The organism is Acinetobacter sp. YH1901134, assembly GCF_013416965.1.
GTDB lineage: Bacteria > Pseudomonadota > Gammaproteobacteria > Pseudomonadales > Moraxellaceae > Acinetobacter > Acinetobacter amyesii.
Window position 1 is genome coordinate 230,686 of the sequence record NZ_VPEW01000006.1, and the last position, 48,994, is coordinate 279,679.

At 40.2% G+C, this 48,994-nt stretch carries 42 protein-coding genes and 2 tRNA genes (1 of these 44 cut by a window edge); 28 read left to right on the forward strand and 16 right to left on the reverse strand.

What is annotated here, in order from left to right; all coding sequences use genetic code 11:
- From FTV50_RS08685 to pyrC, 6 genes are all read right to left on the reverse strand, one after another.
- Positions 1 to 715 carry the 5' portion of a hypothetical protein gene (locus FTV50_RS08685; RefSeq protein WP_180024172.1) on the reverse strand. Its footprint begins 53 nt before the window's first position, so 715 of the gene's 768 nt are visible here — the first part of the coding sequence; the start codon lies at positions 713 to 715; its stop codon lies off the left edge, out of view.
- The gene (locus FTV50_RS08690) at positions 712 to 1,548 is read right to left on the reverse strand and encodes a hypothetical protein (protein WP_180024173.1); all 837 of its coding nucleotides are present in this window, start codon (positions 1,546 to 1,548) and stop codon (positions 712 to 714) included. Before FTV50_RS08690 ends, FTV50_RS08685 begins: the two co-directional genes overlap by 4 nt.
- A 59-nt stretch (positions 1,549 to 1,607) precedes the next feature.
- Positions 1,608 to 4,145 carry a TonB-dependent receptor plug domain-containing protein gene (locus tag FTV50_RS08695; protein WP_180024174.1) on the reverse strand — a complete coding sequence of 846 codons (2,538 nt, stop codon included), beginning with the start codon at positions 4,143 to 4,145 and terminating at the stop codon, positions 1,608 to 1,610.
- A gap of 201 nt (positions 4,146 to 4,346) precedes the next feature.
- Positions 4,347 to 4,422 (reverse strand) — tRNA-Glu (locus FTV50_RS08700).
- Positions 4,423 to 4,442: 20 nt separating this feature from the next.
- A complete protein-coding gene (gene rnt, locus FTV50_RS08705) occupies positions 4,443 to 5,102 on the reverse strand; it encodes a ribonuclease T (RefSeq protein ID WP_078192915.1) in 660 nt (219 codons plus the stop codon).
- The gene (gene pyrC, locus FTV50_RS08710) at positions 5,087 to 6,121 is read right to left on the reverse strand and encodes a dihydroorotase (RefSeq protein ID WP_180024175.1); all 1,035 of its coding nucleotides are present in this window, start codon (positions 6,119 to 6,121) and stop codon (positions 5,087 to 5,089) included. Before pyrC ends, rnt begins: the two co-directional genes overlap by 16 nt.
- Positions 6,122 to 6,272: 151 nt before the next feature.
- Between pyrC and FTV50_RS08715 the strand changes: the two genes are divergently transcribed.
- Positions 6,273 to 7,529: a GGDEF domain-containing protein gene (locus tag FTV50_RS08715; protein WP_180024176.1), complete on the forward strand. Its 1,257-nt coding sequence runs from the start codon at positions 6,273 to 6,275 to the stop codon at positions 7,527 to 7,529.
- Positions 7,530 to 7,611: 82 nt separating this feature from the next.
- On the opposite strand, the gene argG is transcribed toward FTV50_RS08715, so the two are convergent.
- Positions 7,612 to 8,955, reverse strand: coding sequence for an argininosuccinate synthase (gene argG / locus FTV50_RS08720; protein WP_078189146.1), 1,344 nt, complete (start codon positions 8,953 to 8,955; stop codon positions 7,612 to 7,614).
- A gap of 618 nt (positions 8,956 to 9,573) precedes the next feature.
- Here argG and lldP point away from each other — a divergent pair.
- The 15 genes from lldP (at position 9,574) to FTV50_RS08795 (ending at position 28,893) form a co-directional block, all read left to right on the forward strand.
- Positions 9,574 to 11,241, forward strand: coding sequence for an L-lactate permease (lldP, locus tag FTV50_RS08725; RefSeq protein ID WP_171256696.1), 1,668 nt, complete (start codon positions 9,574 to 9,576; stop codon positions 11,239 to 11,241).
- Positions 11,242 to 11,273: 32 nt separating this feature from the next.
- Positions 11,274 to 12,017, forward strand: a complete 744-nt coding sequence (gene lldR, locus FTV50_RS08730; protein WP_078189144.1) for a transcriptional regulator LldR — start codon at positions 11,274 to 11,276, stop codon at positions 12,015 to 12,017.
- 2 nt (positions 12,018 to 12,019) lie between these two features.
- The gene (gene lldD / locus FTV50_RS08735) at positions 12,020 to 13,174 is read left to right on the forward strand and encodes an FMN-dependent L-lactate dehydrogenase LldD (RefSeq protein WP_078192909.1); all 1,155 of its coding nucleotides are present in this window, start codon (positions 12,020 to 12,022) and stop codon (positions 13,172 to 13,174) included.
- 319 nt (positions 13,175 to 13,493) lie between these two features.
- Complete coding sequence (dld, locus tag FTV50_RS08740; protein WP_180024211.1) at positions 13,494 to 15,185, forward strand: D-lactate dehydrogenase; 1,692 nt, start codon at positions 13,494 to 13,496, stop codon at positions 15,183 to 15,185.
- A gap of 182 nt (positions 15,186 to 15,367) precedes the next feature.
- The gene (locus FTV50_RS08745) at positions 15,368 to 17,404 is read left to right on the forward strand and encodes an NADPH-dependent 2,4-dienoyl-CoA reductase (protein ID WP_180024177.1); all 2,037 of its coding nucleotides are present in this window, start codon (positions 15,368 to 15,370) and stop codon (positions 17,402 to 17,404) included.
- Positions 17,405 to 17,491: 87 nt separating this feature from the next.
- A tRNA-Ser gene (locus FTV50_RS08750) sits at positions 17,492 to 17,581 on the forward strand.
- 407 nt (positions 17,582 to 17,988) lie between these two features.
- Positions 17,989 to 18,732, forward strand: coding sequence for a histidine utilization repressor (gene hutC, locus FTV50_RS08755; RefSeq protein WP_180024178.1), 744 nt, complete (start codon positions 17,989 to 17,991; stop codon positions 18,730 to 18,732).
- On the forward strand, positions 18,729 to 19,343 hold the full coding sequence (locus FTV50_RS08760) for a HutD family protein (protein ID WP_180024179.1): 615 nt from the start codon (positions 18,729 to 18,731) through the stop codon (positions 19,341 to 19,343). The genes hutC and FTV50_RS08760 overlap by 4 nt, the downstream gene beginning before the upstream one ends.
- A 212-nt stretch (positions 19,344 to 19,555) precedes the next feature.
- Complete coding sequence (gene hutU / locus FTV50_RS08765) at positions 19,556 to 21,229, forward strand: urocanate hydratase (RefSeq protein ID WP_180024180.1); 1,674 nt, start codon at positions 19,556 to 19,558, stop codon at positions 21,227 to 21,229.
- An 86-nt stretch (positions 21,230 to 21,315) separates the two neighbouring features.
- Positions 21,316 to 22,848 (forward strand): histidine ammonia-lyase, encoded by a 1,533-nt coding sequence (gene hutH / locus FTV50_RS08770; RefSeq protein ID WP_180024181.1) that lies wholly within the window; start codon positions 21,316 to 21,318, stop codon positions 22,846 to 22,848.
- A gap of 74 nt (positions 22,849 to 22,922) precedes the next feature.
- Positions 22,923 to 24,344 (forward strand): amino acid permease, encoded by a 1,422-nt coding sequence (locus tag FTV50_RS08775; protein WP_180024182.1) that lies wholly within the window; start codon positions 22,923 to 22,925, stop codon positions 24,342 to 24,344.
- A 68-nt stretch (positions 24,345 to 24,412) separates the two neighbouring features.
- A complete protein-coding gene (gene hutI, locus FTV50_RS08780; RefSeq protein WP_180024183.1) occupies positions 24,413 to 25,615 on the forward strand; it encodes an imidazolonepropionase in 1,203 nt (400 codons plus the stop codon).
- 314 nt (positions 25,616 to 25,929) lie between these two features.
- A complete protein-coding gene (gene hutG, locus FTV50_RS08785; RefSeq protein WP_180024184.1) occupies positions 25,930 to 26,856 on the forward strand; it encodes a formimidoylglutamase in 927 nt (308 codons plus the stop codon).
- A gap of 21 nt (positions 26,857 to 26,877) precedes the next feature.
- Positions 26,878 to 28,152 (forward strand): Glu/Leu/Phe/Val dehydrogenase, encoded by a 1,275-nt coding sequence (locus FTV50_RS08790; RefSeq protein ID WP_180024185.1) that lies wholly within the window; start codon positions 26,878 to 26,880, stop codon positions 28,150 to 28,152.
- Positions 28,153 to 28,680: 528 nt separating this feature from the next.
- Positions 28,681 to 28,893 (forward strand): hypothetical protein, encoded by a 213-nt coding sequence (locus FTV50_RS08795; RefSeq protein WP_111885766.1) that lies wholly within the window; start codon positions 28,681 to 28,683, stop codon positions 28,891 to 28,893.
- A gap of 57 nt (positions 28,894 to 28,950) precedes the next feature.
- Here the strand turns inward: FTV50_RS08795 and FTV50_RS08800 are convergent, their stop codons facing one another.
- The 4 genes from FTV50_RS08800 to FTV50_RS08815 form a co-directional block, all read right to left on the reverse strand.
- Positions 28,951 to 29,244: a hypothetical protein gene (locus tag FTV50_RS08800; protein WP_078192906.1), complete on the reverse strand. Its 294-nt coding sequence runs from the start codon at positions 29,242 to 29,244 to the stop codon at positions 28,951 to 28,953.
- A 166-nt stretch (positions 29,245 to 29,410) separates the two neighbouring features.
- Positions 29,411 to 29,767, reverse strand: a complete 357-nt coding sequence (locus FTV50_RS08805) for a hypothetical protein (RefSeq protein ID WP_180024186.1) — start codon at positions 29,765 to 29,767, stop codon at positions 29,411 to 29,413.
- A gap of 217 nt (positions 29,768 to 29,984) precedes the next feature.
- A complete protein-coding gene (locus FTV50_RS08810; RefSeq protein WP_180024187.1) occupies positions 29,985 to 30,704 on the reverse strand; it encodes a hypothetical protein in 720 nt (239 codons plus the stop codon).
- Positions 30,705 to 30,792: 88 nt separating this feature from the next.
- Entirely contained in the window at positions 30,793 to 31,491 is a 699-nt protein-coding gene (locus FTV50_RS08815) for a 3'-5' exonuclease (RefSeq protein WP_180024188.1), read from the reverse strand.
- A gap of 612 nt (positions 31,492 to 32,103) precedes the next feature.
- Between FTV50_RS08815 and FTV50_RS08820 the strand changes: the two genes are divergently transcribed.
- From FTV50_RS08820 to FTV50_RS08840, 5 genes are all read left to right on the forward strand, one after another.
- Positions 32,104 to 33,327 (forward strand): alpha/beta fold hydrolase, encoded by a 1,224-nt coding sequence (locus FTV50_RS08820; protein ID WP_180024189.1) that lies wholly within the window; start codon positions 32,104 to 32,106, stop codon positions 33,325 to 33,327.
- A 156-nt stretch (positions 33,328 to 33,483) separates the two neighbouring features.
- Positions 33,484 to 34,737 carry a serine hydroxymethyltransferase gene (gene glyA, locus FTV50_RS08825; RefSeq protein ID WP_111885761.1) on the forward strand — a complete coding sequence of 418 codons (1,254 nt, stop codon included), beginning with the start codon at positions 33,484 to 33,486 and terminating at the stop codon, positions 34,735 to 34,737.
- 160 nt (positions 34,738 to 34,897) lie between these two features.
- Positions 34,898 to 35,302 carry a nucleoside diphosphate kinase regulator gene (gene rnk, locus FTV50_RS08830; RefSeq protein ID WP_078192900.1) on the forward strand — a complete coding sequence of 135 codons (405 nt, stop codon included), beginning with the start codon at positions 34,898 to 34,900 and terminating at the stop codon, positions 35,300 to 35,302.
- A 247-nt stretch (positions 35,303 to 35,549) separates the two neighbouring features.
- Complete coding sequence (locus FTV50_RS08835) at positions 35,550 to 36,512, forward strand: TauD/TfdA family dioxygenase (protein WP_180024190.1); 963 nt, start codon at positions 35,550 to 35,552, stop codon at positions 36,510 to 36,512.
- 116 nt (positions 36,513 to 36,628) lie between these two features.
- Positions 36,629 to 37,333, forward strand: a complete 705-nt coding sequence (locus FTV50_RS08840) for a Crp/Fnr family transcriptional regulator (protein ID WP_180024191.1) — start codon at positions 36,629 to 36,631, stop codon at positions 37,331 to 37,333.
- Positions 37,334 to 37,393: 60 nt separating this feature from the next.
- Here FTV50_RS08840 and FTV50_RS08845 read toward each other — a convergent pair whose 3' ends face one another.
- Positions 37,394 to 37,882 (reverse strand): TIGR00645 family protein, encoded by a 489-nt coding sequence (locus FTV50_RS08845; RefSeq protein WP_078189122.1) that lies wholly within the window; start codon positions 37,880 to 37,882, stop codon positions 37,394 to 37,396.
- Between the two features lie 327 nt (positions 37,883 to 38,209).
- Here FTV50_RS08845 and FTV50_RS08850 point away from each other — a divergent pair, with 327 nt between their 5' ends.
- From FTV50_RS08850 to FTV50_RS08860, 3 genes are read left to right on the forward strand one after another with little or no spacing between them, the layout of a single operon-like run.
- A complete protein-coding gene (locus FTV50_RS08850) occupies positions 38,210 to 39,001 on the forward strand; it encodes a tellurium resistance protein (protein WP_180024192.1) in 792 nt (263 codons plus the stop codon).
- Positions 39,002 to 39,017: 16 nt separating this feature from the next.
- Positions 39,018 to 40,148, forward strand: a complete 1,131-nt coding sequence (locus tag FTV50_RS08855) for a toxic anion resistance protein (protein WP_180024193.1) — start codon at positions 39,018 to 39,020, stop codon at positions 40,146 to 40,148.
- A 41-nt stretch (positions 40,149 to 40,189) separates the two neighbouring features.
- Positions 40,190 to 41,110, forward strand: a complete 921-nt coding sequence (locus FTV50_RS08860; RefSeq protein WP_180024212.1) for a hypothetical protein — start codon at positions 40,190 to 40,192, stop codon at positions 41,108 to 41,110.
- 85 nt (positions 41,111 to 41,195) lie between these two features.
- On the opposite strand, the gene FTV50_RS08865 is transcribed toward FTV50_RS08860, so the two are convergent.
- Entirely contained in the window at positions 41,196 to 41,804 is a 609-nt protein-coding gene (locus FTV50_RS08865) for a DsbA family protein (RefSeq protein WP_180024194.1), read from the reverse strand.
- Positions 41,805 to 42,237: 433 nt separating this feature from the next.
- Between FTV50_RS08865 and ahpF the strand changes: the two genes are divergently transcribed.
- Positions 42,238 to 43,803 carry an alkyl hydroperoxide reductase subunit F gene (ahpF, locus tag FTV50_RS08870; protein ID WP_180024195.1) on the forward strand — a complete coding sequence of 522 codons (1,566 nt, stop codon included), beginning with the start codon at positions 42,238 to 42,240 and terminating at the stop codon, positions 43,801 to 43,803.
- Positions 43,804 to 44,085: 282 nt separating this feature from the next.
- Here ahpF and FTV50_RS08875 read toward each other — a convergent pair whose 3' ends face one another.
- From FTV50_RS08875 to FTV50_RS08885, 3 genes are all read right to left on the reverse strand, one after another.
- Complete coding sequence (locus tag FTV50_RS08875; protein WP_078194533.1) at positions 44,086 to 44,340, reverse strand: YfhL family 4Fe-4S dicluster ferredoxin; 255 nt, start codon at positions 44,338 to 44,340, stop codon at positions 44,086 to 44,088.
- A 9-nt stretch (positions 44,341 to 44,349) separates the two neighbouring features.
- Positions 44,350 to 45,744 (reverse strand): tRNA 5-hydroxyuridine modification protein YegQ, encoded by a 1,395-nt coding sequence (gene yegQ / locus FTV50_RS08880; RefSeq protein WP_180024196.1) that lies wholly within the window; start codon positions 45,742 to 45,744, stop codon positions 44,350 to 44,352.
- An 80-nt stretch (positions 45,745 to 45,824) separates the two neighbouring features.
- Positions 45,825 to 46,241: a Cd(II)/Pb(II)-responsive transcriptional regulator gene (locus tag FTV50_RS08885; RefSeq protein ID WP_180024197.1), complete on the reverse strand. Its 417-nt coding sequence runs from the start codon at positions 46,239 to 46,241 to the stop codon at positions 45,825 to 45,827.
- Between the two features lie 76 nt (positions 46,242 to 46,317).
- Between FTV50_RS08885 and FTV50_RS08890 the strand changes: the two genes are divergently transcribed.
- From FTV50_RS08890 to FTV50_RS08900, 3 genes are all read left to right on the forward strand, one after another.
- Positions 46,318 to 46,953 (forward strand): cation transporter, encoded by a 636-nt coding sequence (locus tag FTV50_RS08890; protein ID WP_180024198.1) that lies wholly within the window; start codon positions 46,318 to 46,320, stop codon positions 46,951 to 46,953.
- A 301-nt stretch (positions 46,954 to 47,254) separates the two neighbouring features.
- Positions 47,255 to 47,818: a TetR/AcrR family transcriptional regulator gene (locus tag FTV50_RS08895; protein WP_168379321.1), complete on the forward strand. Its 564-nt coding sequence runs from the start codon at positions 47,255 to 47,257 to the stop codon at positions 47,816 to 47,818.
- Between the two features lie 686 nt (positions 47,819 to 48,504).
- The coding region (locus FTV50_RS08900; protein WP_373683682.1) for a phage late control D family protein at positions 48,505 to 48,994 on the forward strand (490 nt) is incomplete at its 3' end.

Below are 48,994 nucleotides of genomic sequence, written 5' to 3' on the forward strand. Positions count from 1 at the left end.
CAGGGTAGTGTTGTTTAAAGTTCCGTTGTTGCATGATCGTAATGGTTGAGGCATTTGGCTCGACACCCAGTTTTAAAATTTTTTGGGTTAAAGCGAGTTGAGGGGAGCGACCATCAAAATGTGTATTCACTAAGTTACCATCGGTATATTTTACTGTGAGTCCGATATTCAGGAGATAATCAAAAACATCAGGCAAACCAAAACCGGCAGCTTTGTAGAGTAAATTATATGTTTCTGCACGATAGCCACGGCCGTATGTTTGATGTGTTTTTAATAATCCTAATGCATTATAAAATTCTAACTTGGCAATAATTTCTTGTTCATTAATAGAACCATCGCCATTTTTTAAAGTCCTATTGATGGTATTAAAAGTGACATTGTTTGAGCTGGGTTTGCAATTAGCAGCAATCAGTCGCTTGATATCTTGAAGTGGAAGTATAAGATGCGCTGTGTCACACATTTTTTTAACTTCTTTATTTTTCATTTTACTGCTTTGAATATTTTTATTTTCAAATTCCTGCACTATGGCTGACCAACCATATATGTTTATAAATTTATAATAACGAGATGCATCATTTGTCATCCCTTTGATCTTTTTAAAGTCGTGAATGTTTTTCACTGATGGTGCATTGGTAGCGTGATTTTGTGGCACTGGAGCATTTGCAAAGCAATGCATACTCATTAGCAGGCAGCTGGTAATAACGATGTTTTTCATGGTTTATGTGTTTTTAATAAATTGTAAACGTCAGGATGTTTGGTGGAAAAGTCATTCTGTTCTATTTGTTTATAGACGCTACTATTGGGCTCGATTCCTGCATTCAGTAGTTTTTGAACCAAACTCACAGAAGGGTTACGGCCTTTGATATTGTCTAAAATTAAATTACCATCCACGCCCGTGTAATCGACACCGATACTCAGCAAATAATCAGAAACGTCTTCTAGTCCCCAACCAATTGCTTTGGATTGTAAAGAGCTTTTTTCTTCATACGGGCCAAATTTATACGTAACGTGTGTTTGTAAAACATTTTCCGACTTGTAGAGTTTTAATTTTTCAATGATTTCATTTTGATCTATTTTGCCTTCTGCATTGGTTAATGCGCCATTAATAATCATAGAGGATGAACGGCCATTGAGTGGTTTGCAATTTGCTTTAAATAAGCGTTTGGTTTGATCGGCAGTACTTAGACTCAGTGCAATTTCGCAAAGTTTTTCTTTTTCCCCTTTAGGCATTTTACTTTTTAGAATGGTTCCATTTTCAAAATCACGAACGATTGACTCCCAACCGTATTTGGTTGCTGTTCGATAATACTGTATTGCTTCTTCGCTCAATTTTTTGGGTTTTTTCGCTTGTATTTGAGTGTCACGATCGTTGGTTTTGGGAGTAAAGGATTCTTGGTCATCATTCAATGCTGTTTGATTTGTATGATTGGCATCGTGCTCAACAGTATTTGAATGATTTATCGGTAGGCTGGCTTCGGGTCTAAAAATGTAGATGAAGATACCGAGACATAATATGCACAGGCCAAAGAGTAAGATTATTTTTTTCATGTTTTATTCTATTTGAAAATGAATCAAGAGCGTTTTTAGGCGCTCTTGATAGGGGAAGTTTAAAATTTAAATGTGACATCAGCAATGAACTGTCGCCCAATTTCAGATCTAAGTCTGTTGGTCGACTCACTAATACCTGGGGTGGTATAGATATTATGTCGATTGGTAATATTGTTAATGGTTAAACCGAATATTGCTTTGTAATCTTTAGCGAAATTGAAATCATAAGTGGTACGCATATCCCAACTAAATCGAGGTCTAATCGTATCTGTAGCATAGGCTTCCAACAGGACACCATCATGTTCAACTTTGTTTTTTAGTTTATACGTATCTTTATATTCAGATTTGTAGCTTAAGAAGTTATTAATCTTTAATGGTAAATTTGAAAACTCAATGTCCCAACCAAAACGAGCAGTCCAAGGCTGATTGAAATTTTCAACAGGACGTTCATTAAATTGGATGAGGCTGCCGTTAAAGATAATATCGCGATCTTCAGCAGCCGTATTACTGTTAACGTTATATGACTCAGAATAGTCTAAATAATTTTTTTCTGATTCAGTGTAATCAAAGCCAAAGTTAAACCCGTGCAGAGAGTTTTTATATACGACTGGCAGCGTATTTCTGAGTGTGAGTGTGTAAATGTCAGCTTTTGCTTTACCACTATTACTATATTCAAAATGATCGATGGTATTGCTGGTGGTTGGATCAATAAAACGATTTTTTGTGATTTCATCTTTGCTATCGCGATTCACCCATTTCAGACCAAGGTTCCAGTTTTTAGCTTGGCTATTAATGGCAAACACAATTTCGTCAGCATAAGGGGTCTTTAAATTGGCACGTTGAATATTGGAATTAGCTAATATTAAATCTGATAACCCAGTTTGAGTCCAATAGTCTTCAGTTTGATTTTTTGTGCGTTTTAAATTGTATTCCAAAAATGCAAGTTGATCTTGCAGTTCAGTGGCTAAGGTATAGTTTGCATAATATCGATTCCATCCCGTAGTGAAGGACAAAAGATCATTTTTTAGCGGTTTATAGTTAAAGGCACTACGAGGTGCAATATTTAAATTTTTCGACAAGCTGTCATAATCTGCACGTAAACCTAAACGCGCTGAAAAATTATCCCAAGTCGATGTGTTTTCAATGAAGGTATGCACACGTTGTTGGTCAATATTAACTTTACCTTTTTGATAATACTTGCCATTTGTTTGATATTGGCCTTGATAGTTATTTTCATCCGTTGCTTCATCACAAAGAATATCACCTGCCGTACAGCTAATGCCTGAACTAGATGTAAAAGTCTTAGGCTGATTATACATATAGGCATCGTTAGGCCGTTCCCATGCAATTTTAGAATAGTCATAGCCCATACCAAAGCTTAATTGTTGCATGCTGTTGCCAATCTGAATGGTATCAAACGCATTTTTTAGACTATACGAAAATGTATCTTGGTGTAATTCAATATCACTACTTGTGGCACCTTCACCAGGATTAGAACTCCAGTTTTTAGTTGGTGTTTGCTTCCAAAGAATGCCGGTAGTTGAATCATTTTCACGTGCTTGGCTTAGCGTTTGATAGCTAATATTTTGTTTTAATGTTGAATTATTGAGTTTACTTTCTAATTCACCAAAAAATGTCAGCGTTTCTGTATTGCTAATACTTTTTGAATTTATTCGCTTATCAACGAAATTTAGACTGTCCAAATCCCCTAAATCAAAGCCAAACTTCGCTTTGATTGTGTCCGAAGGTGTGTAAAAAAGGGTAGTCCCTAAGTTGATATTATTACGCTCGCTTTTGACTTTACTGCGATCTTCTAAACCACTCATTACTGGAACGATGGATTCACGTTTAGAGGCATAACTATTGATGCCCCATTGTTCAGAGAGTTTGCTGTATAGATTCAGGCTTAGGCCGTGTTTTTTATATTCTTTATTATTTGATGATGTTGGATCTTCAAACTCTGCAGCTTCTTCTTCATCGGTAAAATGATAACGTGACCAATCACTTTCCGTGTAGTCGTAAGTAAGGGAGCCGTGGATTTTGCCAATTTCAGTATTTGGGGCACAAGTTTCAGCATTAACTACACCACCTGTAAATTCGCCGTATGCTGCAGAAACATTACTATCGATCAATTCTAATTTACAAATTAAATCGGTATTTAGGGCAATCCCTTGTGAGCCACCATCAAGCTTGCCTGAATAGGAGTTGCCGCTTGCCAGAGGGTCAAGGTTATTGGTGGTATTGACGCCGTTAATTACAAATTTATTTCGGTAAGTTTGCGCGCCATTAATAGAAATCTCGGATGGTCGTAGCTCAGCCTGTGAATCTGCAGAACGTTGTTCACGGCTAAACTGCACATTTGGATTAACTTTTAAAAAGTCTGTGATATTTTTTGAGCTATTCGGCGTTTTTTCTAAATCTTCTTTGGTGTAGACGGTTTTACCTACTTCTTGCTTGGCTTTGACTTCAACCTCAATAGGTGTCATCGACACCGTATTGGTTTTGATTTCTTCGGAGATCTGGCTTTCATTTGCATACGTTTGAGATGCTAAAGCAGTCAAAATTGCGATATTAAGGGGAGAATAGGCAAAGCGCATGGCTGTCAACAATTATGCAGATAAAAACGATAGCGATTATCATTAACTTTACAAGAATAATCAATAGAAATGAGAATTATTTGCAATAAGTGATTTTTTAATACACAGCAAATTTAATGAAAATTTTGAATAATCTGGAGAGATGGTGATGTGTATTCAATAGACTTGAATATTCAGCTTGGAGAAAGTCTGAATAAGAATTGGCGTCCCTACGGGGATTCGAACCCCGGTTACCGCCGTGAAAGGGCGATGTCCTAGGCCTCTAGACGATAGGGACGTTTAGAAGATGGCGGTATCTTATTGATCCGCCATCATAGTGTCAAGTAGGTGAGGGCCGAGTTTGTTCAAAATATAACAGAACAGTTCAGCGGTCTTCTGAGTATCGTAAAGTGCAGAGTGTGCTTCTTTACCATCAAACTCAATACCAGCTTGAATACATGATTTTGCCAGCACAGTTTGTCCAAACATTACAGCGCTCAAAGTCACTGTATCGAATACGGAAAAACTATGGAAAGGATTTTGATTTTTTGTTCCTGTGCGTGCAATAGCTGCCTGTACAAACCCTAAATCAAAATGTGCATTGTGACCAACTAAAACAGCATGAGTGCAGTTTTGTTGACGACGTACTTCATTCACTGACTTAAAAATACGTTTTAATGCTGATTTCTCATCTTCAGCCATGGCCATACGCATCGGATTAAATGGATCTACACCAATAAAATCCAGTGAGCGACGGTCAAGGTTGGCACCTTCAAACGGATTGATATGTGCATGGTGGGCTTCACCCGGTACAAAATTACCTTCTGCATCATACACAATAGGAATAGCTGCAATTTCCAGTAAGGCATCGGTCTGTGAATTAAAACCTGCTGTTTCGACATCGACAACAACAGGTAGGAATCCACGGAAACGTTGACCAATGACTGGTCGAGTTTCATCTGTCACACTTTTCTCCATTGGATGGTCTTACCCGCATACAACGGAATAATTTTTTCGCCATCCAAATAGTCTAAACTTTCAGGGATCATTTGATCTTCTTTTACCAAGGTAATGGTATTGGTATTTCGAGGGAGTCCGTAGAAGTCTGCACCAAAGTGGCTTGCAAAACCTTCTAAACGGTCGATTTTACCGACTTGATCAAATGCTTGAGCGTATAGCTCAATTGCTGTTGGTGCACTATAACATCCTGCACAGCCACATGCATTTTCTTTAGCATTTTTTGAGTGCGGCGCACTGTCTGTACCTAAGAAAAATTTAGGGTTCGCACTGGTCGCAACTTCGAGCAAAGTTTGCTGATGGGTTTGACGTTTTAATATCGGTAGGCAATAGAAATGCGGTTTAATGCCACCCACCAACATGTCATTACGGTTAAACAATAAATGTTGCGGTGTGATTGTCGCAGCCACATTACGGTCTTGTTCTAATACAAAATGCGCAGCTTCACTAGTAGTGATGTGTTCTAGCACCAATTTTAATTTAGGGAACTGTTTTAACAGTGGAGAAAGCACTTCATCAAGGAAACGTTTTTCACGGTCAAAAATATCAACATGGTTATGCGTCACTTCACCATGTAACAGTAACGGCACTTGGTGTTCTTCGAGTTGCTCAATCACACCATAGACTTTACTAATATCACTGACACCACTGTCTGAGTTCGTGGTTGCACCCGCTGGATAGAGCTTAATGGCATTAACATGCTCAGACTCTTTAATTTTTTTAACTTCACTTGCAGGGGTGTTGTCTGTGAAATAGAGCACCATACGCGGGTCAAAGTGAACGCCTTCAGGAACATTTGCCATGATGCGTTCACGGTATGCATTTGCTTCTTCAACGGTTTTTACTGGTGGTACGGTGTTTGGCATACAAATCGCACGAGAGAATTGTTGTGCTAAATCAGGAACTGTACGCTTTAGGGCTAGACCGTCACGTAAATGTGCATGCCAATCATCTGGCTGAAGAAGAGTAATCGTGTTCACAGCGATTCCAAGCTTGGAAATAAAACAAATGATAATGCAAATAATGTGAAAATGGTAACGAGATTTCTGTACAAATGACTGAACAGATATAAATTAAGAATAAAACTGTGGTATTTTTAAATGACTAAAAGAATTAGATAAATGCTTGGAAATGGAATACAAGTATAACCTTGCAAAGTTGCAATACGATAAAGAAAAAATAGAGGAACTGATTACAAGGCAAACTCGTCGTGTAGGGGAAATGTTTCCTAAAAAACTGGAAACTCAATTTTGGACTTTAAGCCTCGATCGTGCGCAAACCAACATACGTCATTTTTTTTGGATGGGAGTGTTGATCTACTTTGTGCTCACGATGCTGATCATTCCCGGAGATTACTGGATAATTGATCAACAGCATTTTGTGCATGATTTTATTCGTTGTTTGGTCGGTCAGATCAATGGTGCGCTGTGTCTTTTGGCTTTATATACCTTTGCCTGTAATGACCGTCTGAAGCCTTATTTTTCACATGCCAGTATGTTTGTGGTGTTTTGGGCTGTTATTTCAATGTCTTGGCTCACCATGACCGTGTATACCGAAGCACTTAAACATCAGGCCATGATGATCCTTTGTATGATTTACATCTTGAGCTATATTTTGACTGGGGTGAAACCGGTCCAAATGTTGATGTCTGGATTGTTGGCTGCTGTGGTCACCATATTGATGCTTTTTTCATTAGAAGTGAAATTTGATGTGATGGTGTTGGGGCGTGTACTGATTGGAAGCTGTGTATTGGGTTTTGCAATCAGTAAGATGCTCTGTGCGCGTGAACGGATGATATTTTTGAATATGCTGCGCGCGGATATTAGTGAAAAAATCCATCGTATTCATACCACAGAGCTTTTACATTTAAGTCAGCATGATGAATTAACCAAGATTTCTAACCGACGTACTTTTGATGAAATGCTTGATACCTTTTATGAGCAATCTCGACGTAATAACACCTCGCTTGCTGTGCTATTTATCGATGTTGATCATTTTAAAAACTATAACGATTTCTACGGTCATCAAAAAGGTGATGATGTAATTTCAACCATTGCCAAAACCATTAAAAATGCCATTCGACATATGGATTTTGTAGCGCGATATGGTGGTGAAGAATTTGTGGTTTTATTGCCTGAAACCGATGCGCATGGTGCTTATGCGGTAGCGTCAAATATTTATAAAGCAATCGATCGTTTAGAAATTCCACATGCCAAATCACAGGTTTCGAATCACGTCACTATTAGTTTGGGTATTACGGTATATCGTGCTGAAAATATGACGAAGGATGAACTGTTAAATATTGCCGATCAGGCGTTGTATCGTGCGAAACAATTAGGCCGGAATCAAATTTACTATCAGTCGATTCGTTCAGCACATGTGGCTTAATGTGTAATAAAATTGAGAACTTCTCTGAAATCGGCAATAAAAAACCGCGCAAAATGCGCGGTTTTTTATGACTAAACAAATCTTATTTGTTTTTGTCTTTTAATTGAGGCACTGCAGAACCTGTACCTACTGCAAGTAAGCCAGAATTTGTGTAGATGCCTAATTTAGCGCGAGTATCTGTGATATCAAGGTTACGCATAGTCAATTGACCGATACGGTCAGCAGGACTAAACATAGAGTCACCTTTCTCCATAGTTAAACGCTCAGCTTCATAAGTGAGGTTAGGAGATTCAGTGTTTAGAATAGTGTAGTCATTACCACGACGAAGTTCTAAAGTCACAGTACCAGTGATTGCTTTAGCAACCCAACGCTGCGCAGTTTCACGAAGCATTAATGATTGAGAATCGAACCAACGACCTTGGTAAAGAAGACGACCTAAACGCAGACCGTTAATACGGTATTGTTCGATGGTGTCTTCGTTATGAATACCAGTCACTAAACGTTCATAAGCGATATGAAGAAGTGCCATACCCGGAGCTTCGTAGATACCACGAGATTTTGCTTCAATGATACGGTTTTCGATTTGGTCAGACATACCTAGACCATGACGACCACCGATACGGTTAGCTTCAAGAATGAACTCAACTGGGTTTTCGATGCGTTTGCCATTTAATGCAACAGGGAAGCCTTCTTCGAAAGTTACAGAAACTTCTTCAGCTTTTACTTCTACGTCATCTTTCCAGAACGCAACGCCCATGATTGGGTCGACGATTTTGATACCCGCATTAAGGTATTCAAGATCTTTTGCTTCGTGAGTCGCACCTAACATGTTTGAGTCAGTTGAGTACGCTTTCTCTTTTGACATTTTGTAGTCAAAACCATTGTCGATCAGGAACTGTGACATTTCTGCACGGCCACCTAGCTCGTCAATGAAAGTTTGGTCTAACCAAGGTTTGTAAATTTTTAGCGATGGGTTAGTCAACAGACCATAACGGTAGAAACGTTCAATGTCGTTACCTTTATAAGTCGAACCGTCACCCCAGATGTTTACGTCATCTTCTTTCATTGCGGTTACAAGCATTGTACCTGTAACTGCACGACCAAGAGGAGTCGTGTTGAAATAAGGCATACCACCAGTTGAAATGTGGAAAGCGCCACATTGAATAGCCGCAATACCTTCTAAAGCAAGTTGTAAACGACAATCAACTAAGCGAGCTTTAACTGCGCCATACGCTTCCGCTTTTTTTGGAATCGCATCGTAGTCGTCTTCATCAGGTTGACCTAAGTTTGCTGTGTAAGCATAAGGTTCCGCACCTTTTTGTTTCATCCACAAAAGCGCAGCTGAAGTATCTAGACCACCAGAGAAGGCAATACCAACTTTTTTGCCAACTGGGACATTCTGCAAGATAGTTGCATTATCAGTCATTGTTAATCCTAACGATATAAATATAGGCACCGAGAATGGGTGGCCTGAAAGAATACATATATGTGCGCGATTGTAGCACTTTTCTGCACGGTTTTTCTAAAAAATCATGAGATACAAGCGATGAGGTAGAAAAAAATGATCGTTGAAATCTATTGATGAATACTTCATCCAGTTTTTGCGGGCGGAAAAGGCATTTTCTGAAAGAAATAGGTTGCAAATATAAAGAAATATATTTGATTTAAATAAATGGTCATACCAATATTGGGTTGATTTGGTTTTTATCCTTTTCGCTGAAATGAGACTGAAGTCAAACAAAGCTTGGTTATTAGACTAAAGTATATTTTATAGAATTTATTCATAAATAATAATTATAAAACAGATATTTAAAAAATTGTTTTTAAAAATTCAAACTGGAAAATAATGTTTTTGCATTGAGTATTGGTCATACCAAAAACAAGAAAAGCTTGAATGATTGAGTTGAAATAATTAAAAATTGCGGAGTATTTCAGCAATAGTATGAGTTTTTATGTGTTTAATATTTATATTGGTCATACCGATGTAAAAAGACCATATACTGATATTGCTCAATAATTAAATCTTAGTAAGCATTTCAAGGAGATGACAATGCTTCAATGGCAGCAAATATATGACCCAATGGGGAATATATGGATATCAAGTTTAATTGCGCTCATTCCGATTATCTTTTTTTTCTTGGCGCTTGCTGTATTTCGTTTAAAAGGCAGTGTGGCAGGTACGATCACCGTTGTACTGGCACTTTTGGTGTCTTTATTTGCCTATGACATGCCTGCGCTTATGGCATTGGCTTCGATGGTCTACGGTTTCTTCTACGGTTTATGGCCGATTGCATGGATCATTATTGGTGCGGTGTTCCTGTATAAAATTTCTGTCAAAACAGGGCAGTTTGACATCATCCGTTCTTCGATTCTTTCCATTACTGAAGATCAACGATTACAGATGCTGTTAGTTGGCTTTGCTTTCGGTACTTTCCTCGAAGGTGCGGCGGGCTTTGGTGCCCCTGTGGCGATTACTGCAGCACTATTGGTAGGTTTAGGCTTTAAGCCTTTATATGCGGCAGGTCTTTGTCTGATCGTCAATACTGCGCCAGTGGCTTTTGGTGCGATGGGTATTCCAATTATCGTTGCTGGGCAAGTGTCTGGTGTTGATACGATGGAAATCAGTCAGATGGTTGGTCGACAGCTGCCATTTATGGTGCCGATTGTACTGTTTTGGATTATGGCGATTATGGATGGCTGGCGCGGTGTGAAGGAAACTTGGCCTGCAGTTGTGGTTGGCGCGAGTAGCTTTGCGATTGCACAGTACCTAACCTCGAACTTTGTCGGTCCTGAATTACCAGATATTACCGCGGCGATTGCCTCTTTAGTGTCATTAACGATTTTATTTAAATATTGGCAGCCTAAACATATTTTCCGCTTTGCAGATCAAGATGCGACGATGAGTGAAGATGTTGCTGCACAAAAACAGCAAAAATATAGCTTGGGTCAAATTGCAAAAGCGTGGTCGCCATTTGCGATCTTAACGGTGATGGTTACGATCTGGAGTATTAAACCGTTTAAGGATTTATTTACTAAAGACGGTGCCTTACATGATTTGGTTATTTCGATCAAAGTGCCATTTTTACATCAATTGGTTCAAAAGATGCCGCCAGTCGTACCTGAAATGAAGGACTACGATGCCATCTATAAATTTGATTGGTTTTCGGCAACAGGTACGGCAATTGTCATTGCTGCGATCATTACCATTATTTTCTTAAAAATGAAGCCGAAAGACGCGATTGTGACCTTTGGTGAAACTATTAATGAATTAAAAATTCCAATTTATTCGATTGGAATGGTCTTGGCTTTTGCATTTATCGCCAACTATTCAGGGATGTCAGCAACATTGGCATTAGCACTTGCGCATACAGGTCAAGCCTTTACCTTCTTCTCACCATTTTTAGGATGGCTTGGTGTCTTCCTCACGGGTTCAGATACGTCAGCCAATGCATTATTTGCTGCATTACAGGCAACCACTGCACAGCAAATCGGTGTACCAGAAGTATTACTCGTTGCTGCCAATACCAGTGGTGGTGTGACAGGAAAAATGATTTCACCCCAGTCCATTGCAATTGCATGTGCGGCAGTTGGCTTGGTAGGTAAAGAGTCTGATTTATTCCGTTTTACCGTAAAACACAGTATAACGTTCACAATCATGATGGGGATTTTAATCACCCTACAAGCTTATGTGTTCCCTTGGATGATTCCATAACACGCATTGTGTAACAACGTTAAGGAAAGCAGATGAAAGTCTCTGATAAAACTGTTCAAAGTCTTCGTGTATTGATTGAAGAAAGCAATATGCAAGTTGGAGATCGTCTGCCTGCTGAACGGAAACTGTGTGAACAACTTGGCGTCTCACGCACCTCTTTACGCGAAGCGATTTCTCAATTGACCAGCATGGGCGTGTTGGTCAGTAAAGTCGGTGCGGGGACTTTTTTAAAGCAATTACCTGCGACTTGGTCGAGTTATCAAATTGTGCAGCCCATTAGCAGTTTGATTAGTGAAGACCCTGCCTACCGGTTTGATGTGCAAGAGGCGCGCATTATTTTGGAAGGTGGTACCGCATGGTATGCGGCACAACGTGCTACAGCAGAGGACTTGGCACATATCCGACATTATTATGATCAGATCAATCATTTTCAGGCTTTAGGCAATGACGATGAAGCAGCGCGTGCAGATGCCAAATTTCATTTAGCAATTGCTGAAGCTTCACACAATTTAGTGTTGATTCAGATGATGCGTGGTCTATTTGATCTGTTGCAATTTAATGTCGTTTTAGGTCGTCGAAAAGTTTATAGCGAAGCACACCGATTTGATCAATTGCATGATCAGCACTTTCAAGTCATGAATGCAATTGAACGTCGTGATCCTGAAGCTGCACGTAAAGCAGTCTGTGGACACATTGAGTTTGTAGTACAACAGGTGCGTATGATTGATGAAGAAGAAGCTCGTCGTCAGCGTGCCAGTCGATTAAACAGGATATAAGCATGATTATTTCTTCTGCCAATGACTACCGTGAAGCGGCACGTCGTCGTTTACCGCCATTTTTATTTCATTACATCGATGGCGGGGCGTATGCCGAATATACCTTAAAGCGTAATGTAGAAGATTTATCAAAAATAGCGTTGCGTCAACGTGTGCTGAATGACATGTCACAGCTGAGTCTAGAAACCCAACTGTTTAATGAAACCTTATCAATGCCTGTGGCTTTATCACCTGTGGGTTTAACAGGGATGTATGCACGCCGCGGCGAAGTTCAAGCAGCCGTTGCTGCAGATAAAAAGGGCATTCCGTTTACGCTGTCTACAGTTTCTGTATGTCCAATTGAAGAGGTGGCGCCAGCGATTCAGCGTCCAATGTGGTTTCAGTTATATGTGCTACGTGACCGTGGCTTTATGAAAAATGCTTTAGAACGTGCCAAAGCAGCTGGCTGTTCAACTCTGGTGTTTACCGTGGATATGCCGGTTCCGGGCGCGCGTTACCGTGATGCGCACTCGGGGATGAGTGGTCCAAATGCAGCCATGCGTCGTTATATGCAGTCGTGTTTCCACCCACACTGGGCGTGGAATGTGGGGTTGTTAGGTCGTCCACATGACTTAGGAAATATTTCTAAATACTTGGGTAAACCAACAGGTTTGGAAGATTATATCGGCTGGTTGGGCAATAACTTTGACCCATCAATTTCATGGAAAGACCTTGAGTGGATTCGTGAATTTTGGGATGGCCCGATGGTCATTAAAGGCATACTTGACCCTGAAGATGCCAAAGATGCAGTGCGTTTTGGTGCAGATGGCATTGTGGTGTCAAACCATGGTGGCCGTCAGCTCGATGGGGTTTTATCATCAGCGCGTGCATTACCGCCAATTGCAGATGCAGTAAAAGGCGATATTAAAATTCTTGCTGACTCAGGTATTCGAAATGGTTTAGATGTGGTGCGTATGCTGGCTTTGGGTGCAGATACCTGTATGCTCGGTCGCGCATTTGTTTATGCACTCGGTGCAGCAGGTGGTGAGGGTGTTTCCAATCTTCTAGAACTGATTGATAAAGAAATGCGTGTTGCGATGACCTTAACTGGTGCAAAAACCATTGCGGATATTACATCTGATTGTTTGGTGAAGTTAGAGAAAGAGTTGGCTGGGTGATTTTTTGAATAGATCTCTTGGGAAAGTTATTCGTCATCAAAAAAAATTAAAAAATGAAAGTTCCCTCTCCTTGTAGGAGAGGGTTAGGGAGAGGTATTTATTGATTAATTCTCCTAACCCTCTTGTGTAGCATTGCTACTCATCCCAAAGGGAGAAGGGATATTCATTATAGATTTTAATAACAATGACTAAAAACTTTTGATATGTGCAAATAAACCTACGTTGTTTAAATTATTTAAATCAATATTTTTTATTGTATAACAATGCAATTCCTCTTTAGCGAGGAGAGAAAATAATGAAAATGGAAAATTCTACGAGCATGCAAACTCAATCATTACAAACCATTCAAAACCTCATCAACATCGTCGGTAAGCAACACGTTTTAACTGAAGATAAAGACACACGTTTATACCGCCAAGGTCGCCGTTACGGTGCAGGAAAAGTATTGGCTGTGGTTACACCGGGCTCTTTGCTTGAGCAATGGCAAGTGCTGCAAGCGGCTGTGGATGCAAATTGTATTGTGATTATGCAAGCCGCCAATACAGGTCTGACAGGTGGTTCAACGCCGTTTGGTGATGACTATGACCGTCCTGTGGTGCTGATAAGTACACGTCGTTTGGTTGGCATCCAAGTGATTAATGAAGGCAAGCAAGTGATTTGTCTACCGGGTGCCACATTAGACAAACTTGAAAAAGATTTGCTGCCATATAATCGTGAACCTCATTCGGTGATTGGTTCTTCGTGTATTGGGGCATCGGTTTTGGGCGGCGTATGCAATAACTCAGGGGGTGCTTTGGTACGCCGCGGTCCTGCCTATACAGAGCTTGCACTGTATGCACAAGTGAATGAGTCAGGTGAGTTAGAGTTGGTCAATCATCTAGGTGTCAATCTTGGCAATACGCCTGAAGAAATCCTCACAGCGCTGGAAAATAAAAATTATCAAATCAATGACATTGTGAATAATTCAAGCTGCTGTGCGTCAGATAAACGCTACTCACATGATGTTAAACAAGTCGATGAAAATACACCTGCACGTTTTAATGCAGATCCGAGCCGTTTATTTGAAGCATCGGGTTCAGCAGGTAAGGTCTGCGTCTTTGCAGTACGTTTAGATACCTTTGAAAAAATTCCTAGTCAGGTGTTTTATGTGGGAACCAATTCGCAAGATGATTTAACAGAAATTCGTCGTTTTCTATTAAAAGATCTTGCACGCCTCCCGATTGCAGGTGAGTACATTCATCGCAAGGCATACGATATTGGGGCTGAATATGGCAAAGATTCTTTTGTATTTATTGAAAAATTTGGCACCGCAAAAGTTCCTGCTGCTTTTGCCATGAAAGATAAAGTCGATGGCTATTTAGAAAAACTGGGCTTTCGAGGTTTGTCAGATAAAATTTTACAACTCGTTACTAAATTTATGCCGAATCATCTGCCAAAACGGATGAATGAATTCCGTGATTTATATGAGCATCATTTGATGATTCGTATTGAAAATCAGGATGTTGATCAAGTTGATGCGTATTTGAAAACGTATTTTTTAGATAAAACCTCAGGCAATTATTTTAAATGTACGGATGAAGAAGGTCGTAAGGCATTTTTACATCGCTTTGCGGTGGCGGGTGCTGCCATTCGATATCGTGACACGCATCGTTCTGAAGTGGAAGACATTGTTGCATTGGATATTGCATTACGTCGCAATGATCGTGAATGGGTGGAAACTTTGCCGAAAGCCATGGATGAGCAAATTATCCATAAACTCTATTATGGACATTTTCTCTGTCATGTTTTTCATCAAGATTATATTGTGAAAAAAGGTGTAGACCCTTTGGCAATGGAACATGCAATGTGGCATTTACTCGATGATCGTGGCGCTGAATATCCTGCAGAACACAATGTTGGACATTTATATGTGGCGAAGCCTGCATTAAAAAATCATTATCAAAAACTGGATCCAACCAATAGCTTTAATGTCGGGATTGGACAAACCAGTAAGCTGAAACATTGGAAATAATGCTTTAAAAAACAACATGCCGTGATGTGAAAGTTCACGGCTTTTTTTATGGTTCGAGGATTTATATATCAGGAGGTATTGACCATAAAGGCGAAGAATATTTTCTAAATTGTCATCCCAAAATATAAAAAAACCGCTAAAGTGTTATGCAACAAGTTGCAAAGCCAAAATAAGGATTCAGCATGACAACGACTAGCTATGCAAATATTTTAAAGCCTTTACATTTGGGTTTTACCACGATTAAAAACCGTGTCGTGATGGGGTCCATGCATAGTGGGCTGGAAGATCGTTTTTATAATTATCCTAAGCTTGCGGCTTATTTTGGTGAGCGTGCGAAAGGTGGTGTCGGCCTGATTATTACAGGCGGTATTTCGCCAAACCGTCAAGGTTGGCTGTTACCTGCTGGCGGAACCATGAATACTTTAGGTGATATTGCTCCGCATCGCTTGGTGACCCATGCAGTACATAAACATGGTGCCAAAATTTTAATGCAAATCTTGCATGCTGGGCGTTATGGCTATCAGCCTTTTGCAGTGTCAGCAAGTCCGATTAAATCTCCGATTTCACCTTTTAAACCACGTCAATTAACGGACAAACAAATTCTTTCAACCATTGATGATTATGTCAAAACGGCAAGCCTTGCACATAAGGCCGGCTATGATGGTGTTGAAATCATGGGTTCAGAAGGCTACTTGCTGAATCAGTTTTTAAGCCGTCATGTCAACCAACGGACAGACCGTTGGGGCGGTGAAATTGAAAATCGTATGCGCCTTGCAGTTGATATTGTGAAATCAATACGTGCTGAAGTGGGTGAGAAATTTATTATCTGCTTCCGTTTGTCATTGCTTGATTTGGTTCATGATGGGAACACCATGGCAGAAGTCATTACTGTTGCTAAAGCATTGGAAGCTGCAGGTGTGACGTTATTGAACACGGGGATTGGTTGGCATGAAGCACGTATTCCGACAATTGTAACCTCAGTGCCTCGCGCAGCGTTTGTGGACTATACCGCTGAAGTCAAAAAACATGTTGCGATCCCTGTCATTGCGTCCAACCGTATCAATATGCCAGATACAGCTGAAGAAATTTTAGCTTCAGGCAAGGCAGATATGGTGCAAATGGCACGTCCATTCTTGGCAGATCCATTTTGGGTAAATAAAACGGCGACCAACCGTGTCGATGAAATTAATACTTGTATTGCCTGTAACCAAGCCTGCTTAGATCATACTTTTAAAAATCAGCGTGCGACGTGTTTGGTCAACCCACGAGCGGCATATGAAACTGAATTGGTTTATTTAAAGACCAAAAAACCGAAGCGTATTGCAGTCGTCGGTGGTGGCGTGGCAGGCATGTCTGCAGCTACGGTTGCGGCAAGCCGAGGCCATGCGGTGACATTATTTGAAGCTGGTGCAGAGGTGGGTGGTCAATTTAATTTGGCAAAAGTCATTCCCGGCAAAGAAGAATTTCATGAAACGATTCGCTACTTTAAAGTTCAAATCGAAAAAACGGGTGTGGATTTGCGTTTAAATACGCGTGTAAACCGTGAACAGCTTGAACGTGAAGGGTTTGAGGAAGTTGTTATTGCAACAGGTGTGGTTCCTCGCAGCTTAAAAATTGAAGGTAGTGATGCACCGAATGTCTTGTCTTATGCAGAAGTGCTGAAAGGCGCAGCTGTGGGCAATAAAGTTGCTGTGATTGGTGCAGGTGGCATTGGCTTTGATGTATCTGAATTTTTACTCAAACCACCACATCAGCCACAACCAATACCTTTAGCGGATTGGCAGCGGGAGTGGGGTGTTGATCCAAATCCAAACTACATAACAGAAGGTGGTATGCAGGCTGCTGAGCTCGAACCTCCTGTTCGTGAAATCTACTTATTACAACGTAAAACAACTGCAATTGGTGCTGGGTTAGGTAAAACATCAGGCTGGGTACACCGTGCACAATTAAAGAAAAATGCGGTTCGTATGCTCCGTGGTGTTCAATACAAAGTCATTACTGATGAAGGTCTTTGGGTTGAATATGAAGGGCATGATCAATTATTACGTGTAGATACGATTGTTGTCTGTGCTGGTCAGGAATCGGTAAAGCATTTGATGCCAGAACAGGGTGAGAAAACCCTTGCCAATTACCATATTATTGGTGGCGCAAAACTAGCAGCAGAGTTAGATGCAAAACGCGCAATACGTGAAGGTGCGGAGCTTGCGGCTAAACTTTAAGGATTTGGCGAAACAATATTCATTTGAAAGGTTTAGTTGTAATTTTTACTTGTCAGATGAATAAAACCTCCGTATTATGGCGCACATGGAAGCGTGGCAGAGCGGTTTAATGCACCGGTCTTGAAAACCGACGAGGGCGCGAGTCCTCCGTGAGTTCGAATCTCACCGCTTCCGCCAAATTCAAAAAAGCCCCTGTAGTGATACAGGGGCTTTTTTTTTGCAAATTTTTTGAATGAAAGTTATTTATATATAAAAGTTGTCAAAGAATAAAAAGTAAACTTCAAAAAACTGGATATAGAATTAGTTGGGGTAAAACCGAGCAGGCGATAAAAAATTATTAAAACGAAATGACTTTAGTTAAGTTTATAAAAGATGAGTTAGATTCAAGGTCGATTTCTTTATTTTAAAGATGAATTAAAACACTTGTATATACAAGTTGGTTTTGGCTTATACTGTTTATTATTCTAATGATTAAGTATCGTTATCTTAGAAACCAAATTAGGTCTACATTTGCTAGATTGTTGATCTATATAAATGAATAAACAAACAATGAATAGTTAAACATTGTGATCGAAGAGAAGCAGATGTTATCAAACTCAGTTTTAGACGCAACAAAAGGGATAGAAGCGCCATCACCGCTTTATGCACAGGTGAAGCAGTACATTCAAAGCAAAATTTACAGCGGCGAATGGAAAGTCAATGACAAAATTCCCTCTGAAAGCGAATTGGTTAAATTGCTCAATTGCAGTCGTATGACGGTCAATCGTGCCTTGCGTGAGTTGACTACTGATAAAGTTTTGGTACGCGTACAAGGTGTCGGCTCATTTGTTGCAGAAGGCCAAGGTCATTCGGCCTTATTTCAAATTCATAATATTGCAGATGAAATTGTGGCGCGTAACCATATTCATCGCGCTGAAGTTCTAAAACTAGAAAAAGTACAGGCGGATGTCCAGCAAGCCTTGTTTATGCAAACCAAAGAAGGCGAGACACTTTTTCATTCCATCATTATTCATTATGAAAATGAAGTACCTGTACAAATTGAAGATCGTTTGGTCAATGCTGCACTGATCCCTGACTATTTACAGCAGGACTTTAGCAAACTTACCCCTAATGCCTATTTAATGGCGCAGGCACCGGTCAGCGAAGGTGAGCATATCGTAGAAGCCGTTTTAGCCAATGCGCAAGAATGCAAATGGCTGAAAATTACCAAACAAGAGCCGTGTCTGCTTATTCGTCGCCGTACGTGGTCAAATAAACAATTAATTTCTAGTGCGCGCTTAACGTATCCGGGCAGCCGTTATTATTTGGAAGGAAAATTCGTGCAATGATTCAAGTATTGAAGCTGCATGATTATCAAAAAATGCCATGGAAGAATGGCTTAGGTTTTACCTTTGAAATTGCACGTCAATCTAGCTTAGCTAAAGATGATTTTGATTGGCGTGTGTCTATGGCGGATGTGGAAAATGATGGTGATTTTTCTTATTTTGAAGGGAAAAAGCGCATTATTTCTACGCTATCTGGTGCTGGAATGCGGCTGCAAATTGCCAAGCAATCACATGTCGATGTTTGCGCACGTGACTTATTTTCCTTTGATGGCGAGTTAGCAGTATTTTGCCAATTAATCGATGGGCCCATTCGTGACTTGAACCTGATTTACAATGCACAAAAAGTAAGGCCACGTATGCAGAGGATGGCAGGGTGTGAAAAACAGACGGTTTTATCTGCAGCACAAGACATCCTGATCTTTAATATGGCAGATCAGTTACAGATTTACATTCATGAAAAAATGTATCATTTGGCAGCATTTGAATGTCTAAAAATTGCCAATCAAGATGAAACATTAAAGATCGAATTACCACAAGATACAGCGAAGGATTGCTGTTTCATTGAGCTATTTTATTCAGTTGACGTCTTTAAAAATGCCAAATATATCGCATAAATTTTCATACTACAACTAAAGTCATCAAACTTTAAAATCAATTAAAACATTCGTTTATATATTAATTTCACTTTTTTCAATAGTGAGGTCTTTTCAAAGATCGATAGACATGCATATTATATGTACATGTATATACAAGTAAGCACATGTTTGTATTAGTGCTGAAGGGATGTCATTAGAAAAACAGATTGTTGAATGGAAGGAGTCCAACGGTGACAACAACTACAAAATTTCGTGATGTAGAAATTCGCGCCCCTCGCGGTACAACGTTAAATGCAAAAAGCTGGTTAACAGAAGCGCCGCTACGCATGTTAATGAATAATTTGGATCCAGATGTCGCAGAGAACCCAAAAGAATTGGTGGTGTATGGCGGGATTGGCCGTGCAGCGCGTAACTGGGAATGCTATGACAAAATTGTTGAAACTTTAAAAGATTTAGAAGACCACGAAACTTTGCTAGTTCAGTCTGGCAAGCCAGTAGGGGTGTTCAAAACCCATAAAAATGCACCGCGTGTATTAATTGCAAACTCAAACCTTGTACCACATTGGGCAAACTGGAAGCATTTTAATGAAATGGATGCCAAAGGTTTGGCGATGTACGGTCAAATGACAGCAGGCTCATGGATTTATATTGGCAGCCAAGGCATTGTGCAAGGTACTTATGAAACTTTTGTAGAAGCAGGCCGTCAGCATTACAACGGTGACTTAACAGGACGTTGGGTATTAACAGCAGGTTTAGGCGGTATGGGCGGTGCACAGCCATTGGCTGCAACTTTGGCAGGCGCGTGTTCTTTGAACATTGAATGCCAGCAAGCCAGCATCGATTTCCGTTTACGTACCCGTTATGTAGATGAGCAAGCAACCGATTTAGACGACGCTTTAGCACGTATTGAGCGCTATACCAAAGAAGGGAAAGCCATTTCAATTGCGTTGCATGGCAATGCTGCAGAAATTTTACCTGAGCTGGTACGCCGCGGTGTACATCCAGACATGGTGACGGATCAAACCAGTGCGCATGACCCATTAAATGGTTACCTGCCAATTGGCTGGACATGGGAAGAATACCGTGAACGCGCGCAAACTGAACCAGATGCAGTGGTAAAAGCCGCGAAGCAATCTATGGCTGTTCATGTTCAAGCGATGCTGGACTTCCAAAAAATGGGCGTTCCAACCTTTGACTATGGCAACAATATCCGTCAAATGGCGCAAGAAGAAGGCGTAGAAAACGCATTCGATTTCCCTGGTTTTGTACCTGCTTATATTCGTCCATTATTCTGCCGCGGTATTGGTCCTTTCCGTTGGGCTGCGCTTTCTGGTGACCCAGAAGACATCTACAAAACTGATGCAAAAGTGAAAGAGCTGATTCCAGATGATGAGCATTTGCATCATTGGTTAGATATGGCGCGTGAACGAATCGCATTCCAAGGTTTGCCAGCGCGTATTTGCTGGGTAGGTCTAGGCCTGCGTGCAAAACTTGGCTTGGCATTTAATGAAATGGTACGTACAGGTGAACTATCTGCACCCGTGGTGATTGGCCGTGACCACTTAGACTCGGGGTCTGTGTCTAGTCCAAACCGTGAAACTGAATCGATGCAAGATGGATCAGATGCAGTATCAGATTGGCCATTACTGAATGCTTTGCTCAATACAGCCGGCGGTGCAACTTGGGTATCATTGCATCATGGCGGCGGCGTAGGCATGGGCTTTTCACAGCATTCAGGTGTGGTAATTGTGTGTGATGGTACAGACGAAGCAGCAGAACGTATTGCGAGAGTACTGACCAATGACCCTGCGACAGGTGTAATGCGCCATGCAGATGCTGGATATGATATAGCAATTGACTGTGCAAAAGAACAGGGCTTAAATCTGCCGATGATTACTGGCTAAGCCGTAAAAAGGACAACTGCTGATTCATCTCAACTCTCTCCTGATGAGTCAGCAGCGCATAAAAAATAGGAAACAGGGCTGTACACATGGAACTTTTAATTCAACCAGGCAAACTTAATTTAGCAGAATTACGTGAAGCATTTTTAAAGCCGATCAAAGTTAAGCTAGATCAGCAGGCCATTCCAGCCATTCAAGCCAGTGTCGATTGTGTTGAGCAAATTATTCGTGAAGGCCGCACGGCTTACGGCATTAATACAGGTTTTGGTTTATTGGCCTCAACTAAAATTGCGCAAGAAGATTTAGAGCAATTACAGCGTTCATTGGTTTTATCGCATGCCGCAGGTGTAGGCGAAGCGCTCGATGATTCAATGGTGCGTTTGATTATGCTGCTGAAAGCAAATAGCTTGGCACGTGGTTTTTCAGGTATTCGTTTAAAAGTCATTGAAGCGCTTTTGGCACTTATTAATGCTGAAGTTTATCCGCATATTCCTTTAAAAGGTTCTGTAGGAGCTTCAGGTGATTTAGCACCGCTTGCACATATGTCATTGGTTTTACTAGGTGAAAGCAAAGCGCGTTATAAAGGCGAGTGGATTTCAGCTGTTGAAGCTTTGAAAATCGCAGGTCTAGAGCCGATTGCATTGGCAGCAAAAGAAGGCTTGGCACTGCTCAATGGTACACAAGTGTCTACAGCCTATGCGCTGCGCGGTTTATTTGAAGCAGAAGATTTATTTGCAGCTGCAACTGTATGCGGCGGTTTAAGTGTAGAAGCAATGCTTGGTTCACGTTCACCATTTGATGCACGTGTACATGAAGTACGAGGGCAGCGCGGTCAAATTGATGTAGCTGCTGCATATCGTGATCTATTGACTGACGAAAGTGAAATTGGTCATTCGCATGAAGATTGTGAAAAGGTACAAGATCCGTATTCGCTGCGCTGTCAGCCACAGGTGATGGGTGCATGCTTAACTCAGATCCGCCAAGCGGCAGAAGTGCTTGAAATTGAAGCCAATGCGGTATCTGACAATCCACTCGTTTTTGCCAAAGAAGGCGATGTGATTTCTGGTGGTAACTTCCATGCTGAGCCTGTAGCAATGGCAGCAGACAATTTAGCCTTGGCTATTGCAGAAATAGGTTCACTGTCTGAGCGCCGTATTTCGATGATGATGGACCGCCACATGTCACAGCTTCCACCATTCTTGGTGGAAAATGGCGGTGTGAACTCTGGCTTTATGATTGCACAGGTGACTGCTGCTGCTTTAGCAAGTGATAACAAAGCATTGGCACATCCTGCGAGTGTGGACAGTCTGCCAACTTCTGCCAATCAGGAAGATCATGTATCGATGGCGCCGAATGCGGGCAAACGTTTATGGTCTATGGCAGATAATGTACGCGGTATTTTAGCCATTGAATGGTTAGGTGCCTGTCAAGGTCTTGATTTCCGTAAAGGCTTAAAAAGTTCTGTGAAATTAGAACAAGCGCGCAAAGTGCTGCGTGATCAAGTGCCTTACTACAGCGAAGACCGTTTCTTTGCGCCAGATATTGAACAAGCGAGTGAATTGCTTGCAAGTGGATGCTTAAACGCATTGATCCTAGAAGGTTTATTACCAAGTCTAAAATAAGTTTGTGATTGATAAATAGGGTCACATGAAGTGGCCCGATCAAATAAAAATTTCCTCATGGATTGGAGATCAAAATGTCACAAGAAGCATCACAGGGTTCTACCTTACAGCGGGGACTCAATACCCGCCATATCCGATTTTTAGCTTTGGGTTCCGCGATTGGCACAGGCCTATTTTACGGTTCGGCAAGTGCCATACAAATGGCAGGGCCATCAGTACTGATTGCTTATATTGTTGCAGGTATCTCAATTTATATCGTGATGCGCGCTTTAGGTGAAATGTCTGTACACAATCCTGTTTCAGGATCATTTAGCCATTATGCAAGTAAATACATCAGTCCGTTTGCAGGTTTTACCACGGGTTGGACCTACGTTTTTGAAATGATTATCGTGGCCTTGGCTGATGTCACGGCGTTCGGTATCTACATGGGCTTCTGGTATCCCGATGTACCGAGATGGATCTGGATTCTCTCGCTGATTATGTTCTTAGGTGCAATTAACTTAATTCATGTCAAAGTCTTTGGTGAGTTAGAGTTTTGGTTATCGATTATCAAGGTCACCGCCATTATTGCCATGATTATTGGAGGTTTCGGTCTGATGCTTTATGGCTTCCATTCAGATCATGGTGCAGCAGTTTCGGGCTTACAAAACCTATGGATTCATGACGGATTTATGCCAAATGGCATTGGCGGCTTGATTGCCTGCTTATCTGTAGTGGTGTTTGCATTTGGCGGTATTGAAATTATTGGTATTACTGCTGGCGAAACAGCAGAACCGAAAAAATCTATTCCAAAAGCGATTAATGCTGTTCCTGTACGAATTCTATTATTCTATGTACTGACTATTTTTGTACTCATGGCGATTTTCCCTTGGAACCAAATTGGTACGCAGGGCAGCCCATTTGTACAAATCTTTGAAAATCTAGGGATTGGGTCTGCTGCTACGATTTTAAATATCGTGGTGATTTCAGCAGCAGTGTCGGCCATTAACAGTGATGTATTTGGTGCGGGACGTATGTTGTACGGCATGGCGCAAGACGGACAAGCGCCGAAAGTATTTACCAAGCTGTCTAAAAATGGTGTGCCGTGGATGACAGTTGTGGTGATGGCCGGCGTACTTCTAGTCGGTGTCGTATTGAACTACCTGATTCCTAAAAATGTATTCATGATTATTGCTTCAATTGCGACTTTTGCGACGGTATGGGTGTGGCTAATGATTCTGCTGTCACAAATGGGTATGCGCCGCAAATTATCTACAGCAGAAATTAAAGCTTTAGATTTCCCTATTGTGGGCTGGCCATATGCGCCTGCATTTGCAGTGGTCTTCATGTTGTTTGTATTAGGCATCATTGCGTATTTCCCAGACTCTCGACCTGCAATCTATGTAGGTGCAGCTTGGCTAGTGATTCTATGGATTGCCTACATTGTCAAAGTACGTCCAAAAATGAACTTGAAGCAGGTGAATCCCACAGCACAGCAATTTGAATCTAACTCTTAATACAACACTTCTTAATTTATAGATGTTTCCGCCAAGGCAAATGCTGCGGCGGAACAGGAAATACAACAATGAAGCTTTGGTTGAATTGTCATATTGCGACCATGCAGAATGGTCAATACAGCAGTATTGAAAATGCAGCAATCGTTACAGAAGGTGAACTGATCCACTGGATTGGCAAGCACAGTGAAATTCCAAATGAAGAATTTGTAGAACGCATTGATCTGAAAGGTGCTTGGGTGACTCCCGGACTCATCGATTGTCATACCCATAGCGTATTTGGTGGCAACCGCAGTGTTGAATTTGAGCAGCGTTTGCAAGGTGTGAGCTATGCTGAAATTGCGAAAAATGGCGGCGGCATTGCCAGTACGGTGTGCGCAACACGCGAGGCAACAGAAGCTGAACTGTTTCGATCTGCTTATAAGCGGATTCAATACTTGCAGCGTGAAGGCGTCACGGCGATTGAAATTAAATCTGGCTATGGGCTGGATTTAGCCAATGAGCGCAAAATGCTGAAAGTGATTCGTCAGTTAGGTGAAGCTTTACCAATGACGGTACGAAGCACCTGTTTGGCTGCACATGCTTTACCGCCAGAATTTAAAAATGCCAGCGATGAATATATTGATTACATCTGCAGTGAAATGTTGCCGCAGCTGCATGCTGAAAACTTAGTTGATGCGGTGGATGCTTTTTGTGAACATTTGGCTTTTAGCCCCCAACAAATCGAACGTGTTTTTCAAACCGCACAAGCATTGAATCTCCCCGTTAAATTGCATGCTGAACAGTTGTCAGCCTTAGGCGGCTCGAGTTTAGCGGCTACGTATCACGCGTTATCTGCAGATCATTTGGAATATATGACTGAAGATGATGTGAAAGCTATGGCGGCCTCAGACACTGTTGCCGTGCTGTTACCGGGCGCATTTTATTTGCTTAGAGAAACACAATTTCCGCCCATAGAAAGCTTAATCGCACATGGGGTGAAAATTGCGATTTCGACAGATCTGAATCCAGGAACTTCTCCTGTTTTGTCACTACGTTTAATGATGAATATGGGCAGTACCTTGTTCCGTTTGACGCCAGAACAAACTTTGGCGGCAGTCACGATTCATGCTGCGCAAGCGCTTGGTTTACACAAGATGCATGGCAGTTTAGAGGGTGGAAAATTCGCCAATTTTGTAGCGTGGGATATTCAGCATCCTTCAGAAATCACCTATTGGCTAGGCGGAGATCTTAATCAAAAAGTGATCTATAAAGGCCAGAAGGTACAGATCTAGGTTTGAATGGAATAGGAGACTTCTTTCATAAATGATTTTTAGAACTTTTAAAAATAATGATGTTAGTTCCTTCACCTTTCAGGAGAGGGTTAGGGAGAGGTTATTTTATGCTTAAAGTCCCTCATCCTCTTGCGGAGCATACTCCTCATCCCAAAGGGAGAAGGGATTTTCATTGATAATTTAAATACTGATTAATGATCATTTTTTTTCAAAGAACTCTAGTGTCATTCAATTTTTAAACCCAAGGCTTGAGCTTCGCTTTAATCCTGAGTTTTTTATTTTAAAGCGTTGAAGATTTAAAGACGGTATTCATTATGGATCATTCTTTTCAATGGCAAGGGCGGCAGGATGGAGAAGGCGCAGAACATCGGCGTATTTTCCACACCGTTAATCAATCCGATTCAGCCGAATTTGCGATTTTAGGCTTCAGTTCAGATGAAGGCGTGCGCCGCAATCGTGGACGTATCGGCGCAGCAGAAGCACCAGATTTAATCCGTAAACAATTGGCAAATTTGCCTGTGCACTCACAAGTTTCAATTCGTGACTTGGGTACAGTGGTGTGTGCCAATGGTGACTTGGAAAATGCCCAAGCTGCTTTGGCCGAACAAGTCGAAATGTCTTTACAGCAAGGCTTAAAACCAATCGTGTTTGGCGGTGGACATGAGATCGCATTTGGCAGTTTTAGCGGCATTTTCCAATATGCACAAAATACGCATCCAGAAAAAAACATCGGCATTATCAATTTTGATGCGCATCTAGATTTACGTGAAGACGTGCATGCAACTTCTGGCACACCGTTTTTACAATCGGCTCAGCTCAGCGAACAGCACGCTAAATCTTTTCACTATCTTTGCATTGGCGCAGCACAGCATTCCAATACCAAAAAGTTGTTTGATACAGCGGCGCGTTTAGGCAGTCAGTGTATTTTTGATCATGAGCTTGAAGCAGCTCAGCTGGGACATGTTTTATCTAAAATTGATCAATTTATACAAGAGGTCGATTGGCTATATGTCACGGTCGATCTCGATGTTTTTGCCGCATCGATTGCGCCGGGTGTCAGTGCGCCGGCGGTCAGAGGCATAGATTTAAAAATGTTTGAACAGCTGATGCGGCATATTCAGGGCAGTGGAAAAATCAAGTTGTTGGACATTGCAGAATGCAATCCAAAATACGATCAGGATGCAATGACAGCAAGGCTTGCAGCGTTCATTGCCTACAGTTATATATTTAACCCACAATAATTTAAAAATACAGGAACAATAATGTCTAATCTCTCTTACGCTAATGGCGGCAACGGTGCATGGCAAACTTTTTTGGCTCAGGTAGACCGCGTGGCGCCTTATTTAAGTGAAGATCTGGCCGATTATGTTGATACGTTAAAACGCCCCAAACGTGCCTTAATTGTCGATGTGCCGATTATTATGGATGATGGATCTATTCAGCACTTTGAAGGCTATCGTGTACAGCATAACCTTTCACGTGGACCGGGCAAGGGCGGTATCCGTTTTCATCCAGAAGTTGAATTAAACGAAGTGATGGCGCTCTCAGCGTGGATGACCATTAAAACTGCGGTGTTAAATTTACCTTTTGGTGGTGCAAAGGGGGGGGTGCGCGTCGATCCGCGTAAACTATCAGCACGTGAGCTAGAGCGTTTAACTCGTCGTTATACCAGTGAAATTGCACATATTATTGGGCCGCAAAAGGATATTCCTGCACCAGATGTAGGTACAAATCCAAATGTTATGGGCTGGATGATGGATACCTATTCATCGGGTCAAGGTTATACAGTTACTGGCGTGGTTACAGGTAAGCCTGTACATTTAGGTGGATCTTTAGGCCGTGTAAAGGCTACAGGTCGCGGTGTGTATATTACAGGCTGTCAGGCAGCAGAAAAAATCGGTTTGAATATCGAAAATGCCAAAGTGAGCATTCAAGGTTTTGGTAATGTCGGTAGTGAAGCAGCCAATTTATTTTATTTATCGAATGCGAAAATTGTTTGTATTCAAGATCATACCGGAACGATTTATAACGCAAGTGGACTAGATTTAAATGCTCTACACACTTATGTGCAGGAAACCCAAGGCGTTGCAGGCTTTAGCGGTGCAGACAAAATTGACAATGAAGCATTTTGGGATATTGAGACGGACATTATCATTCCTGCAGCGTTAGAAGGTCAGATTACAGTAGAACGTGCCCAGCGTTTAACAGCCAAAATGATTTTGGAAGGAGCAAACGGACCGACCTATCCTGAAGCGGATGATATCTTAACTGAACGTCAAATTACGATTGTGCCAGATGTAATTTGTAATGCAGGCGGTGTGACAGTCAGTTACTTCGAATGGGTACAAGATATGGCGAGCTATTTCTGGAGTGAAGCCGAAATTAATGACCGTTTAGATAAATTGATGATTCAAGCGGTGGAAGATGTATGGTCATGTGCTATAGAGAATAGCTGTACCTTACGTACAGCAGCTTATATTTTGGCATGTGAACGTATCTTGAAAGCGCGTAAAGAGCGAGGAATATTCCCAGGCTAAACATTTAGCATTTTTTAAAATGATTTGTATTTTAAAAAACAAATGGTTGCATAAATATCAGTTAAGGCGTCCAATTGAGAACATATTATTTTCTTATAAGATGAGATATTCAATTGTATTTTATTTGATCAATTGTTTTGAAGTGTTAGCAAGGCTTGGCAAGAGAATTGAAAGTGCTATATTTAAATCACGGTAGGTCATAAAACGACGCTACCAATAAGTTGGACGGATCAATGACAGCTCGTTGAGTTTCGTAATATTTTAGTCTTAAGATATTGCAGACAATAAATCAGCACTAGCCTTCCAACATAGAGCCCGCAGCGATGCGGGCTTTTTAATGCCTTTTTACATTTGAGAATATAGTGCTTTTGTCAAACAATAATTAAATAGTCAACCTATGTTGTTGATATATAATTACTAAAGTAAAATAAGTTTACATTGCCATGAAATCTAACATTTACAAAGCAAGTTAATGTGTAAAGGTGTGATATAAAAAATGCAATTATTAAAACAAGTAGAGACGTTACCATGACACAGATGATTGACATAAAGGTAAAGGACCAATTTAGTCAGGTTTATGAAGCACAAGCTTTGGTGCGTAATCCTTCAGAAGAAGATTCAAGAGGGCTGTTTCATCGCATTGAACATATCATTATTGCTGGTGAAATCATCCTACCCAGTATCGAACTACTTTTTGAAAGTCAAAAATCTGACAGTATTTACAAGCTTTTAGAAGCTTAAATTGAATGAATGAAAAACTCACCTTATGGTGAGTTTTTTTATTTTAGAGTTAAAAATTTAAGTTGTTTGATCTACTTTAAATTGATTCAAAATATAAGAGAGTAACTGATATCGCGTCATCGGATTGCTAGAAGACAGTTCAACATCTTGTTTACGCACTTGAATTTCTTGAGTTAAAACTCCAGCTTGAAAACGTTGCACGATCATATGATCTTTCGATACATCATGGTCGGTCAGCACTAGTTTTGGTCCAAGGTGCAGATGTCCAATCGCATCTAGACATTGTTCAAGGCTGCTGTATAGGTTGAAAAGGATGAGTGCCTGATCATTAGAATAATTGGCTAAATTCATTTTTATTATCCATGGTCAAAAATTATTGAGCAGGAATAGTGTATATGAATTGAGCAATATTAATCTGTATGGATTATTTTTCATTTAATGTCTATCTAGGTGACTTTGGTTAAATCATTGAGACAGCTTAAATCTTTATGAAAAATAAGTTGGAATTCGCTTTAAATTAAAGCGGCTTGAATACCAATGGGACATCGTAACGGGCAAATTCTTCAATGATACTGTTTAAAACCAATTGAGCTTGAGGTTCCGCTGCTGTAAAGGTGAGTTCTTGGTTCGTTTGGCTGTTGAAGCATTCAATTCGTTCTATACGCCAAATTGTTTCAATGGCTGTATTTTGAATGACCACACGTCGAGGTTGTAATTCGTCACTAATTTTTCGTGGCATGACATAGGTAATGGCCAATTGAACATCGGGCAATTCGTCTGGTGAGGTTAAGAATGTAAACACCCAATTGCCAATTTTGCTGAGTTGCATAGGATTATCGAAAGGATCAAATTCTAAACAAAACTGTTGTGACATTGACATGCTCAAACGCTAGGAGATCGGTTTTATTCTTGCGATTTTTTACTGTTGATTGACATTAGGGGAAGGTCGTATAAAACAGCAGTTAAAACCATAAAAGAAATAAGTGAATCGATAAAGTTAATAAAATTCAATTCTTTATATTGATTTGTGTGAAGAATAACTCACCTCATTAAGTTGTTTTTTGAATGAGAAGTGAGGAAAAGTCTCTAAGTCAAACCAGTTGTTGCAGATTTTTTATACTGTAATTAATTTGCTGTAATGCATGTTGTAAGAGTTTAGGTTGAATATTGGATTCATTTAGACAGGTTATCCATTGCATCTGACAGGCTTTTAATTCTGCAATGTCCGTGGCCTGTTGAATATTAAGCATTAATTTTTTTGCCATCAGCCCACAATAACGCTGTAAGTAACTGCACATAAAATTCTGTAACTCATCAAAATCGTGCTCGATGAAATCAATGATTTGTTCTGCTAATACAGGGTTGTTTGATGTTATGTTTTCAGGTATGGCTTGATTAAATTGATGGGGTATAAAGCCAATTGCATCCATTGGCAGGGGGGCAGTTATTTCGTGCTGTGAATGAGTATGAGGAACTTCCATCGTTGGCATTGAAATTTTATCAAGTGTGACATTTTCTTGCGCTATGCGATCGGATGTCTTTGTTGACGCTATTTTAGGTGTATTAAAAGCAGAAAAATCGGAGTTTTGAAGGCGTTGATGATCATGTGCTGTAATTGGCTGAATCAGCCCAAGATCCATCAGTTGCTCGAGCAATGTCGCTTCAGCAATCCGCTGCTGATAATGCACTGGCATTTGGTTAAAGTCATCACTACCAATTAAGAGTAGCAGACGACGTTGTCTTGCATTTAATACGAGCTGTCGGTCTTTTAAAGTTTGAAAACCCAGCTCAGTTTTTTGATAGTTGAACATGCCTTAATTCCATAGCTCAAAAGAATTAAGGCAATCCTATGCAGTGATAATGACAGTAATATTAAGAAAATATTAAACAATCAATGATTTATAGAGTAATGACAGCAGAGTTTTCTAAAGCTTTGCGTAAATATGGGTCTAAGTCATCTTGACGTAATAGCCATTGCACATAGTCCGCAGGTAATTCTGCAATTGCGGTACCACGGTGTTTACCAAAATTAATACTGCGTGGAATGCGAGCATCTTCCGAAGCCTCAAATAATTCTTCGATGCTGTTGATTTTTAAGTGATGGACGATATGCATCAAAATATTGGCAGTTAAAATAATATCCATATCTGCGCGGTGAGCTTTACGGATCATTTCACGGGCTTTTTCACTGCCTTTGGTGATCATATAAATCAAGGCAGAAATATTATGCGCTTCTGCATCAGGCCAAACTCGACGAGCAAGGGCAAGGGTACAAATGGCTTTGATTTTTGAACCATCTACACCGCATTTTTCAAGCGCGCGAATATCATAGTCAATATTATGCCCAATGATATATGTCGTCTCAGTTGGAAGTTTAAAACTGCTGTAGTGGGGCTGACCTTCAAGATCTGATTCTAAAATATGATGTACAGCCATTGCTGCAAAAGAAATCGCTTCATCACAACGATATAGTTGATCAAAGATTTTAGATTTATCTAGGGTAATTTTGGCATCTGCCACCTGAATTGGAGCATAGGCAATCTCGATGGGTTGTCCATTTAGTGTATGGGTTTCTGTGTCGAGAATGATGGCTTGCATGTCCAGTTCCAGCATGTTGAATAATGTTTATGAATGTACATGATCACATCCACACTGACAAACCCATGCTGTGATTATTTGTAGGAATATTATGAAGATGGCAGCGTAATGTTTAAATAATCTGCTTTTATCGCATCTGCCGAAATAAAACCTTTATAGCGGGATAAAGCTAAAGCAGCTTCTAAATCGACTCATTTTAAAGGCGTTTGTCTATCACGATATTCAAAAATAGTACAAGGCACATGATCACGACCTCTAGCATGGTGGCTTTTCGGTTTTAGTTTTGTGTATATGTCTGTGTAGCAGGCAATGGCTGATTCAGCCGTATTATTAGTTTTGCATTTTGCTTTAACCTAGAAAAAAATAGCCAATCTGTATCCAATAATCAGAAATATAAGTTTATCCATTTTTTGAGATCGGGGTGGCAGATGTATTTGGATGATGTTGATTAATAGCAAGTTAAAACAAAGTGTTAATTCAAGATTATTTCAATAAATTAAAATAAGAGTAATTGCTTAAAAATTAGGCTTGAACAAAAGTTTGTTCCATGTATTTAATGATTCATATTCAATGAAAAATTGACTTTAAAACAACAAACAAAAGGATCATGGAATGAAAATGCTGCGTTTAACGGTTTTAGTCAGTAGTGCGCTATTTTTAGCAGCCTGCGGTAATGATAGTAATGACCAACAATTTAGTAATCCTGAAACAAACGCTGATCTCAATCAGATCAAAAATCCGGTGGTAACTACAACCGCCTATAGTCAAGACAATATGCCTGCTGTGAGTGCAGACAGCCGATTGATGACCTATAAGATGCTGGGCGTGGATGGCAAAGTTGTTCAAGCAACAGCCTTAGTCTTTACCCCAAAAACGGTTGCTCCCGCAGGTGGTTGGAAAGTTGTGGCTTGGGCACATGGAACGACCGGTGTGGCTGATAAATGCGCTCCGAGCCGACAAGGTTTGCAAGGCACTGAATATTTATTGCAAATGTTATTGGCAAAGGGTTATGTCGTTGTGGCACCCGATTATGAAGGATTAGGGGAACCTAGTGGACGTGAAAACCATCCTTATCTGAATCTAAAAAGTGAAGCCTTTTCGATTACCGATGCCGTTGTCGCTGCTCGAAGTTACTTAACCAGTCAAGGTAAAACGGTGTCGAAGGATTGGCTTTCGATCGGACATTCTCAAGGTGGTCAAGCCGTATTAGGTGCAGCTGAATTCGCATCGCGTGCTGACTTAAATTATAAGGGAACGATTGCCATAGCACCTGCAAATAATCTTGCGCTCATTCTTGACGCAGGCGAGAAGTTAGCTGTAGGTAAACCTGCAACCGTGCAAAGTATGATTTATGCACCTTTAGACAGTTTTACTGCGCAGATTATTGCAGGTATGCAAGGGCATAAAGACAGTGTGGATTATTCAAAAGTATTTAGTGGACATTTGGCTGCGATTGCACCTCAGGCTGAAACAGTGTGTTCAGGCGAGTTAACTACGCTAATTCAAGATGACATGCTCAGTTATGTGAGTCAGAACACGACTTTGGATAACTATGGACGCACGCAGTCTGATTTCTTAACTTTAAAGCCAATCCAAAAATTTATGAGTGAAGGTTCACAGCCTTTAACGACAGCGGTGAAAACGCCGATCATCATTTATCAAGGTAAAGCCGATCAGACCATTCCAGCAGATGCGACTAAATTTATGATTAGCCTTGCTAAGCCGGGAACATCGATTGACTATCGTGAGCAAGAGACAGCAGATCATATTAGTATTTATACCGATAATCTGGCAAATTTTGTGCAAGATGTAGAGACTCTCATGCCAAATCAATAAGTTGATTTGACTTAAATAATGCTCGTGCAGATTCAACATGGGCATTATTTATTTAAAAACAGCACAAACTTCCCTCTCTCATTTCTAAAACTTCATGCTACAATACGCGCCAATCTTAGCACGGCTTAAAAGCCCTAATTTAATAGGACCTCGCTAATGTTTGCCAACACCTCTATTGCTCAATTTGACCCTGAATTAGCTCAAGCGATCTCGAATGAAGATGCTCGCCAAGAAGCGCACATTGAGTTAATCGCTTCAGAAAACTACTGTTCACCTGCAGTAATGGAAGCTCAAGGTTCAAAACTTACTAACAAATATGCAGAAGGCTACCCTGGTAAACGCTACTACGGCGGTTGCGAGTATGTAGACGTGATCGAACAATTGGCCATTGACCGTGCTAAAGAATTGTTTGGTGCAGATTATGCAAACGTTCAACCACACGCTGGTTCACAAGCAAACTCTGCAGTTTACCTTGCGCTACTTAACCCAGGCGATACAGTTTTAGGTATGAGCTTGGCTCACGGTGGTCACTTGACTCACGGTGCTAAAGTTAGCTTCTCTGGTAAAACTTACAACGCAATTCAATACGGTTTGAACCCAGAAACTGGCGAAATCGACTATGAAGAAGTTGAACGTTTAGCTGAAGAACACAAGCCAAAAATGATCGTGGCTGGTTTCTCTGCGTATAGCCAAGTTGTTGATTGGCAACGTTTCCGAGATATCGCGGACAAAGTTGGTGCTTACTTATTCGTAGATATGGCTCACGTAGCTGGTCTTGTTGCTGCTGGTGTTTACCCAAGCCCAGTACAAATTGCTGACGTAACTACAACGACTACACATAAAACACTTCGTGGTCCACGTTCTGGTTTAATCCTTGCGAAAGCAAACGAAGAAATCGAGAAAAAATTACAATCAGCTGTATTCCCAGGTAACCAAGGTGGTCCTTTAGTTCACGCTGTAGCGGCTAAAGCGATCTGCTTCAAAGAAGCAATGGCGCCTGAATATAAAGCTTACCAACAACAAGTTGTTAAGAATGCGCAAGCAATGGCTGAAGTTCTAATCGAACGTGGTTATGATGTTGTTTCTGGCGGTACTAAGAACCATTTGTTCTTATTATCTTTAATTAAACAAGACATTACTGGTAAAGATGCCGATGCTTGGTTAGGTGCTGCTCACATTACTGTGAACAAAAACTCAGTACCAAACGACCCACGTTCTCCATTCGTGACTTCGGGTATCCGTATCGGTACTCCTGCTGTAACAACACGTGGTTTTGGCGAAGCTGAAGTACGTGACCTTGCAGGCTGGATCGCTGACGTTCTAGATAGCAAAGGTGACGAAGCTGTGATTGCTGCAGTGAAAGAAAAAGTTGCTGCTGTTTGCGCTAAATTTCCAGTTTACGCAAAATAAGTCTGACTTGAGAAAGCCCCCTCAAGGGGGCTTTTTTTATGTCATCAGAAAAATTCAAAAGTTATCTAAACATTTATATTTCTGTTATAACGGAATAAGAGATAACAAAAAATTTGCCCATCGCTATAGATCTGTTGGCAAGGTCGCAAAGGAACTTTATATGAAAAAACCCAATATTATTCTTTCAGAACAAGATTTACATCGTTTAGAAACCATGTTGGAGCATCAGTCTAAGCTGACGCCGACGATGGAGCATTTGGAAGATGAGATGGCGCGCGCTGAAGTGGTTGCTCCACAAGATGTCCCTGCCAATGTGGTGAGTATGAATGCCAAAGTTCTCATTAACATTGCACCTGCGACAGAAGCAACCGAAATTACACTGGTCTATCCACATGATTTTCGTGGCGATAAAGGTCAAGTCAATGTTTTGGCTCCAGTGGGCGCTGCCATTTTAGGTTTGGCTGAAGGGCAGGAAATAGAATGGCCGCAGCCTGATGGTCATACCATGAAAGTCAAAATCATTAAAGTGCTCTATCAACCTGAGCGTGAAGGGAATTATCTATAATTCCGCTGTGATATACAGATATAATCCGCACACAAAGCCATCGATACCGATGGCTTTTTTATTTTTTCTTTATTGCATTTTTAGATATGAAATGTGCAAATGTTGTTAAGCAGATTTCATTACAACTATAGCAGTTTAACTTGGGAAAACTGTCAAATAATTGACAGAGTCATGGGCACGAAGTCGGCACACTTTATTTCAACAACACCATCGTTGCTTAATAATTTGAAGAATAAGGTAGAGCCCTATGACACAATTAGAATCGAATCATTACAATCCAGACTATCAATATCAGCATATTGAAGTAAAACCTGTAACTGGTCGTATTGGTGCCGAAATTAATGGCATTCAGTTGTCTGGAAGTTTAGACAAAAGCGTGGTCGATGAATTTAATCATGCACTATTAAAATATAAAGTTGTATTTGTGCGTGGGCAGCAAGATCTCACCGATTTAGAACAAGAAGCCTTTGCACGACTTTTAGGAAATCCGTTGAATCACCCAAGTGTGCCACTCAAAGATGGTACAGCACATACGTTGTCAATTGACTCACGTGGTGGGCGCGCAGATTCGTGGCATACCGATATTACGTTTTTGCCCAATTATCCTAAAGCCACAATTTTAAGAAATGTAGTTGCACCTGAACATGGTGGCGATACAGTTTGGGCCAATACCGTGACCGCTTATGAAGATTTAAGTCCTGAGCTGCAAAAGTTGGCGGAACAATTACGCGCGGTGCATAGCAACAGTTATGACTATGCAACACCGAAAGGTCAGTACAATGAAGAAGGTCGCCACTTATTCCGTACAGCGGTAGAAGTAGAAACAGAGCATCCTTTGGTGCGTGTACATCCTGAAACAGGTGAAAAAAGTTTGGTTTTGGGGCACTTCTTTAAACGCTTCAGTGGATATAGTCCGGCACAGTCACGTCGTTTATTTGAACTGTTTCAAGAGCAAATCGTGCAATGGGAAAATGTTGTGCGTTGGCGCTGGGCGGTAGGTGATGTTGCGATTTGGGACAATCGTGCGACGCAGCACCGTGCCATCAATGACTATGGGGACGCGCTTCGTATCGCCTCACGTGTCACTATCGAGGGCGATGTGCCTGTCGATGTAAATGGTCAGCCGAGTACTGTATTGAAAAACATTCAAAACACGGACATTTCAAACTTGCGTTCTGAAGCTGGCCGTATTTATGAGAAAGCATCTTAAGTATGAGAGCGTCATTAAAACAGCACAAAAATAGATAAATAATGCGAAAAACAATGGTTTTACATTTTTCAGCACTTGCCTAAGATCAATGAGATCTTAGGCATTTTTTTATAGACGTGAGCGATCAAAAGAACACAGCCCAACAGCATTTGTTGCAAATTTTGCGTAATGAAGACATCTTTCAGGGCTTTAGCGATCGGACTTTAGAACAGCTTGTGCAACAGGTGAAATATTCACGGTTTCATGCGCAGCAGCACATCTTAAAACAACAACAAATCGTGCAAGATATTTATATTTTGCTTTCAGGTACGCTACAAATTGGTTGGTTGCAAAATAATGGTGAATTGATTGTAAATGACTATATTCGTCGTCAGTCGGTATTTAATTTTGTCGCAGTCTTACAACAAAAGCCGTTGAATTATGATTATTTTGCTGCGACACACGTCGAGGTGGCAATCATTTCTGGAACAATGTTTTTAGCGGTTTTACAGCATGATTCGCAGGCGCTTTGGAATGTCGTGCAATCTCTCAGTCGACGCATGTATTTGATGTTTGAGCATAATCGTTATTTGAGAACAGCAACGCTAGAGCAGCGTATTGCTAGACATTTGATTCGACTCTATGAGCAATATGGATGTCGGCAGGAAATTCCCCTGAAACTCAGTCAGCAGGAATTTGCAGAGTCTTTTAATATTTCACGCCAAACGTTGAATAAACATCTGCAGCAATTTGTCCAAACACAAGTGATCGCGTGGAATTATGGACAAATCGTGATCTTGGATCTTGATCGTTTAAGGCGAATGAGTGAACTTGATGAATAACTGGATTTAAAATTTGACGAGAAGCCATAATCGCAAATGGCTTCATTGATCTTACATAGATTAGTGCTTACTGATTTTATCCAAGTAACCCATCATAAAAGCAGAAAAAACAAAGGTTAAATGCATGATGATGTACCACATGATTTTGTCATTGGGGATGTTTTTCGCATCCATAAAAATACGCAATAAATGAATCGAAGAAATTGCCACGATTGATGCTGCAACTTTGAGTTTTAATGAATTGGCATCCATGGTGCCGAGCCAGTTCAAGCGATTGGTCGATTCATTAATTTTTAATTGCGAAACAAAGTTTTCATAGCCTGAAAACATCACCATCACAATCAGTCCGCCCACCATAGTCATATCGACCAAAGAGAGGATGACTAAAATCAGGTCAGCTTCTGAATATTCTAAAATATGCGGAAGGACATGAATGACTTCTTGGAAAAATTTAATCGCGAGCAGTAGCAGTGCAAAGGATAAACCAAAGTACACGGGAGCCAGAATCCAACGTGCTGCATACATTGTATTATGGAAAAAACGTTCCATTTAAGCCTCTAAAATTATTGATCTAATATTTGGTTCTAAAGTATATGGATTAAATTTTACGATAATTTTGATAATAATTCATGTAGAGTCAGTTGTTTAATTTAAATCTAGATTGAATCTTTGGGTATCTTAAGCTTGAATTCATCTGTGTAGGTCATCATATCCATTCAAATGATGCTGTATGGCTGCTTTGGCGGATCTATAGGCAACGGTTGAATTTGATGGCGAAATTTGACTGATGAAATAGATGTATTTTTTGCAAAATACTACAAGACTTTTATGGCAAAACTTGTAGTATAAAAATGATTTTATTGAGTTTAATTGGCTATGTCACAAATTGATGTATTGGTGCCGTTAAAGGATATTACGGTAGATCGGGCTGAAGTGCTTTCGATTAAGCGGAATGACCTTGTGCCATTACTGACCGATCAATATCGTCTAAATCATTATGCAGATCAATTAATTCAAGCACAGTCGGTGCTGCTAGATGGTGTTGACCCTCAGTTGACGAAACAACTTAGTCAAACCATTGAGCAGTTGATTCAAGCCTTAGCCAATTCAAAAAAATATTTAAAAACACGCAAATTTAATGCCCTGCAAAAATGGTTAGGCATTGATTTGGAGTATGGTTCAGGACAAATTGAATATTATAAAAATCTGGATCAATTGCTTGATCGGGCAAATCATCTGAGCCAAAAACTACAGTTAGAAATTCAAAAGTCCCAAGCACGTTTTAATCAACTACAAGGCTTACGTGAGCAAATGGCGCGCTATATCGTCGCGGCTGAAGAGTTCTTGGTGGAATACCCACAGTTTGTGAAAAATCAGCATCCGCTTGACAACTTTGCAGAACGTTTATCGAAAAAGGTGAATACGTTGCAAACCTTACAAGCCAGTAATGATATTGCGATTACGCAAATGCAGCTTTCTCAGCAGCTTTCTTTTGAATTATTAGATCGATATAAGGAAGCTCAGCAGGTGTTGATTCCAGCATGGCAATATCATGTGAAACAAAGTCGTCAAAGTAACTCGACAAGTTCATTGGAAAAGCTTGATAATAGCCGTGAAAATTTGATTAAAACTTTAAAAAAATCATTAGAGAATTCCTCTAAGTCTTAGAAATATAAGGTGAGTTATGACCGATTTAGATGCCAAAAATTTACCCGTTGAAGTAAGCAAAGAATTGACTGAAGAAAAATTTCAGCAACTCAATTTGCAGGAAATTGGCTTACAAACTTCCGATTTTCACGAAGTCGAAGCTGCACGTAAGGAATTGGCAGATTTAAGTCATAATAGTGTTGCCGAATACGGTAAAAACATTGCCACCAAGACGTCGACCTATACCGATGAATTATTAAATTTGGTGCAAAATAAAGATCTAGATGCGACAGGTCAAAAGCTCAATCAGGTGGTACAAGTCGCACAGCAATTGAATACCACGAGCATTTTAAATAAATCTAAAAGCTCAGGATTTTTTGGTGGTTTACTGAGTAAATTTAAAGGTGCCAAGCAAAGTTTTGATCAGCACTTTAATACCACCAAAGAGCAAATTGATGCGTTGGTTAAAGAAATTGAAACTTCGCAAAATGGCTTAAAAACGCGTGTAAATACCTTAGATAAAATGTTTGAAGGCGTGCAAGACGAATATAAACAATTAGGGGTGTATATCGCCGCAGGTAAGTTGAAAGAGCAAGAAATTCAACAGGAAATTGCAAGCTTAACCACTCAAGTTCAAGATCAAACCACTACGCAAAAAATCTATGACCTCAATCATTTGGCAAATAATCTTGAAAAACGTGTGAGTGATTTACAGATCTTGCAACAGTCTGCAATGCAGACCTTGCCGATGATTCGCATTATTCAATCCAACAATTTGATGTTGGTCGATAAGTTTTATGCAATTAAAAACATCACATTACCTGCATGGAAAAACCAAATTAGCTTAGCGATTTCATTGCAAGAACAAAAGAACAGCGTGCAATTGGCAAATAGCATTGATGATGCGACCAATGACCTATTAAAACGCAATGCAGATTTGTTGCATCAAAACTCTGTCGATACAGCGAAAGCCAATCAGCGTTCAGTGATTGATATCGAAACACTTGAACATGTGCAAAATACCCTCATTAAAACCGTTAATGATGTGATTCAAATTCAGAAAGAAGGTGTACAAAAGCGTGAAGAAGCGACGACACGTATTCGTGCCTTACAAAACAATTTGAATCATTTAGTGATTGAATCGAGTGGTTCAAACCCTTCTTCATAAACGGTGAGGGAGGTGAAAATATAATCTGAAGGAGTATGTCTTTGCCTCCCATTGATGAATATGCGCTAAATCCGCAGCAACTGGAAACAGGGCTTCAAACCATTAAGAAGCGTCAACGTAATTTAACGTTATTGACCTTAACCAGTGTTTCTGTGCTGATCGTTTCGGCTGTGATGTTGTTTATTCAGCATGATATGGTTTATAGCTTTTTTGGCCTAAGTTCTAGCGTACAGCAACTGCATATTCCCGTTAGTGCAGGTGATTTGACATATCAACTCGGTGAGTCTTCCGACTATTTTTTAAACTTTTTATCCTTTATTGGTTGGTTATTTCTCAAACTCATCGTTTCATTTATTGGCGCATTTTTCTTGGTTGGTTTTCTAAAAAAATTTCAATTTTTTAGAATTCGATTCCAATCTTTTGTATTGAAATTTGTCGGCTGGATTTTATCGTTTATTGTGCTTTGGTCAGGCTTAACTTATGTGCAATATGACCTTAATCATGATGACCGTGCAGCAGATCAAAAATTGGTACATTATGAAAAAAATATTCAGGAAAGCCAGCTGGCTTTCGAAATTGAAGATGCACAATTGGCAAAACCTGTGCAAGCCTATTTACTTGCACAAGCTGCTTTGATGCATAAGCCTGTAGATCGTGCGACAGCAATTCCTTTGGTACAATCCTTAATCAATACCGAGCAACAAAATCCAGCAAAATTCCGTGAATACGGTTTTCAGCCTGAACAGCTCTGGGCGATGCAAAATCAGCTATTTGATAAAACCATGACACCGATGGCGCAAAGCGTGGAAAAACAAGTTCAGCAAGCCAATGTAGTAGAAGTTGTTGTACGTTGGGTGTTGATCGCCGTGATGGTACTCACGCTGGTTTTGAGCTTAATTTTGTATCTACTATCTCAGCATTTCAAATCACGGATTAATCGAATTGAGCAGGGACTTCATTAACAGGCCTATTTTCTTTTTAGATCATTGCATTGCTCAGAATAAAAATCCCCATCAAATTGTATGGGGATTTTTGATCTTAGGTAGATTAACTTGCGCGATGAAAAAGTTGTCGAAGTTCCTGTGTAGAAAAAGTCTGATCATTTACTTCGCCATCCACAAGGTAAAAAGGAATGGGGTGCTGTCCCTTTGATTTTACATACTGTGTAATTTCATGCTGACGGTCTGCAATATCTTTATGTTGAATTGAGCGCAGTACTTTTGAGCCATCTAAACCAATGCCTTCAATAATGCTTTTTAAAACGTGAATATCAGCAATATTTTGACCGTGTGCAAATAATGCATGGAATAAGGCTTGAGTCAGGGCATATTGATCCAGAATATTGTCCAAGGCCAAAATAGCTTGATGAGCCAGTTGACTGTTTGGCATACGTTTCATGTGCTCAATATTGACAATCACATCTTCGCTATAAGCGGCGAACTTCGTCATTTCGAGTTTTCGCTTTGCTGCACTCGCACCATACTTATCGGTTAAATACTGCAGCACATCTAAGCCTTGTTCAGGAATTTCTGGAACGCGTTGAATCGGTAATAGCTCTACACGGGTTGCTGTATGTTCATTCCAGTTTTGTTTTAACTTTTGAAATGCGACATAACTCATGGGATAAACAATATCAAAGACAAATTCAATTTTCATTATTCTGCTCATTATTGATTTTATACATGTAGATCGATGGCTGATTGATACAAGGGATTGATTGCGGCTTTATTGATAGAACTTATAAGCAGTCAAATCATCTGATATTTCATTTGATTTAAAGCCGACTTGCTGAAATTAAACTTAAAGCTTTATAAGGGTTTTGTAATTGATCAGGTCGTGCGTATGTCTTGCATTGGCTTGGTTTAATTTCAATAAAAAAGAAAAAAATGAGGGATTTATCACGATATATGTGTACGAAATAAATTATTTTAATGTTAATATATTCCCATATATTTATGATTTAGAAAGAAATTTAATCAATTGATTTGTAAAACCGATTAATTTTATAAAAACAAACCGTTTCACCTATTTAATGGTTTGTTCTATCATTCTCTCATCAAATAAATTTACTCCTCTGGAGACGTTAGCAATGTTAGATCAAAATACTTCTGCTCAATTAAAAACCTTACTTGAACGCCTTGAAGGCCCGATTGAAATCGTCGCGACTTTAAACGGCACGGACAAATCAGACAAAATTAAAGAATTGGTGACTGAAGTTGCTGCTTTATCTGATTTAGTGACTGCACGTTTTGACGGTAACAACAGCCGTGCGCCAAGCTTTGGTATTGCAAAAGCAGGTGAAACACCACGTGTATTCTTCGCAGGTCTACCAATGGGCCACGAGTTCACTTCTTTGATCTTGGCATTGTTACAAACCTCTGGCTATGCACCGAAAGTCTCTGACGAAGTACTGAACACCATCAAAGGTCTCGGTCTTAAAACTGACTTTGATGTGTTCGTATCTTTAAGCTGCCATAACTGTCCTGACGTGGTTCAAGCCTTGAACCTGATTGCGATCTACAACCCTGGTACAACTGCAACCATGATTGATGGTGCATTCTTCCAAGACGAAGTTGAAGAACGCAAAATCATGGCTGTACCGATGGTCTTTCAAGACGGCAACCACATCGGTCAAGGTCGTATGACTTTGGAAGAAATCATTGCTAAATTAGACACCAACTCTGCTGCAAAAGATGCTGAAAAGCTAAATGCCAAAGAAGCATTTGATGTCCTTGTGATTGGGGGTGGCCCTGCAGGTAATACTTCTGCAATCTATGCAGCACGTAAAGGTATCAAAACCGGTATCGTAGCTGAACGCATGGGCGGTCAGGTCATGGATACCATGGACATTGAAAACTTCACGTCGATTCAAAAGACACAAGGTCCTAAGTTTGCTGCTGAAATGGAAGCACATGTACGTGAGTACGGTGTGGACATCATGAACTTGCAACGTGTATCTGACATCAAAGGTGCAGATGAAACAGCCAATGGCTTGATTGAAGTGACTTTAGAGAATGGTGCAAAACTTGAATCTAAAGCAGTGATTCTTTCAACAGGTGCACGTTGGAGAGAAATGAACGTTCCGGGTGAACAAGAATACCGTACTCGTGGTGTTGCATACTGCCCACACTGTGACGGTCCATTGTTCAAAGGTAAACGTGTTGCGGTGATCGGTGGTGGTAACTCAGGTGTCGAAGCGGCGATTGACCTTGCAGGTATTGTGGAACATGTAACGCTAGTTGAGTTTGATACTAAGCTTCGTGCTGACCAAGTCCTTCAAGACAAGTTAAACAGCTTGCCGAATACCACTGTGATCATGAATGCATTGTCTACAGAAGTGGTTGGTGATGGTTCACAAGTGACTGCACTAAACTATAAAGACCGTGCAACAGATGAAATCAAAACGATTGAATTGGCAGGTATCTTCGTACAAATCGGTTTGTTACCAAATACTGATTTCTTAAAAGAAACAGCGGTTGAACTTTCAAACCGTGGTGAGATCGTAATTAACGAGCGCAACGAAACCAATGTAAAAGGTGTATTTGCTGCCGGTGACTGTACAACAGTACCTTACAAACAAATCATCATTGCGACAGGTGAAGGCGCGAAAGCATCATTGTCTGCTTTTGATTACATCATCCGTTCGGGTCAATAAAAGAAAGGCCAGTGTGTTTCGAGAAACACGCTGGCCGCGCTGAATGTTGTCATTAGAATATTATTTTTCTTAATATTCTCGTTTTACAGGAACTTTGGATGCTAACACCGGAGTTCCTTTTTTTTGTCTGCAAAATTAGGATTCAAAAATGTCCCCACACATTTTGAACCCTATTCGTTGCCCAGCTATTTTTGTTTTACAACCTTATTTTTATACTTTCCCCAAGGTTGTTTCTCTATATAAAGTGGATTAAGCAAGTCTTACGCCAATCACACCATGCATTTAAGATTTAAATAAATTCAAACCCTTAAACTTCTCCAATAAATCAGTTTGGCTTTCGATATGCTCCGGATGCGGAATAATGCACTCAATCGGACAAACTGAAACGCAAGTTTGGTGCTCATAGAAACCGACACATTCAGTACAACGTGCGACATCAATTTCATAAATCTTTGAGCCTTCATAAATGGCATCATTGGGACATTCAGGTAGACACATGTCACAATTGATGCATTTATCTGTAATCAACAAAGCCATAAAGCGAACTCAAGCCTGATACGCTAAAGACGAAGCCGAAATATCTACGGTCGAATTGGGTAAATTACGAATCAGTAAGGCGTAGCGCATATCGACATCGGCAGGAACCGGAATATCCACGATATGACCTGAACCTTTGGCATCGTCAATTAGATTACCTTTTTTATCTTTCATTTCAGTTAAAACGAAGGTGATGTTGCCTGAAGTGGTCATCAGTTCTAAAGAATCACCCACAACAAAACGGTTTTTCACTTCGATTTTAAGAGAGTCGCCATTGCGTTCTAAAACTTCACCTACAAACTGTTGATGATCAAAACGTGAAGAACCGGTTTCATAGTTTTGATATTCACTATGAACATGGCGGCGTAGAAAACCTTCGGTATAACCACGATTCGCAAGGCCTTCAAGCTGAGACATGAGAGCAGGGTCAAACGGTTTGCCAGCAAGGGCATCATCGATGGCTTTACGATAAATTTGAGCGGTACGCGCACAGTAGAAGTAAGACTTGGTACGGCCTTCAATTTTTAAAGAATGAATGCCCATTTTGGTTAAACGGTCAACATGCTGTACAGCACGCAAGTCTTTCGAGTTCATGAAATAAGTGCCATGTTCATCTTCTTCGGCAGCAAACATGTCTTCTTCATTGCGTTGTAATAAAACCGGCTCGCCGAATTGGTGTTGTTCTAGGGCGTGTTGCTCATCGGCATTTTTATTATTGCAGCATGATGATTCTTTAATTTGTGTGACTGGAATAACATCACCAGTTTCATCTTCAACTGCATCGTGAATTTTATAATCCCAACGGCATGCATTGGTACATGCACCTTGGTTTGCATCACGTTTATTCATGTAGCCAGAAAGTAAGCAACGACCGGAGTAAGCCATACATAATGCACCATGTACGAAAACTTCAATTTCCATATCAGGTACATTGTGTTTAATTTCTTCAATTTCTTCGATTGATAATTCACGTGACAGAATGACACGTGTCAGTCCCATATTTTTCCAAAATTTAACCGTTGCCCAGTTCACCGCATTGGCTTGTACAGACAAATGAATGGATACTTCTGGAAAATGTTCACGCACCATCATGATCAGACCAGGGTCAGACATGATCAGTGCATCAGGATTCATGGCAACCACAGGTTCAAGGTCACGGATGAAATTTTTCAGTTTTGAGTTATGCGGTTGGATGTTTACCACCACATAAAACTTTTTACCTAAAGCATGGGCTTCTTCAATGCCAATTTTTAAATTGTCATGGTCGAAAGCATTATTGCGCACACGTAAGCTATATCGCGGCTGACCTGCATACACGGCATCTGCGCCATAAGCAAATGCGTAGCGCATGTTTTTCAATGAGCCAGCAGGTGAGAGAAGTTCGGTTACGTGTTGAATCGTCATGTCAATAAAGGCATAAAAAATTTATGGCTTTATTGTAGTGATCTAAAAAAAGGTTTCAACCAAGTATTTTAGTTGGGTTTTCAAGATATTCCGTTTTCCAGATGTTTTAAAATTTGGCAATCATAGATTTGGCTGGTTTCATTACAACTGGCACGGAGCTCACTTAACTGTATTTTAAAATTTTCTAATTCTTTAATTTTTTCAGAAACTTGAAGAATGTGATTGTCAATTAATTCATTCACGGCATGACAGCTTTGTGTAGGTGATTGCTCAAGTTCAAGCAGGGTTTGAATCTCGGTGAGAGAAATATCGAGGTTTCGACAGCGCTTAATAAAAACCAAACGTTTGTACATTTCTTCATCATAATAGCGATAATTGTTGTCTGCGCGGAAGCTAGGTTTCAGCAGTTTTTTCTTTTCATAAAAGCGAATACTGTCAACGCTTACCCCAGATTTGGTGGACAATTCTTTAATCAAATAATGTTTTTGTACGTTCATGCTTGACCTTGGAGTGAGTCCATAGTTTTGAATAAGAATAATACAAATCCATTGATTTTTAAATTGGAGCACATTTATGGCATGTACATGTAGTCATGAGCCAGCACCAAGCAAACCCAACAGTAAATTTCGTATCGCGCTTTGGATCGCCTTAATCATTAACGCCATGATGTTTTTGGTGGAACTGATTGGCGGGGCTTATGCACATTCTTCTGCGCTTTGGGCGGACTCGTTAGATTTCTTTGGTGATGCTGTTAATTATGGAGTTTCATTAGCCGTGCTAGGCGCCAGTTTATATTGGCGTGCAACAGTTGCCTTGGTTAAAGGTTTTGTCATGGCAGCGTTTGGGATCGTGGTCATTGCCAAAGTGCTCTATGCCTATGCAAATGGGATCGCACCTGAACCGATCACCATGGGGGTGATTGGTATCTTGGCTTTAGCCGCTAATGTCATCTGTGCATACGTCTTATATGCCTTCCGTGAAGGTGACTCCAATATGCAATCCGTTTGGCTATGTAGCCGTAATGATGCGATTGGTAACGTCGCGGTGATCTTGGCGGCTGTTGGGGTATTTGGTGCAGGCAGTCTATGGCCAGATTTGATTGTGGCCGCAATCATGGCAATTTTAGGTTTAACGGGCGGTTATCAGGTGATTCGAAAAGCATTACAAGAGCGTAAGCAAAAAGACATTCTGAGTACCCCTTGCTCTTAAATTATTCCTCTTAATTTCACCGTTAATAGCATTCATTTAAGCAAGGTTTTTAACGCAGATGAAGAGTCGTTAAGTCGCTAGTTGATATTAAAATAGCAGTCAGTTTTATACTAATTTTTCCTGACTGCTAATTCGATAAATCTTCTGAAATCAGACTGTATTAAATGGGATGCTGAGGTTTTATCTAAAGACTCCAATTAAGTTATGCTTTACAATAGCGCGCGAAAATCATGTTTAAAAATTAGGTTTTCTACCTTAAAAGCTTTATGTTTAGGCCCCATTGGTGCATCAGGTAAATTAAATGTCGAAAAAGCAAGACATCATTAACGTTGCGCTCCAACTCTTCAATTCTTATAGCTATAACTCGATTGGTATAGATCGAATTATTGGGGAATCGGGCGTTGCTAAAATGACGTTTTATAAATATTTCCCCTCTAAAGCCAAATTAATTGAAGAATGTCTCGTGATTCGAAATCTTAATTTACAGGAATCACTTGAAGCTGCTATTGCAGAATGTGATCCAGAAGACCATCTTTCGCATATTAAAACCATTTTTGCTTGGTACGATGCTTGGTTTCATACCGCCGATTTCAATGGTTGTATGTTTCAAAAAGCAGTAGAAGAAATATCTAAAGTTTATCCGTCTTCATTGCAACCTGCGATCGACTATAAAGACTGGCTCAAATCAAAACTAAGTACTGCCTTACAAAATCTGGGCATTCAGCAAACTGAACAACTTGCTGCATTTCTGAGTAGTATTTTGGATGGCATGACCATTCAAGCCCAAATTGACCCCAACCAAGTGCATTTAGCAGATTATTGGAAGCGAGTTGAAACCTTAATTCGTTTGGAATTGGCCGCTTAAAATTTGCTTGTAGGCATCTGGGTTTTAAATCTAGAGACGACATATTTGTATTGATTAACAATCAATTTTTTTCACATAACTTAAGATTCTAAGAAAATAAAAAGCGCGATTATTTGGGGTAATCGCGCTTTGCTGACAACTGTGTGTTCAAATCATTCACTTTGTTAGCTTAAGTCAATGATTTGATTTTCGAACGTTTTATACGTTTTCTCTCATTTATATTTTTACCCTCTGAATGTTAAATTCATTCGGTTTTTGCAGCAAAATAGACAGACTTGTCTGTTTTTTTTGAATTATAGGGGATCTTAGGTGAATTACAAGACAGGAAAGAAAGGGTTGTGTGTTTTTTAATCTAGCTTAAGTTTAAATTAATCTACTATTTTTAAAGATAATATTAAAAATTTGATCATTAAGCTCGATGTAAATTAGATGATAAAACTATTTTTACACTTGTGTGAATGACGTTGCTTGTTGGATGCAAGTGCATGGTCTAAAACCATTTTGTGAATATTTTATATGCAATAAGTATTTAGTGAGTGGGTTCTCAGCTTTTTATTTTTAAGTGAATTTTTGAATCGTGGATTTACATATCGAAACATCTTCTATGGTTTTAAGCATTAAGTTTATTGATGAATTTGACTAAACTAGCAGCAAAATTATTTCCATGATTACAATTTAGAATTTTTATTATGTTAGGCAAAATATTTGCTGTATTAGAACAATTGGGTCTATCCGCCCAAAAACGCGCTATTCATGTGCAATTTTCCAACCCTGCGTTGAATGAAGAACTTTTTATTCAACGTATTGATGGGGAGCATGTCTTAAACCAAGGCCTGCAAGCGACTTTGATTTGCCTATCTACCAATGCCCTTATTCCACTAAAACAATTTATTGGCGCACAGGTCGCGGTTGATCAAGTGACCGATCAGGGCGAACTCTTCCGCACCACGGGTATTATTACCGAAGCCACCCAAGGGCAGAGTGACGGTTCACTCACGCTATATAAACTCACTTTAGAAGATGCAACATCGCTGTGGCATAAGCGCCGCAACAGCCGTGTGTTTATGAACAAATCGGTGCGTGATGTCAGTGAGACTCTTTTTAAAGAATGGCAAAGCAAAAGTCCGCTCTTTGCTGCCAGTCTAACGCTAGATCTAAGCGGTTTAAGCCAAAACT

Bases quoted from the DNA above. Each gene is read 5' to 3' on its own strand.
- FTV50_RS08690 (WP_180024173.1), bottom strand. From the start codon at position 1,548: ATGAAAAAAATAATCTTACTCTTTGGCCTGTGCATATTATGTCTCGGT.
- FTV50_RS08695 (WP_180024174.1), bottom strand. From the start codon at position 4,145: ATGCGCTTTGCCTATTCTCCCCTTAATATCGCAATTTTGACTGCTTTA.
- rnt (WP_078192915.1), bottom strand. From the start codon at position 5,102: ATGGAGAAAAGTGTGACAGATGAAACTCGACCAGTCATTGGTCAACGT.
- FTV50_RS08715 (WP_180024176.1), top strand. From the start codon at position 6,273: ATGGAATACAAGTATAACCTTGCAAAGTTGCAATACGATAAAGAAAAA.
- argG (WP_078189146.1), bottom strand. From the start codon at position 8,955: ATGACTGATAATGCAACTATCTTGCAGAATGTCCCAGTTGGCAAAAAA.
- lldP (WP_171256696.1), top strand. From the start codon at position 9,574: ATGACAATGCTTCAATGGCAGCAAATATATGACCCAATGGGGAATATA.
- lldR (WP_078189144.1), top strand. From the start codon at position 11,274: ATGAAAGTCTCTGATAAAACTGTTCAAAGTCTTCGTGTATTGATTGAA.
- lldD (WP_078192909.1), top strand. From the start codon at position 12,020: ATGATTATTTCTTCTGCCAATGACTACCGTGAAGCGGCACGTCGTCGT.
- dld (WP_180024211.1), top strand. From the start codon at position 13,494: ATGCAAACTCAATCATTACAAACCATTCAAAACCTCATCAACATCGTC.
- FTV50_RS08745 (WP_180024177.1), top strand. From the start codon at position 15,368: ATGACAACGACTAGCTATGCAAATATTTTAAAGCCTTTACATTTGGGT.
- hutC (WP_180024178.1), top strand. From the start codon at position 17,989: ATGTTATCAAACTCAGTTTTAGACGCAACAAAAGGGATAGAAGCGCCA.
- FTV50_RS08760 (WP_180024179.1), top strand. From the start codon at position 18,729: ATGATTCAAGTATTGAAGCTGCATGATTATCAAAAAATGCCATGGAAG.
- hutH (WP_180024181.1), top strand. From the start codon at position 21,316: ATGGAACTTTTAATTCAACCAGGCAAACTTAATTTAGCAGAATTACGT.
- FTV50_RS08775 (WP_180024182.1), top strand. From the start codon at position 22,923: ATGTCACAAGAAGCATCACAGGGTTCTACCTTACAGCGGGGACTCAAT.
- hutI (WP_180024183.1), top strand. From the start codon at position 24,413: ATGAAGCTTTGGTTGAATTGTCATATTGCGACCATGCAGAATGGTCAA.
- hutG (WP_180024184.1), top strand. From the start codon at position 25,930: ATGGATCATTCTTTTCAATGGCAAGGGCGGCAGGATGGAGAAGGCGCA.
- FTV50_RS08790 (WP_180024185.1), top strand. From the start codon at position 26,878: ATGTCTAATCTCTCTTACGCTAATGGCGGCAACGGTGCATGGCAAACT.
- FTV50_RS08795 (WP_111885766.1), top strand. From the start codon at position 28,681: ATGACACAGATGATTGACATAAAGGTAAAGGACCAATTTAGTCAGGTT.
- FTV50_RS08800 (WP_078192906.1), bottom strand. From the start codon at position 29,244: ATGAATTTAGCCAATTATTCTAATGATCAGGCACTCATCCTTTTCAAC.
- FTV50_RS08805 (WP_180024186.1), bottom strand. From the start codon at position 29,767: ATGTCACAACAGTTTTGTTTAGAATTTGATCCTTTCGATAATCCTATG.
- FTV50_RS08810 (WP_180024187.1), bottom strand. From the start codon at position 30,704: ATGTTCAACTATCAAAAAACTGAGCTGGGTTTTCAAACTTTAAAAGAC.
- FTV50_RS08815 (WP_180024188.1), bottom strand. From the start codon at position 31,491: ATGCAAGCCATCATTCTCGACACAGAAACCCATACACTAAATGGACAA.
- FTV50_RS08820 (WP_180024189.1), top strand. From the start codon at position 32,104: ATGAAAATGCTGCGTTTAACGGTTTTAGTCAGTAGTGCGCTATTTTTA.
- glyA (WP_111885761.1), top strand. From the start codon at position 33,484: ATGTTTGCCAACACCTCTATTGCTCAATTTGACCCTGAATTAGCTCAA.
- rnk (WP_078192900.1), top strand. From the start codon at position 34,898: ATGAAAAAACCCAATATTATTCTTTCAGAACAAGATTTACATCGTTTA.
- FTV50_RS08835 (WP_180024190.1), top strand. From the start codon at position 35,550: ATGACACAATTAGAATCGAATCATTACAATCCAGACTATCAATATCAG.
- FTV50_RS08845 (WP_078189122.1), bottom strand. From the start codon at position 37,882: ATGGAACGTTTTTTCCATAATACAATGTATGCAGCACGTTGGATTCTG.
- FTV50_RS08850 (WP_180024192.1), top strand. From the start codon at position 38,210: ATGTCACAAATTGATGTATTGGTGCCGTTAAAGGATATTACGGTAGAT.
- FTV50_RS08855 (WP_180024193.1), top strand. From the start codon at position 39,018: ATGACCGATTTAGATGCCAAAAATTTACCCGTTGAAGTAAGCAAAGAA.
- FTV50_RS08865 (WP_180024194.1), bottom strand. From the start codon at position 41,804: ATGAAAATTGAATTTGTCTTTGATATTGTTTATCCCATGAGTTATGTC.
- ahpF (WP_180024195.1), top strand. From the start codon at position 42,238: ATGTTAGATCAAAATACTTCTGCTCAATTAAAAACCTTACTTGAACGC.
- FTV50_RS08875 (WP_078194533.1), bottom strand. From the start codon at position 44,340: ATGGCTTTGTTGATTACAGATAAATGCATCAATTGTGACATGTGTCTA.
- yegQ (WP_180024196.1), bottom strand. From the start codon at position 45,744: ATGACGATTCAACACGTAACCGAACTTCTCTCACCTGCTGGCTCATTG.
- FTV50_RS08885 (WP_180024197.1), bottom strand. From the start codon at position 46,241: ATGAACGTACAAAAACATTATTTGATTAAAGAATTGTCCACCAAATCT.
- FTV50_RS08890 (WP_180024198.1), top strand. From the start codon at position 46,318: ATGGCATGTACATGTAGTCATGAGCCAGCACCAAGCAAACCCAACAGT.
- FTV50_RS08895 (WP_168379321.1), top strand. From the start codon at position 47,255: ATGTCGAAAAAGCAAGACATCATTAACGTTGCGCTCCAACTCTTCAAT.